Consider the following 57671-nt stretch of genomic DNA (forward strand, 5'->3'; position numbering starts at 1 on the left):
AAAACCCTTTGGTCCCGACGACCAGCCGATTTATGATGGCAAGGGTCGCCGAATCGACGGCAGCTTCCGGCCTGCAGGAAGCCAGGCTCCAGGCTGGCTGACCGAACGGCCGTCGGGACGTCGGGCCGACATCCGGGCCGTTGCCATTCGCGACGGGGACTTCTGGGTGGTCACCCTGCGCCGGGCCCTCGACACCGGCGATCCGCACGACATCGTCTTTTCACCGGCAGCGCGCAACGGCTTCGCCTTCGGCCTGTCGGTCATGGACCATACCCTCGACGAACATTACGCATCCCGCGCCGAAGAACGGCTGGTGCTGCTGCCCGCCGCGGCCGGCGATGTCAGGCAACCGGAGTGAATCGCCATGAAAAGGTTTCTGCCGCTTCTTCTCGCCTGTCTCTTTCTGCTTCCCCTCGGCTGCCAGCAGGAACAGCCGCAGACCGAAAAGCCGGACCTGGTCAAGGTCAGCGGCCGGGTCATGGTCCCCCTCGAGGGCGCCTACATCTACATCTACCAGAAGGGGATGGACCTCTACGGACCGGCGATGACGGTCTCCAAGCCGACCGACGCCGAGGGACGGTTCGAGCTTTCCCTGCCCCCCGGCGAATACATCGCCGTCGCCCGCAAGCGCAAGAACGGCGAAATGGCCGGCCCGGTACTGGCCGGCGACAACAAGAGTGAATTCATCAATCTTGACCTCGAGGCACAGCCGGTACAGCTGACGGTGGTGGCCCCGGTCAAGGTCGGCGATGAGCGCCGCCTGAGCACCACCCTGCCGGCCGGCAAGACCGGGCTTTCCGGCACCATAAGGGACGCCGAGGGCAAACCGGTGGCAGGCGCCAGGGTGCACGTCTACGACCACGTGCAGATGTCGGAACGCCCCAAGTTCGTTTCCGAGAAGACCGGTCCCGACGGTCGCTATCTGATCTACCTGCCCAAGGGCGGCACCTACTACCTGGCGGCACGGGACAAGTTCGGCGGCCCGCCGCAGATCGGCGATCTCTACGGCCGCTACGACCAGGGAACCATCGAGCCTTCGGCGGTGGTGGTCAAGGATGGTGAAATTCTCGAAAACATCGACATCACGGTGACCAAGGTATGGTAACGACCGGCAAGCGCTTCCCGTTCCGGACGGTCTGGCCGCTTCTTCTGCTCGGCCTGATGCTGTTCGCCGGCTGCGGCCAGGAGCCGGCTCTCGACCTGCCGGCGCTGGAAAACGCCGCCAGGGCAGGCGACGCCAGGGCCGTCAGCCAGCTCGTCTCCCTGCTCGGCCGCAGGGAAAACGGCGTCAACGACCGGGTCTATCCGGTGGTCGTCGCCCTCGGCCGGGAGGCGGTTCCGGCTCTGAGCGGCCAGCTCGACACCAGCGATCCGGTTCTGCGCGAATACACCATCGCCGCCCTTGGCACCCTGCGGGCGAAAGAGGCGGTGGACGGGATTCGCGCCACCCTCAAGGATAGGGCCTTCGGCCGCCGCTACATCGCCGCCTGGGCCCTGGGCCAGATCGGCGATCCGGCAACCATCCCCGCCCTGATCGAAGCGCTGGACGACGCGAACGAAACGGTACGCCGCTACGCCACCCGCGCCCTGATTCGCTTCGACCGCAAGGCGGTCCCGCCCCTGGTGCAGGCCCTGCCCGCCGCCACCTCCCGGGCCGCCGGCTACATCATCCGCGCTCTGGGTGATATCGGTGATCCGCGCGCCGTCGACAGCCTGTTGCGTGCCGTCGACGGCCCCAATCGCGGCCTCGCCTTCCAGGCGCTGGGCAAGCTCAAGGAGCGACGGGCCGAGCAGGCCCTGATCGACGGCCTGAACGACAGCGACTGGCGAACACGGATGCAGGCGGCCATGGCCCTCGGGCCGCTGGGCGGTCCGGCCGCCGCCGAGGCCCTGCAACCGCTGCTCGACGATCCCGAGGTGGTGGTCCGGGAATGGGCGGCCCGTTCGCTGGAAATGATAACCGGCCGGCATGTCCGCTACCGCGACGCCAGAGGAGAACTGGTGATGCCCTACAACATCTATCACTGAAAAAGTGTGACGCGTGACAACGTCTGTTTAAGCTCGAGAAGGCAACCACAGATGCTTTCCAATCTTTTCGATATCCCGCTGCTCGGCCGGCTGCTCCGCGCGCGCTGGTTCTGGCGGCTGCTGCGGCTGGTCGCCCTGGTCCTGCTGCTGGCGATGATCGCCTGGGGCTGGCACCAGCACGCCATTCCCGGCGTCAGCACCCCCGATCCGCTGATGTACACCAACATCACCAACCACCTGTTCTGGGTCTGGTGGATCATGGGCGTGGTCTTCGTCGCCCTGCTGCTCGGCCGCTTCTGGTGCGCCGTCTGCCCCCTCGGCTGGCTCAACGGCATCTTCGCCCGCCTCGGCCTGCGGCGGGAGCTGCCCGGCTGGCTGAACAACTACCTGCCGGTCACCCTGGCCCTGGTCGCCCTGCAGGTCGCCATCTACCTGCAGGCCACCCATCGCTACCCCGACCTGACGGCACGCCTGCTGGCGCTGACGGTGGTGCTGGCCATCGTCTGCGGCCTGGTCTTCCGGCCGCGTGCCTTCTGCCGGCTGCTCTGCCCGGCCGGCGCCGTTTTCGGTCTCTACGCCCGGGTGGCTCCCTTCGAGCTGCGCACCCGCAACGACGGAACCTGCCCCTCCTGCAAGGGTCGGTTCTGCGTCAGCGGCGGCAGCTTCTGGCAACGCTTCAGCCTCGGCCGGATGGTCCTCTACTGGCATGCCCGCCGCGACGACTGCCCGATGGACCTGGTACCGGACGAGATCCGCGACAGCCGCGACTGCACCTACTGCCTGCACTGCGTCAACAACTGTCCGAGCAACAGCATCCGGCTCGGCTTCCGCCGCTGGATGGCCGACATCGGCAAAGCGCCGCTGCCCGCCGACGAGGCCTTCTTCCTGGTCGTGCTCTTCGGCCTGCTGACCGCCAACTTCAGCAAGGTCTACGTCGATCTGCGCCAGGCCCTCCTCTGGCCGCCGCAGCAGGCCGCCCTGCTGCTTGGCTGGGGCGGCGACGGCTTCAATCTGCTGGCGGCCGTCTGGGTGGCCCTGCTGCTGCCGCTGCTGCTGTTGCTGCCGGCCTGGGCCATCTGGCGGCTGAGCGAGACCCGCGTGCAGGCGGGTGACGGGCTGCAGCCACAGCGCCCCGACACCCCGCCCTCGTCCGGGCCCGGTTTCTGGCACCGGCTCGGCTGGCTGACCCTGCCTCTGATTCCGCTGCTGCTGGCGGTGCACCTGGTCCTGGCGCTGGTGAAGATCAACGCCAAGGCCGGCTATCTACCCTTCGCGCTGCGCGACCCGTCCGGGGTGAAGAGTTTTCTGGCCATCAACGTGATGCAGACCATGAACCCGCCCGGCCTGCTGCTGCCGCTCGACCTGCTGAAGTGGCTCGTCCTGCTGGCCCTGGCCGGCGGCATCGCCGCCTCGCTCCACGCCGTCCGCCGCTGCCGCAGACAACTGCCGGCGGAACATTCGGAGGCTGGCTACACCCTCGCCGCCCTGACCGCCCTGCTCGTCCCGGCAGGCCTCTACATCGCAACGGTGATCCGATGGCTCTTCATCCGCTGACCCGACCGCTTGTCCCGCTGCTGTTTCTGCTCCTTGTCGCCTGCAACCAGCAAACGGCCGAACCGGTCGAACCGGCCGCGGCAACCGGCGGTGACAGCCCCCCGAGGACCGAATCGGCAACCGAAGCCGAACAGCCATCCCGGCCGAAGCCGCCGGCGCCGCCACTGTTCGAAGACTTCGAGGGGCAACCGCGCATCTCCCTCTTTCCCCGCGCCGGGCAGGTGCGCCCGGACGAGAAGGATGAACTCTTCCCCTTCTGGCTCACCTACCTCGACCACCTGCGTCGCATCACCGGCGTCCTTCAGCTCGAAACCGACCAAGGCAGCAACCGGGTGTTCGCCTTCCGCGGCCTGAAGAACGTCGATTCCGTCGGCTACTTCTCCCCCATGGCCGTCGAGCCCGACACCAGCTACCGGGTAAGTGTCCGCATCCGCACCGACCTGCCGCCCCAGAGCTGGGCAGGCATCGGCATCCAGGAGTTCGACCGCTTCCTCTGGATTCCTGACCAGTTCGACAGCAAGCTCAAAAAAGAGCATCTGCTGGCCAGCCACGTCGGCTTCTCCCTGAACGGACGCAACGGCTGGGGCCGGCGGCAATTCACCTTCACCACCGGTCCGAAAACCCGGATGATTCACCTGATCCTCTTCATCGACGGCCAGACGGATCGCAAGCCGGTGCTGTTCGACGACCTGACAATCGAACCGGTCGAGTGATTTCGTTCCACCACTGAGACACGGAGAGACAGAGGCAGAAAGAAGCAGCCCGCCCGCCCCGCTCTCTTCGACCCTCCGCATCGTGGACTCCCTCCTGACGGAGGACGGTCAGATCGGGATGAACTTGAAGGCTTCCCGTCCCTCGATTCCCGGGAAGGTGAGGTGAGCTGTCCGAAGACCTCTGCGCCCTCTCCTTCTCTGCGTCTCTCCGTTAAAAGCAGTTTTCTCCCGTGTTTGCTGCCCTGATACCATTTCCACAAGGCATAAAAAAAGGCCGGGCCGGGAATCTCTTCCCGGCCCGGCCTTGTCGTCGTCAGCAGGGATGAACGTTCCCGCTGCCAACCACACGCGGCTTGAGATATTTCTTCATGCTCGCCTCCTTGTGGGGTTCAGGGTTAGTGACGACTCGAACGGTCTTTTCGACCCGCTTGCTTATTCCGCCTTGGCCAACTGGCGCTGTTCGACCGTCGCCGGTTCGATCAGCTCGATGGTCTGCCCAGTCTTGACGTTGTCCATCCGGGCCTGCAGGCCGCTGGGGAAGGTGGCGACCACGTCGTAGCGCCTGGAAGCATCGAGGCCGAAATGGGCGACCTTCGGGCTCTGGGCGCAGAAGCCGGTGGCGGAGCGGATTTCGCGCATCGCCTTCAGCTCTGTCTTGCCGGACTCGAAGACCTCCACCCGGGTACCGTAGGCATCACGGCTGGAGATGCTGCCGGTCACCTTCACCTTGAGCCAGTTGTTGTCATTCTGATTGTTCAGGTAGAGCTTGTTTTCGGCGCCCCAGTTGATCACGTACAGGTCGAGGTCGCCGTCGTTGTCGATGTCGGCAAAAGCGGTGCCCTTGGTCCGCACCGTCTCGCACTTGAGCTGCGGCTGGCGGTCGGCGACGTTGACGAAGTTCCCCTTGCCGTCGTTCAGGTAGAGCTGGTTGGCCAGCTTGCAGTCGCCTTCGTACAGGTCGAGGTCGCCGTCATGATCGACATCACCGAAGGTCGGGCCCTTGCCCCAGCCTTCGTGGGTGCCGGCGATCTTTTCGTTGGCGAGAGTGAAAACGCCCTTGCCGTCGTTCAGATAGAGATTGTTGGGACCGACATAGTTGGAGACGAAAAGGTCGAGGTCGCCGTCGTTGTCGATGTCGGCGAAGGCGGCGCCGAGCCCCCAGTTGGGATCTTCCACCCCGGCCTCGCTGGTGGCATCGCGGAAGGTGCCGTCGCCGTTGTTGATGTAGAGGCGGTTCTTCTCGCCGACCGGGTACTGGCCGTTGACCACGTAGAGGTCGACGTAATGGTCGCCATTGACATCGGCCCAGACCCCCATCCAGCTCCAGGAACGGTCGCCAACGCCCGCGACGTCGGTGACATCGGTGAAGGTGCCGTCACCGTTGTTGTGGAAGAGCACGTTCTTGGCGCCGACTCCGTAGTTGGCGCAGTAGAGGTCGAGGTAGCCGTCGTTGTCATAATCGGCCCAGGACGCACCGTAAGTAAAGGCCTTCAGGCCGACGCCGGCCTCCTCGGTGACATCGGTGAAGGTGCCGTCGCCGTTGTTGCGGAAGAGCCGGTTGGCTTCGATTTCATAGCGACCGCCGGTGGCCAGGTAGAGATCGACAAAGCCGTCGTTGTTGTAGTCGCCAAAGACGCTGCCCATGGCCAGACCGGGATAGTCGAGGCCCTCGCCGGCACGGGCGGTGATATCCTCGAACTTGCCGTTCCCCTTGTTCAGATAGAGATGGTTGGCGCCACCCTTGTTCGAAACGTACAGGTCGACCAGTCCGTCATTGTTGATGTCGCCGAAGGCGACTCCCTTGCCGAGACCGGCGTCGGCGACCCCCGCCTGGCTGCTGATGTCCACGAATTCCTGGGCCAGCACGAGCCCGGAACCCAGGCACAGCATCAACGCGGCCAAAAGCACACACAACGTCTTTTTACCCATGCTTCCTCTCCTTTTCACCGACAGGTTTGTCTTCAAGGGGAAACCTGAAATGATCGTACAACAACCGATTTTCTCGCTGCGCCCTGCGTAAGCGCAGCGCAACTAGCCTGATTTAAAGGAAAAACAGAACGACCGCTCCTGACTGCACAAAACCGGGCCCTCTGTTTTCATCATTCTGCTCCAAGATTAAATGCAAAAAACACGCCTGTCAAACCACTCCCGAACCCGTCCAGAACCTTCAGTCGACAGGAATGAATCACGGGACGAGCATCGCCGACCTGCGGCCTGTCATGCATCCACAGACTTTCAACACCCGGTTACTTCTGGTATCGTCAACTCTGTTGGATGACTATAGTCGAACATTGTCAAAGATTGCGCAAATCTTTTTCAGGTCGAGGCATGTTTATCGCAAATAGCAGCCGGGAATAAAGGACTCAGACACCCATCTTCCCGGCAACCTGATACGCTGCATTGATCTTTGGCGCCATACCGGACAGCTTTTCACCGTCCGAATCCGGTTGGCAGGCAAAAACCCGACCAATACATCGACATCCGCCACCTACTGACCAAAATCTGTAGAAAGGGAATGCTCCACATGTGGTTCGCCCGACATATCCTGCTGCTGTCGATCCTTTTCCTTTTCACGCCTTCCGTGACCGTCGCCGCTACCTCACGGGCTCCGGCCTTGCTGACCGATCCGGTTGCCCCCGTTCTCTGCGAAACGGATACCGAGGCCTTGCTGACATGGCGCACATACCGCTCGGAGCATCCTACCCTGGTTCTGTTATCCAACAATCCGTTTCTCGAACCGATACCGGCTGCTGTCGTCGAAGACGCCCGCCATCTGGTTCTCACGGGCACTGCAGAGCAGGTTCGGAACCGAAGCGTCTATCCCTCGAGCAACCCACTACTTCTCCCCGGCATGGGGCTTTCAGCCGCCCTCGAATCAGGGCTTTTTTCGCAGGTCGTCTGGATTCTTCCTCTGGCCGAAGAAACCCCTCTGCCTGAACTTGCGGCCTTTAAGAAACAGTTGCGGGAACACCACGTCCTGAACGAAAAGGAACTTGCCAGCCTGAAGCGGTCAGGCGACCATATCGCTGGCCAAGTCCGCAACACTCCCTTGCGTGTTTTCGCCTCCCACGCTCTTCCCGAACTTTCGGGCCCCCTGATCGTTCATTTCGATTTGAGTTATTTTTCTGCCCGTTACCGCAACGAAGTCAAAACCCCGATCTACCCCATGGTCGGCACCGAGCTGCAAAACTTGCGGGACAAACACTGGCCGGTACGGCAAGTCACCATTTCACAGAGCAACCTGCTCGGCAACGTCCCCCTCGGCATTCGTTTTCTCGGCCCCAATCTCGTGTCCCTGCTGAAAAAACCAGAGATGCTTGACAAGCCGTTGCCGAAAACCTGGAGAATGCGCGCCCAGGCCCTTTATCTTGAAAATTTCTTCAAAAAGGAAGAAATGCTCGAGCTTTTTCAAAAGATGGATAAACTCGTGCCTGACGATCCGGCTACGAAATACAGTCTGTACCAGGTTCTACGGCGCTTCAAGAACGGTACCGCCGCCCTCGGACACCTGGCTGAAGCCGTGCGCCTGGATCCGATTTACGCGCTCGAATATTTCTCTCTCGCCGAAACGGCCATGAAGAAAAAACGGCCGGACGCGGCCCTGGAGATGCTCTCGCTGGCACAGGCTGCACAACCTGACAGTCCTTGGCCCTCGCTGAGCCAACTCGACATCCTGTGGCAGATAGGACACGATCAGCCGATGTCCGTCATTCTGGATCGCCTGGACAAACTGCCCTGGTCCGAAGTGTACTATCCCGACATCCGGAAGCACCTGGACAACTACAGAAGAAAGTTGAATGAAAAATCCGAATAAATGCAAAACTCAATGTCCCGAAAAACCATATCCACCACGGCGGACCCTTTTCAGTTACCGGCAACTCGGTTCGGGACATCCAGACCAACAGCCTACTGTACAGCTGGCCGAACTGAACAGCCGGCGTTACTAATATCGCCGCCAGCGTTCATACCGTCTCAAGCTCCCACCCCGGCCGACGCAATCTGCTCGACTTCGTGCGCCGCATTCGCTTCGGTCCGACTCACTCGCCTGGTTCACAGTGAAACGCCGACATGACAGGGCTGGCTTGCATTGCGTGAAATGGGACTGACGGTCGACTGACGATTCAGAGCTGCCATCCGAAGAAACACCGATTCACGGTCCCTCTCCACCTCTGCCACTCTGCGTCTTCGCGTCAAAGGCGTTATTCCGATACAGTCCAAAATGAAAAGGCCGGATCGATCGACCCGGCCTTTCCACCTTCTTCATTTCCTCATTCTATCCTCAGCAGGGATGGACGCTGCCGCTCCCCACCACTTTCGGCTTGCTGTAGCGTTTCATGGTTTTTCTCCTTTTCGGCTCGTTTACCCTATCCGCTCTTACCAGGGCGTGACCTTGTTCCAGCCCTGACCATCCATGTCACCCAGCCCATCACCGGTTCCAAGCTCGCCGGGGATTCCGACACGGTGGCAGTTCTGCGATGTCGACCAGTTGGACGCGTGCCAGCCATCGGACCGGGTTGGAGTCGCGGTGGCCGCTCCATTTTTGACGCTGGGCGAATTGTCATCCACACTGACAGCGTTCTGCCAAGTATTATGCTTGGTATCGAGACAATTGGTGATCATCAGTTTCGGCAACCGCGAAGCGTGCGGGTTGTGGCACTTGGAGCAAGTGAACTGGTGATACTGGGTGTAAGTATCGCCCGAGAACCTGGCACTCACCCCCCAATCGAACCACTTGTTCTTCCAAGGTTCCTGTTCCTTGGCCGGATTGCCGTCGATCAGCCTCGGAGCATAACCGGGCGTATAATCACCGCTGTCACGGTAGCCATACCCCTCAGGACGGTCATAGGTCTGATTGGGATCGCCCGACTGCCCCATATCGACGACATAACCCTTATTGTTGATATCGTTCTTGCTGCGGTCGAGGATCTCCGTCTTGTTCGAACCGCTGCCGCCGATCACGGCATTGGAATGACCGTTGATGCCTACCCAGAGGTTCTCGCCGGTGGTCTGGTCCATACTGTCGACGTTGGTGCCGTGGCAAAGGGTGCACAGGCCGGCCATGTTGGCGAGCGTGGTGTTGACCGGGTAGGTTCCCACACCCTGGGCGTTCATGTTCTGGTCGATCCAGTAACCGCCCTTGGCGTTGCCGTTGGCGTCGAAGAAATCCTCATTGATACTTCCACGCGGCACGCGGCCATATTGGGTAATCGTTTCGAAAGTCGTTGTGCCGTTGATATTTTGCGGCGCGCCATCCTCGAAATAGGGATTGCCAAACCAGGTCCCGCGCAGATAGGGCTTGCCGTCGACATCGCCGGTCACACCGCCGGCCGCGGCCGTGTTGTGCACGTCGTGGCAGTAGCTGCAGCGGATATCGGCCACATTGTCGGGACTTTCGGTGTAGTTGTAGGCGCTGCCAGTCACTGCGCTGCTGCCATTGGTGGCATTGACCGAGTGCGTCGACTGGATGGCGCCGGTCTTGTAGCCGAAGTTGGCGCTGGTCCAGGTGGCGGTGGTCCAGTTGCTGGTGCTCAGGGTCCCGAAGTTGAAGTTCGGATAGGCACCGTTTGTGTCCGTGTTCAGACCCCACTCGCTGACGCCGTTGGCATCATGACAGGTCCAGCAGATTTCAGCTTCGGTTGTCATGCCACCGGTCGCCGTACCACCCAGCCAGATGCCGCCGTGACTGGTGTAGTTGATGCCGACGGTTGCATTGTTCGGCACCTGCACGTCACCGCTGTGGAATCCGTGGCACTTCTGGCACTGGGCCGCCCAGTCGGTGGTCCCGTCGATGACATCCCCAGTGCTCGCCTTAAGATGCGAACCGTACAGCTCGCCGGCAAAGCCGGAGTTCCCGGCCGGATAGACCACGGTCGGACCGCTACCGCCGGGAGCATGGCACAGGTCGCAGCTGCCACCGCCGAAATCACCGTAGCCAACGGTCCAGGTCGAATCGGCCAGGTTGTGGTTGCTGGCAGCACCGCCATGGCAGGCGTTGTCGCAGCCCCAGTTGGTTTCGTTGTAGCCGGCACCGGTACTCGGACTCGGGCCGTTCATGGTAATGACGCCGTTGCCGTGGTCGCCGGTACCCCAGGTGGCGTTGTAGTTGGCGTTGGTCTTGCTCGGCGCGAAGCCGTGGCAGGTCTCGCACTCGCTGTGGTTGGCTTGCACTTCTGGAGTGCCGTCGCCGTCCCAGTCATTGGCGTGGTTGACCAGCACGTTGCCGCGCCAGCTGCCCCAGACGCCGTGACAGGTCTTGCACTCGTCACCGGCAGCGCCGGTACCCGAAGCCCAGGCCTTGTTGTTCAGACGTGCCCAAGGAGCGCTGCCACTGCGGGGATTGGTCGCCCCTTCCTTGTGGCAGGTCATGGCACAGGTGTCATCGTCGGAAGTCGCGCCTAGAGTGATCCCGGCCACGAAGTCGCCGGCCACCGGGCGGCTCATGGCACTGTCCGCCAGCCCGGCGTCGCTGAAGTGGTTGGCGGGCGGGCCGCTATGGCAGGACGTACAGGCAATGTTGGCACCATGGTTCTGGCCACTGACGACACCGGTGATGCCGTGCATACCGCTGGTGGCACTGTTGTATTCGGTCGCAGTGGCTTCCGCCTTGTGGCACAGGGTGCACTGGGTGGCGACATCAATGGTGCCACTGCTCCAAGCCGGCGTCGTCTGGCCGCCATGACAGCTGACATCGCTGCACTGGCTCCCATTGAAGGCCGGCGTGCCGGCAGACATATCGTCGTATGTCGCCGCGATGTTGACCTGAACGGTGCCGTCGGCATGGCTGGCGCTGGCACCGTTGTGGCAGTAGTCGCACTTGGCCCGCACAGCCGCCTCATTGCCGACAGAGGCGGCCAGGGAAACGCCGAGGGCCGCGAAATGGGCGTCATGGGCACCGGTGGCCGGCCAGGGTTCGCCGGCGCCGTTGTTGTGGCAGCTGGCACAGTCGGTGCTGCCGGCCTGGCCCCAGGTCGGGGTGGTGCCGAAGTGGCAGCTGACGTTGGAGCAGGTGCCGTAGCTGGCACTCGGCGCCAGGCCGCCCGTGGCGCCAGTGGTGGTCCCCTTGTAGGTAGCGGTGCTGCCGGTGTTCGGCAGGGCACTGACATCCCAGGTGACGTTGCCGTTCATGTGGCCCTGGCTGCCGGCGCCGGCACCGTGGCACTTGGTGCAGTCGCCGTTGATCTGGGACAGCGGCACATGCACGGCATGGCTGCCGGTTGCCGGCGGGGTGGCGGCGCTGGCGCCGTGGCAGTCGCCGCAGACGACGGTGCCGTCCCAGACCGGGGCGCTGCCGCCGATGGTGCCACCATGGCAGTAGACATTGGAGCAGGCCTTGGTGCCGTCACCAGGGGTGCCGCCATTGTAGTTGACCCCAAGCTGGCCGCCGTAGCTGCCGGCCGTCGCCGGGCCCCCACCGCCGCTGGCGGTGAAGTCAACGTTGAAATGGACGTCGATATCGCCGCCGTTCGGCATTACGTAGCCGTTGTGGCAGGTCGCACAGTCGTTGAAGCCGAGGGTATTGACGTGCGTATCGTGCGCACCGGGGGTGGTGCTGCCAGTGACGTCGGTATGCACCAGGCCGGTGTTGGTGCTGCCGTCGGTATCCGAGGTGGTTGGCGGATCACCGTGACAGGCGTCACAGGCGGTCGGCAAAAAGCCGGCCTTGTGATTGTGGCAGACCATGCAGTCCTGCTGCAGGTAGTGGTTCTGGTTGGCCGGGGTAGCCGTGCTCATGTCATAGGCGTGATGCTGCACGCCGTTGGTCTGGGTCTCGTCCAGCGTGTGACAGACTTCGCAGACCCCGGTGCTGCTGGCATGGCTACCGACGGCGTCGCCGTAGTCGCTGCTGCCGTCGCGGGTATCGCTCAGGGTGACGGCGCTGCTGGTCGAACCGTTGGGCATGACGCTGCCGTCGGGGTAGCTGATGGTCTCCTTCACCCGCTTGATGTTGGTGGTGGTGTCGGTATGGCAGGTGTCACAGGTGAATTCACCGTACTTGCCGCCGGGCAGGCCCCAGGTGCCACCCCACTTGCTCGAACCGGTTGAGGCGGCGTTGTGCAACATCGGGTTGGAAGGCACTACATCCGTGATCACCGTCGGGTTGGTACCGCTGACGCCATCGACGTCGGTGAAGGTCACCCGCACCTGGTAGACCTTGAAGTTGGTCAGCCCGGTGATGTCGTAGATGTAGGGTGACGAGGCGTGGGCGATAGTGCCACTGCTGTTGGTGAAGGTGCTCCCATCGCAGGTGCCGACTCCGCCGGTACACTCTTCCCACTCGACCAGCAGGGTGTTGTCGCCGTTGACATCGCCGCTGTAGGAGGCCTGCACACGGATGGACGCATCCTTGCTGTCGGCGGTCACGTTGGAGACGTTGGTGTCGTTGGCGTTGTTGACGGTGATGCTGTTGCTCACCGGACCGACAGTATCGCCGCAGTCGGGATCGATGCCGGTCACCTCGAAAGTCACGACTTCGGGGCCGGTCGTGCCGTAGGCCGTCGAATCCCACGGACTGGTCACGGCGGTACCGTTGATGGTGTAGGTGAAGTTACCGACGTCACCGGTTACCGTGAACAGGGTGGTCAGATCGACGCTGCTGCCCGACACGCTCTGCCCGTTGGGGATGGTGATGGTGGAGGGGTCGGGGTCGACACAGGTGTTGTCGATGCTCACGGTCACCTGGGCGGCGCTGACGGCGTCACCGCAGTCGGGATCGTTGCCGGAGACATCGATGGTGACGCCGCTTTCGACAGTCGAAGTGCCGCAGGCGCTGGTATCCCAGCTGTACTCCCAGCGTGAGCTGGTGGCGTTCCAGCTCATGGTGCCGTTGGTAACGTTACAGGCACTGCTGCCGGCGATGTTGACCACCATGTTGGCCATGGTATCCGGAGCGGACTCCGTGCCGACCGCTGCCTGGATAGTCACCATCCCGGTCGCCGGGTCGGGAACGGTAGTGGTCAGGGTGGCCAAATCTGCGTCGGTGGTGTCGAACGCGGTAGCCGATCCCTGCGAGGTCAGGGTGCCGCAGGTGCCCGTCCCCTGGGCGCGGAAAATGACGTTGCCCGTGGTGCAGGAGGTCGGCGTATAGGTGGAGCCATTGGCCACCCAGGCACTCCAGGTGGTGCCGCCGTCCTCGCTCCAGCTCACCTGGATACCGGTGGCCGTGCCGCTGGCGCTCACGGTAACCGGGCCGGTGATCGGCGTGGTCGACGGCGAGAAGGTCGGTGCGCTCAGGGTCGCGGTCTCGGTGCAGGCGGTCCAGGTGAAGGACTGGCTGTTGCCCGGCGCCGTGGTGCCGCCAACATAGTAGACGGTGCCGCACTCGGGGTCGGTGCCGCGGGCATAGAGATTGTAGCTGCTGCCGTCGGTCAGCACCGCGCTGGCTTCCTGGGGATCGGCATTCCAGTCGAGCATAATGGTCTCGCCAGCGCCCGGATGTATACTCACGGCGGAAATCGACCACTCACCGCCATCGCCAGCGCCGGTCCAGCTCATGGTCGTCGTCGCAGCGCCGGCTTCGTAGCTCATCCCGGCGATGACCGCGCCCAAAGCGTCAGTATTCTCGACCCAGTAGGCGGTCTGGCCAGCACCGACAGCCAGACCGGCGCCCTTGTAGCCAACCACGATATCGACTACCAGATCGCCAGCTTGGGATGTGATATCGACCGTGGCCGGATCAGCATTCCCGGATGCGCCGTTGTGGCTGGTAAAGGTCGCCGTCTGGTCCACGCCGGAATAAGTCAGCGCACCACCGTAAAGAGGCTTGCCCGACGCCGTTGAAAGCGTAACTACGACATCGTAGGTGCCCGCAGCCGGCAACGATGCATCCTTGAGATACCAGAGTTCGGTACGGGCATTGGACGTGGCCGTATTGTCGGCCCGCAGTTGCGTCAGGGCAATGCCATTGTACGTGACACTCGTGACGGTTTCGCCGTTGCGATCGTCGAAAGCGACCCCGACCAGAAGCAGCCGGTCCGTTCCTCCACCGATGGTATGCTGCCACGTCATGGTCGCACCGCCAGCGGGCTGGTACAGGTTGCTCTGGGCATCAAAAGTCACCGCTCCGGCCCCTGCACCTTCGGTCACCCGGAATTCCAGGTTGGTCAGGTCGGTGACGTTGACCATGGAGGAACCGTTGAAATCGCCGGCCGCTGTGGTCGTACCGTTGAAACTGATCGATGAGGGGGTTGATTCGGTGCAGGGCGGAGTCGTTACATTAACCGTGTTGGAATCGGCACTCTCACAGCCCTCCCCGTTATTATATCCACGAACCGTGTAGTCATAGGTGGTGTTGGCGGCCGCAGTGTTGTCGGTGAAGTTCATTGTGCCGGCCGAGCAGGTCAGGTTGGTACCGGCAGCCAAGGCAACACCGTCACGATAGACTGTGTAGGTATCGCTGTTGGCGCAATCAGAGGACCAGCTCAACGGCACCGAGGTCGGAGTCAGGACTCCCGCCGCAAGGTCGGTCGGAGCAGTGGCGGAACAGGGCGGAGCAAAAGCGTACTGCTGGTAGATTTCAGCCAGCTGTTTGACTTCAGTATTATCAGTTGCCCCATCATCCGGAACAATACGGAAGTTAAAGACTCCCTGTGGAGAGCTGTCGTAGAGAGACGATACGTCAAATTCTATAATTTCGTAGTTACAACCGTTGCTGGTTGTCCCTGATGCAGTGATGATGGAGGCTGTTGAAAAGGTCAAGGCCCCGGTCGTCACGACATTGTCATTGTCAGTGTCATAGTTGTAAACGGTAATGGAGTTGAAATCGCTCCACATTTGCTTACCGCCGCAAGTTCCATCACCCTTCTCGTCAGAACCGATGATTCTAATTAGGTAGGGGATGGTCCTTGTCTGGCCAGTGGCCACACCAGTGTTGACATGGATTATGTTCGAACCGCCGGTCCCCTTATCTTTGATTTTCAATTTCCACGCAGCCGTGACCGCATCGCTGGTCATCAGGTCACAGTCGTTGGTATCGGTCCCGTCGTCTTCTCCATCAAGGGACTGAGCGGTGCTGTCGGCCATGGTTTCCCAACCAGCCTGAGCTGCCGTCTTATAGGAAAAAGCCTGGGCGATATTAAACCCATCGGTGGCAAAACCGTAAGTAGCGCAATTGGCAGCGGCTTCAACACGTCTGCCATTGCCAACGATTACCACCAACGTCAGAACGGCCACAAAGGCCAGGTGTGCAAATCTGAACATCCCTGTACTCCTCCAGATTCCATCCTTCATAGCCGTCCTCACCTCTTTATCATTGACTTTATTAACAGCTCCGCCATTCACTTTTCGATTGTTCCGGCCTGAAAAAAAATCCCGCACACGATCCCACTTCATCCGCTCCTCCGTCACGGGAAGGCACCCGGTGCGGGGGACAGAAGCCCCCCGCCCGTCTTTTCGGCTCATCTTCCCAAGCTGCGTTCGGTTACGCATGGTTCAACTCCTTACTTGGGAAGCTGGGTGTGGCAGGCGTTGCAGCTGATGCCCGTCGTGCCCCAGGTGATGGTGTTGCCATTGTGGCAGGCTACCGTGCAGTTCTTGGTGCCGCCGTCCCACATGGTGGCAGTGTTGAGCGGCGGGCTGACCTTGCTCTCGTCATGCGAGTTGGCATCGACCTTGTAGCCGCCGACACGCTGCCAGTTGTTGTCGAGCTCGGGCTCGCTGGTCGTGAAGTCACGTACCTGGGCCTTGGAGCGGACCGGATCGACCGGCGCGAAGCTGACGTCCTTGACGCCGTTGACATGCAGCGTCTTGTCAAGGTCGGCGTTGGTGATCACCGTCTTGTCAACCGCCGAACCTGTGCTGCCGTGGCAGCTGACGCAAGCGGTGTTGCTGCCGTTGTACCACTGGTTGACGGTGGCATTGTGACACAGGGCGCAGGTGATGGTGATGGCGGTTGTGACATCACCATGGCCGGCTCCCGTCGCACCTGCATCACTGATCAGGCCGGTGGTGCCACTGTAGATGTCGTCGTAGTGGATACCGACCACATGCTTGCCGTGGCTGCCGGTCGTCGGCTGGTTGCCATGGCAGTTCTGGCAGTAGTCGCCATTGGGGTTGGTGAAGGTACCTGTCAGGAAGTCGGGACTGCTTCCTGCCGCGACGTTGACGCCGTCGCTGTGACAGTAGACCCCCGAGCAGCTACCGGCAGAGTAGCCCGCCGCCGGATCGTTCAGCGCCTTGATGGTGCCGGGCGCGGTGGTCGGATCGAGCAACACATCCAAGGTACCGTTCTGATGGTAGGTGCCCTCGTCGGTCGGATGACAGACGCCGCAACCGTAGTTGTAGGCAGTACTCTGGGTCGAGATGGCGGTGCTGCCGTAGGCGGTGGCCGCCGAGCTGACATGCTTGGCATGCGCGCCGGTCCGGTTGTTGAAGGTATAGCCGAGCACCGTGTTGTTGTTGGCGCTGCCGCCGGTCGCCAGATGGCAGGAGTTGCAGCTGGCTCCGGGACCGTTGAGCAGATTCTCGGCGAAGATGGTCGAGGCCCCGGGACCGCGGGTCGGCGTGGTGCTGCCGTGGCAGACGGATACGGAGCAGGTACCGTTCGCCGGATCGTAGCTCATAGCCGTGTTGTCGTTGACTTCGATGGTGCCGTTTTCATGCATAGTAGCGAAGTCATACGGTGCGTCGGGAGCCACATGACACTGCGTACAGTCGGTGTGTGTTCCGTCGTTGATCTTGGCCAGATTGTGATTGACGCTCATGCCGGCACGCCAGTTGTTGAGCTGACCGTGACAGACGTCACAGCGGGCCGAGCCGAGACTGGTGGCAGTGGAATCGGCTGACGTGCTCCACAGCCGCTGCCAGTTGCCGCCGTCGCTGTGGCAGCTGGCGGCACAGGAGTCGCTGGTACCGACGGCAGCCTGGCTGAAGGCGGTGATGTTGCCGCTGACTGTGATGCCGCGATCGTCGTTGACGCCGCTGTCGACGACGAAGGTGCCGTTGATGTGCGTCGATGCGCTGGTATTGTCGATGGCCGGCAGGGCATTGTGGCACTCGGTACATCCTGCAGTACCCAGCGTGTCATCGTGCGCCTGCACCCCGGCGGCGCTGACAACATGAAGTCCGGTCGTGGGGTTGGCACCGGGATCACCGGGCGTATGACACATGGTGCAGGTGCTGGTCCCGGCATCATACCAACCGAAGGTCCCGGTGCCGGTGGTTTTGCCGTTGTGGCAATCAACACTGGAGCAGCTGCCGCCGGAATAGGCCGCATCGGTGTCGGCAGTTCCCCAGAGCGTCTGTGCATGACGATTGAGATCCTTGTCCACAAAGACCTCGGCCGGCAGGTTGGCGGTGGCGCCGTGGTCGCTGTCGTTGGTCACGGCGGCATGGCAATATTCGCACAGCGCCTTCTGCTTGCTGTCCGCAGCCGGATCGTCAAGCAAGGCCACCGCGCTCACGCCATAAACCCGCTGCGACAGGACATTCATGTGCTTGAGATGCCGGCCGGCATCATTAGGCCCGGCCGCGCCGTCACTGCCATCGGGCCAGTAGTTGCTGGCGCTGGCGCCGACCGTTCCACCACCATGACAGCCATTACAGCCGCTCGGTTTGAAGATCGGATTGCTGGTATGGCTGTGGCAGGTGGTACAGATCTGGCCGGAATTGTGGCTGGCCAGTTCCTCGGTCGTGCGGTTGAAGTGCAGAACCTCGGAAGGATCGTGGCAGACCTGGCAGACACCCTGGTTCGACGCGTTGGCATAGCTCGACCGGGCCGTGCGATCGGTGAAACCGCTGACCGTGTGGGTCTGGATGGTCGAGGCGATCATCGCGTCCTGGCCGCCATTCTGGCCGTGCTGGTCATGACAGGTCACGCAGGTCACACCATCGTCGGAAGTGCCACCGGTGGTCTGGGTGTTGGCGTAGTGAACGGCGGAATTCGGCACCCCGGTATGGCAGGCATTGCAGAAACCGTTCGGATCGGTGTTGTAATCCTTGCCGCCGATGGTGTTGAGCCGATTGGTGGTATAACCGATGTGGTCACCGGCATGGTCATGGCAATCAACGCAGGCTTTGCCGACACCGGTCTTGCCGTGACCGCTGTTGTCGTAGGCACTGCCGGCCCGAATCGGAGCCAGGGCACCATCGACATTCGCCTGGTTGTAGTCACCGTGGCAGGTTTCGCAGGCCACGGGACCGCCGGCGCTCCAGGTCGCCTTGGCACCGGTGCCAGCGAGGCTGACTGCCGTGCTGCCACCATGGCAGGTGTCACAGACCGTCACCGTAGTATCGCCACCGATTCCACCACTGGCGACTTCGTTGCCGTCGGCAAAGCTGATCTGACCGTTGATATGAGTTGCCTGCCCGGCCATGCTGGTGTTGTTGGCATTGGCGGCATGACAACGGCCGCAGTTGGTGCTGCCACCGACACTGGCATAGGGACCGTACTTGACATTGCCGTCAAGGTGGGTCGCGTGTACCCCGGTGGTCGGCATATTGTTATGGCACAGCAGGCAGCTCTGGATGTTGGTCGTACCCCAGGTGTAGGTGCTGTTGTTCGGTGCTCCGCCCTGGCCGTTGTTATGGCAAGCCGTCGTACCGCACGTTCCGTAACCTGTATTGGGCAGGGCAACTTCACCAGAGTACTTGCCATCAACCACCGGGCTCTGCTGGGCGCCAGTAATCACTGTGCCGCCGAACTGAACCGCCTGGTTGACCGTCGTCGGACCGGTCGACTTGATGAAGTGGCCATAGTTGCCGGTATTGTCCGGATGGCACTTGTCGCAGGTGATGGTCAGCCCAAAGGTGGCGGTGGCGTTGAGATGGTTGGGATGGGTTCCCGTCGCCATCTGGTCGGCGCCGGCATCATCCCCGTGGCAAAGGGCACAGGATACGGTATCAACACCCCAGGTCGCTACTTGCCCGGTGTTGGACGGGTCGTGGCAATAGGTGTTGGAACAGGTATTGGCACTGTCGACAAATGAGTTGCCCGCATCGTTGAACGGACTGTCGTCGACCGTAGCATTGTCCGCCACCGGCGTCGCCTTGTTGGTCAAGGTTTCGCCCTGGTCTGCGCCAGCCTGGCCGGCAGCATCAAGTCCACTGATGTGCGAGGTATCCGTTGGCAGGGTCCCATGACAATCAGCACACTGCATGCCCTCGGTCGTCACATGGGCAACGTGCGAACCCGTCGTCGGCGCCGCATTGGCAATGTTGTTGTCATTGGTGCCGTTGTTGTGACAGGCAGTACAGTTCAGACCATCGGCATCACCCCAGTAACCATCAGAGGCGCTGGAATCATGACACGCCGAGGCACATCCGGTAGCCGCTGCAGTAATGCCGGGCTGCAGCTGAACCGTGCCGTCCTGATGAGTACCGCTGCCACCGTCACCACCCGTCGCGGTATAGGTGCTCACGTCCGCGCCATGACAGATCACGCATTCGCTGACATCCAGCTGGATGCTGCCGGAGATGTCGATGTGAGCGGTATGCGTCGGCCCCACATAACTGAGGTCGCCGTGACAGGCTTCACAGGACGCCGCGTTCGTCCAGGTCTTCGGGTTCACCTGATGGCAGCTGGCAGTACAGGTTGAAGGTGCCCCTTTGGTGTAGGTAATCGTCACCGCACTGCCATTGTAAGTACCGCCGCCAGCAACATCGTAGAAGCCGGTACCATCGGTGGCACCGTTGAGGTGGTTGCCTCCGGAAACAATGGTGAAATCAGACTTGGCGGTTCCATTGTGACAGCTCTGACAACTCAGGCCTCGCGACAGGCGCAAGGACACCCAGTGGGCCTGGTGGTCGCCTGTGACAGGCGGCTTCAGATGACAGACCGTACACTTGTCTGTGGCGCTGTTGTCTCCCCAGTTGGGCGAAGGCACATAGCTGAAGAAAGGCGCAGCGGTGTCATCATCGTTGCTGTGACACTGCGAAGTCGAGCAGTTGCCGACGCCGGTGCTGGGGATGGCCACCTCACCACTATAGGTCAGTGCGGAAAGGACATCGACCGTTCCGTCCCTGTGTGCGGTGTTTGTACCATTGTCGACATGGCATTCGGCACACGCAAGATTATCGCCAATCAGTGCGGCATTGTTGACATGGCTGGTATGACTGCCGGTACCAGGGTCGGTCGAGCTATGACACAGATCACAGTTGTTGGTGCTGTTGCTGGTATCCCAGTCGGCAGCATAAGTTCCGCCGCTCGGATTGTGGCATGCAGCGTTGTTGCAGGTATTGTTCGCATCATCCCAGGTTGCGTCGACAACCGTGGCTTCATCGGCAACGGCCTGGGCCATGTCCTGCAGAATCTGCAGATCCGTACCAGCCGCATAGCTGACATGGCTGGTATCGGTCGGCATGGCACCATGACAGGTCGTACAGTCGACCCCAGTCAGTGCCACGTGCTTGCTGTGGGCAAGGCCGTCACCGCCACCATCGGCAGGCGGCTGGCCATGACAGGCATCGCAGGAAATGGTCCCACTGTTCCAAACCGTTGCCTTGCCGCTGGCAGTGCTGTGGCAAGCGGCGCTGCAGGTCACGGCCTGCCCACTGCCACCATCGGCGATGCCAGCAGCGAAATCAACCGTTCCGTTCTGATGTAGTCCGCCGCCGCCGCCGGTAAGCGTATAGGGATCAGCTCCATTCACCTGCGAACCGTGGCAGGCGGCGCAATCGCTCAGATCGGCGTCGATGGCACCGCCATTCTTGTTGACATGAGCCGGGTGCCCGTTACTGGCGATGGTTCCTGCATGACAGCCTTCGCAACTGTTGGCACTGGCCTTGAACGCTACTGTCGCATCATCATGATTGTGGCAGGTGATACATGCCGTCGTGCTGTTGTGACCGTCCGCCGTAGTGCGGTTGTAATGATTGATTCCGCCAACTCCTCCGGCCGGATCGTGACAGACCTGGCAAACACCGGAGAAACTGCTGGCATCGAAATAGCTGCTGGCAGCAGTCTTGTCGGTGAAACCGGTTACAGCCGCAGGTGCCTTGTTGCCTGCGGGACCGACACTGCTGAGCACCATGGCATCGAATCCGGCCCCAACACCATTGCCATGCGGCTCATGGCAGTAGGCACAGGAATTGCCGCTGGTGCTGCCTGACGTTCCATTGTTGGCATAATGCACTGCCTTGGTGGCATGACAGGTCTGGCAGAACGCGTCATCGGCTACGGCCCCACCGGTCAGTTGTGGATCACCGGTCGTGCCGTCGAAGTGCTTGCCTCCGCTGGTATCGTGGCAACCGGTACAGGCCGGCCCGGTGATACTGGACTTGCCATGACCGAGGGTGGCGAAACTGTTCTGCGCCGGGGCGGTATTGCCCTTGACAACTGCAATGGCACTACCGGTATGGCAGGTCTCGCAATCGACGGATGTCGTATCCGTCCAGACCGGCTCACGATCCGGTCCGGTCGTCTGACCGCTGGCCGCGCCATGACAGGTGTTGCAGGCCGACTGGGCCGGAGCATCGATCGCACCATTCACGTGATTTGCGTGGGAACCGGTATCAGCACCAGCACCATGGCAGTCGGAACAGGCAAGCTGCGGGCCGTTGGCGTCGAAAACATGCTTGGCATGGGCACCGGACAGGGGTGCTCCGGTATCACCGCTAGCATTGACCTGGTGGCAGGTACCGCACTGGCCGGTGGTCGGGTCGTCCCAGTCGGGAGTCGCATTGACACTGCCGTTGGAGTGACAATAGACCGAACAGGTCCCGTCGGTGCCGTAGGAGCCGCCCCCGAGAGTTCCGGCCCCGAGGTTGAAACTGCTGTTGAAGGAGACTTCCTTGCTGCCGTTGACGTGGTCGCCGCCAATAGCGGAGGCCAGCAGCTCGGTATTGCTTGCAGCGACGGTCGAATGGCAGACAGAGCAGTCAAAGGTCCGGCCAAGCATGGTGCCGGCACCGAGATGCTGCTGGTGCAGGGCGGAGTTGACGCCGCTCATACTGGCCGCATCGTTGCCATGGCACTGCTGGCACTCGTTGTCCGTCGTGTTTGCCGGAGTGAAGATGGTTCCCTTGCCGTTTGCCCAGCTGACACTGACGGTCTGCAGGGTACCGCCGCGCGGATTGCCGTTGGAGTGACAGTAGACGGCGGAACAGGTCCCGGGCGCAGCCGTGTTGTAGCTCGGACTGGTGGCTCCGCTGCCGGTGGTGACCGCCGGCAGGGTGCCGATGGCTCCGTCGAGAACCTGCTGGAAGGTGCCGGCGTCGTGATCGGCCGATCCGAGCTGCCCTGCGCCGTCGCCATGGCACACCGCACAGGCGTAGCTGTAGTTGCCGCTGCCGTTGGCATGCGTCGCGTGCGGAGTCAGGGATTCATCCTTGTACGCCGCCGAAGCGCTGTAGTCGTGCGCCGGGTTCTGGGTCGAAACCGCATAACCGCCCGGAGTGGTGTTGCCAGGCTGGTCCAAAGACGGAGCATAACCATGACAGGATCCACAACCTGCAGCAAACGAACCGTTCTGGTTGTCGTGTGCATGGCAGTCGGCGCACTGGGCGTCAGGCTGATGTCCTGTCGGGAAATCGTGGCAGGAAAGACAGAGGCTTCCATTGCCGCCGCCGTTGTCGTAGTTGGCGGCCGGCGGATAGGTGGTGTAGTCGAGAGTCACGGTGTCGTTGGTCGAACCGGACGCCTTGATGTTGGTGGTATCGAGAGTGATCTGCTTGCGCAGCATATAGATGTTTGGATTGCCGTTCGGATCGTAGTCGTGCCCGCTGTGGCAGACAAGACAGCCGAGCTGCTGCGAAGCCGCCGGCGCATGGCCGGTATATTTGTGACAGGACTGACAGATTGAGGAGCTGATGGTTTCGTTGCTGACCCCATTGTGCTTGAGGAGCTTGCCGTCACCCTGACCAACGGAGCCCTGGGTGTCGGCAGTTGAACCGTCGGAGTCGACCCAGTGAACACCATGACATGAGGTACAGGTCACCTCGCCGTTGACCAGAGTCACGTTTCCGTTGGCAGTCTGGGAGTTATCAGGGGTGTCATAGTATTTGTCTGCCGGATCGTTGCTGGCATCGGGCAGGTTGCCCGGAGCGGTGTCGAGGCGAACTCCCATGGGATGAGTCTCTATACCGTGATTGCTCACGTTCCAGTCGGCATGACAGTCAAGACACATGTCTTCGGCTACGTAGCCGCGGCTCGGGGGAAGTTTGAGGAGCTTGGGGTTCTGCACATTGTCGCCATGCGGATCGTGGCAGCGGGAGCAGGCTACCACACCAGTCGAAAAACCTTGACGGCCGTAGAAGAAGCGATTCGAAGGAGCCTTGGCGCCAGCAGCAGGGTTGGTGTCCGAAGCCCCCCAGTTATGGGACGTCTGCTTGCCGGGAGCCGGATTGTTGCCAAAGGCGTTGCTGGCATCACCGGCGCTGAAACGACCCGTGGCCGAAGCAACGGTGGAGTCGTTGAGCGTCACGCTCCCGGACGTCGTGTCGTGACAGTCCAGGCAGATGTTGGTCGTCACGCTCAGGGGGTCGGCACCCGCCCTGTGACAGTCTTCGCAGGGAAAGTAGTGAACCGCCCGAGCCTGGACCATGGCGGGGACCGCCACCAGCACCAGAGCCAGCACCAGAATGGTTCTCAGAAATCCGCTCCTCATTACTCGCTCCTCTTGTTTATCCATCAACAAGTCAGAATGTGACTGCAACACCGCGTTTCACGATCTATTTGACGTGGCAGGCCAGGCAGAGTGCACTGCCGGTGTTCGGCGTAATCAAAAACGGCGCATAATCCGGATCCGCAGAAATACCACCCGGGATCGGACCATACCAGGTTTCAAAATAGGTATCGTAGGCAACGTGAGGATCGTGGCAGGATGAGCACTCGACCCGCATGCCGCCGGATACGGCTCCGGCACCGAAGAAACGCACCCCCCGGGAGATGGCGTCGGCAGGTGCCCGCAGCCCTCCACCGTCAGGCTGGCTCGATTCCTCGGTGTAGGCGTCGAAATAGCTGAAGGAAATCGGGTGATCGTCCGACAGGTCGCCGGTGCCATTCGGGTTGGCCGCGCTCTCGCCGATGCGCGCGCTGGCCGATCCAAATCCGGATACGATATAGACAGGTACGCCCGGCCCCTGGAACTGGTTCTCGGGCTGTCCGGTCGGGTTACTGTTGTTGGTGTTGATGATACGGTTGGTGGCGATGCTGCCGTCGTGACAGCTCAGGCAGAGCAGCGACTCGCTGGAAACCGGACGGCTCGTGTTGCCGGCGGCGGCAGTCAGAGTCGCGCTGTTGTAGTGGGTGAAACTTCCGGCCCCCGGAATCTGGCGGTTCCAGAGCGGCCCGTCGAGAGTGCCACCATGCGGAGTATGGCAGAAGATGCAGATCTCTTCTTCGTTGGTTGTGTACTGGTTGTCGAAGGTCGACTGCGGATTGCCGCCCATATTGGCGGAAAGGTTGTGAATGGTGAATTCGACGGCCTGAGGTCCGCGCACTGCAAGGGCGGTTCCGGCAGAAAGCACCAGTGAACAGCAGATGACCAGAAGTTTTACCATAGCTCTCATGACAGCATCCTCTTGTCTATATCGGTAACCGTAATCTGAAGCACACCCAGCGTTTCGTCAATTCAGGGCAGCAACCCCATCAGCTCGTCGCAGGTCGCCGCCGCCTCGGCCGGCAACCCCTGGGCATTGCGCAGGGAACTGATCGCCGACGGCAGTGCGGCAAGATCACCGGCACTGGCACTCGTCTTCGCCTGATCGACCATGGCCAGCAGTGTCGGATCGCCGGAGTCATTGGTGATCATATCGGCAACCTGGTCGAGTTTCTGTACCAGAACATCGAAGAAGGCAGCCACCGGTTCGCTGCCCCGTGCCTTGGCAAAGCGAAGGACCCCGTTACCGTCCGCCGCCAGAATGTCCTTGCCTTTGCGGTCATCAGCGTCGACAACAAAGAGACCGGAACCCTGCTGGAAATAGCCCATCGTACGCTTATCGGCTGCAAACACGACCACCCGCTGCTGAGGGGCGAGACCACTGCCGGCATTCTCCAACAGAAAAACCTTCTTGTTTTTCGCGACGAGCAGATCCAGATCACCGTCGGCATCCCAGTCGGTCGGGAAAGGAACCACTCTCTTGGGCTTACGGGCGGCAAAGAGCACCTTTTCGAACTGAAGGACGGGCGCTTCGTCGCTTCCCACGTTGAGGTAGAGCTCGACCCTGCCGTTATCGCCACCGACAAGAAGATCCTTCAGGTTGTCACCATTCCAGTCGACAACGACCGGCGCGGAATGCCCACCGGCGGTGATCATCTCGCCGCCGGCGGTCAACTCGACGGCGGCCGCCCCGTCAAACACCGGCATTCCGGGGACACCACTGTTGAGCACCAGCCGCACCAGACCATCCCTGGCACCATAAACCAGGTCAGCAAGACCGTCATTGTTCCAGTCCGCCACACAGGGAGCCAGGTCCCGCTGGAGCAGCTCGGCCAGCACTTCCTTGTCACCAAGCCGCAGATAGCCCCCCGTGTCGGTTATCTGCAACGCCGGATAATAGGCTATTTTCCTGCCCCGCTTACCGACCAGAAGATCCAGTCGACCATCGCCGTCAACATCCGCGATCCAGGGCATGAGAATCCCGTTGAACCGGATATCCTGGTAAGTGCCATCAGCAGCCAGCGCCCGAATACCGTGGCTACGCTGAAAATGCCCGACGGCTTCCTTGGACGGCCGCAGGTCGGCAACGAAATGGGCCGAGCCACCGGATTCCAGGGTCACCATGCCGTAAACAGGCTCGAACCCTCTGTGGACCACCGCTACCTGGTAATCGCCCGCCGGCGCACCGAGCTGTACGTAAGGCGTCTGACCGACCTTGCGGCCAAGATAGCCCGGATTGCCCCCCAGATAGACATCAGCACCGGGAACGTTTGAATCAATCACCAGGCCGGTTTCGGCAAAGGTAAAGCTCTGCGTGGCACTGACAGCCTCGGAGCCGGTGGCGTCAACTGCGGTCACCGCCCAGGAATAGACTCCGCCGGGCACCATGGCATCGTATGCCGGGGTCTGGTTCAATGCAATCCCGGAAACGGCATCGACAGCGGCCAGAACATTGCCGGCGGCATCGACGATCTGCAACAGGTAACCCACACTGTCATTGGGGTCGGGGTCGGTCGATGCAGCCCAGACAAAGAGACTGGCACCAACGACATCCCCCGCCTGATCGGCCGGGCTCTGCAGGACGGGAGCGGAAGGAGCTTCGGCAACGGCATTGACAAAGAAGGTCGCCGAAGCCTCGGCGGAATAGTCGACGCCGTCGAAAGCCTTGACGGTCCAGACACACCCGGCGTTTTCCGGCAACGCGGTCTGCACCTGGTAACCACCGGCGGGCAGCCCCGCTCCCACCTCGACCTGAACACCGTCGCAGGCGACAGACACATCGTAGGTGACGGGATCGCCGTCGGCGTCAGTTACGGCGGAATAGTTCAGAACCGGCGTGGCGCTGGCCACGACCGAACCGTCCATGGGAGAAAGAATGGACGGCGACGGCGGCGCGGTATTGGACGGCACCTGATAGTTGCCGATACCGAGGACGGCGGCCGACGGGCCATCGGCATAGCTGCCGGAGACGAAAAGCCTCCCCAGCCCGTCCATCACCACGTCCTGCGGCAGGGTGGCGCCGGACACCAGGGACGTCAGATCGATGGAGCCGAGCACCGGAGCCTTGCCGCCGGAAGCGGCAGCGGCAAAGTCGAGCACCGCGATCCTGGCGCTGATGTTGTCGATGAAGTAGCCCCGCCCCTGGCCGTCGAAGGCCATGCCGCGAAAAGAGAGCATCTGGGCTCCGAAATCGGCGGCCGCGGCATAAGTAACCAGCAGACCGCCCTGGGGGCTGTAGACACGGACTTCGCCGGGGGCCTTTTTGTCGGCGACGAAGATTTCGTCGGTGACAGGATTGATGACCATGGCCGAAAGCGCGCAGAGACGACCGCTCACGTCAACAGAAAAGGAACCGGCCAGCACGGCATTGCCGGAACCCGAATCCTGGTAGAAGCGCACCGTCTTGGCGGAAGCATCAAGAACGTAAATCATGCCGGAGCTGTCGAGGTCGATCTCGCCGGCACCGGCAAATTCACCGGCTCCCCGACCGAGATAGCCGAGAACCGCACCGGTCCTGCCGTCGAGGATCGCCACCTGGTCGCTGGTGAAATCGCCGTCGGAATCACCGACCACGTAGATGCGACTGCCGTCCGGAGTCACCGCCAGGCCTGCACCGGACACCGGAGCGGCGTTGAAACGCCCCTCGAGAGACCCCAGCTTGCTGAACTTGAGAACGCCGGCATCGTGATCGGCTATATAGAGATTGCCACTGTCATCCAGGTCTATCGCCCCCGGACCCGCCATCTGCGAACCGACCCCGAACGTCTCGAGATAGGTTACTGTCGGCATGACAGCCTGCGCCGACCCCGTCCCGAAGACGACAGGACTCAGCGATATGACCGCAATTAGGCAAATGACTTTGAGCAATCCATTCATGGAAGGCCTCCTGCACACGACGGACACGATGTTAGCCCCTGAAATTATTGTGTTTTTGAAAAATGCGCTTCTTTAGCCACCTATTCAACATGCAACCATGGTACCAACGCTGAAAAAATGGCCGATCTCGACGAGGCAACGGCCTGCCACACAAAAAAAGGCCGCCTGATGGCGGCCTTTTTTGCAGCTTTTTTCCGACCCGGCCGAGCCCGCTGTCAATATCAGAGGAACCCGAACTTCTTCATCCGGTAGCGGAAGGCGTCGATGCCCAGGTTCAGCTTTTTCGCCGCCTTCGACTGGTTGCCGTCAGCCAGCTCGAGGGCCTGGCGAATCAGCTCGCGTTCGACATCCTCGATGTCGATCCCTTCCGGCGGCAACTGGAAACCGATGGGACCGCTGGCAACGGCAGGGGTGCGGGAAACGATTTCCTGTGGCAGATGTTCGAGCAGCAGGGTTTCGTCGCTCTCGAGGATGATGGCCCGCTCGATAACGTTCTTCAGCTCGCGGGTATTGCCCGGCCAGGGGTACTCCATGAGGAATTTTTCCGCCATTTTCGAAACGCCCTTGACGTTCTTGCCGAATTCGCGATTGAAGTGATCGATGAAATGGTGAACCAGGGGCATGATGTCTTCCTTGCGCTCCCGCAGCGGCGGCAGAAAGATGGGAATGACCTGGATGCGGTAGTAGAGATCGTTGCGGAAGGTCTTCTCCTCGATGGCCTTGAGCAGATCCTTGTTGGTGGCCGAAACGATGCGCACGTCAATGGAAATATCGCGGGTGCCACCGATGCGGCGGAATCGACGCTCCTCGAGAACACGCAGCAGCTTGGCCTGCATGCCCAGTTCCATGTCGCCGATCTCGTCGAGAAAGATGGTTCCGCCGTCGGCGATTTCGAACAGCCCCTTCTTCTGGCTCTTGGCGTCGGTGAAGGATCCCCTTTCGTGCCCCATCAGTTCCGATTCGAGCAGGGTTTCGGGAACCGCAGCGCAGTTGATGGCCATGAAGGGCTTGTCGGCGCGGGCGCTTTCGTAATGGATCGCCTTGGCGACCAGCTCCTTGCCGGTGCCGCTTTCGCCCTGGATCAACACGGTGCTGGCATCGGACTGGGCGATCTTGCGAATCATCGTCTTGACATTTTCGATATGCTTGCTGACGCCGATGATGTTTTCCAGCCCGTACTTGCTGGTCTGCTCGGAACGCAGATGAGCGACTTCGCGCTTCAGGTCGCCCGTCTCGAAAGCTTTCTTTATGACGATGGCCAGCTCGTCGAGATTGAACGGTTTGTTGATATAGTCATGGGCTCCGAGCCGCATCGCCTTGACCGCCGTTTCCAGCACCCCGAGGGCGGTGACCATGATGACGATGATCTCCTCGTCGATCTCCTTGATCTTTTCCAGCACCTCGAGTCCGTTCATGCCCGGCAACTGGATGTCGAGCAGTATCAGGTCGGGCGCTTCCTGCTGCACGAACCGCAGGGCATCCTCGCCGGATGCGGCGGTGATGACATCGTAGCCCTGCTTGGTCAGGTTCTGCTCCAGCGACCAGCGAATCAACTGTTCGTCGTCAACGACAAGTATCCTGTTTTTAGCCACCTGTCTCCTCTTTCCTGTCGAATTCGGGCCGGAACTGCACCGGCAGTTCTATGATGAAAGTGGCCCCACGGCCAACTTCGCTCTCAACCCTTATGGTCCCACCGTGCTGTTCAACCAGTTGCTTGCAGATCGGCAGGCCGAGGCCCGTTCCCTGGTTCTTGGTGGTGAGAAAGGGGACGAAAATCCGGTCGAGCATGTCGGGGGGGATGCCCGGCCCGGTATCGCGGATTTCGATGTGAATGAGCTGGTTGCCGCCGCGGCCCGTCACCACCGAGGTCTGCACGGTCAGGGTCCCCCCATCCTCCATGGCCTGGATGGCGTTGATGATGATGTTGAACAGCACCTGCTGGATCTGCTTGGCGTCGACTAGCGCCGGCGGCAGATCCCGCGCCAGCTCCTTGACCCGGTGAATGTTGCGCGCTTCCGGGTGCTGCGAAATGAAGAAGAGGGTTTCCTTGATCAGGCTGTTGATATCGACCCAAGTCAGTTCCGGCTTGCCGGGTCGGCCGAAATAGAGCAGGTCGGTGACCGTCTTGTTCAGCCGGGCGATCTGTTCGAGCACCTGGTCGATCACCTCCCGCCGCGGATCATCCTCGGGGAAATCCTGCGCCAGCACCGAGATGGCGCCACTGATGCCGGCCAGGGGGTTCTTGATCTCGTGCGCCAGACCGGTGGCCATCTCGCCGACCGATGCCAGGCGATCGGCCCGCTGCATCTGCTGATAGTGTACCTCCTCCAGCTCTTCCCGGGCCTGCTGCAGCTTGTCGACCATCGAGTTGAAACTGCGGATGAGGCTACCCATCTCGTCGGCATAGCGAGGCTCCAGCCGCACCGAGAGATCTCCCTCTTCGACCTGCGCCATCTTTTCCGCCATGTCTTCCATGGGCCGCTTGACGAAGCGCAGCAGCAGAAAGGAAATGCCGGCCGAGAGAATGAGGATGGTCACCACCATGTGCAGCATGAAGGACTGGTAGGATTCCCAGATCTGGTCGGTCATCTGCTCGAGGGAAAAATTGAGGTTGAGCACGCCGACCACCTTGCGACCCGGGCCATGGCAGAAAAAGCACTGTTCATCGGTGATGATCGGCTTGACCAGTCCCAGCACCTCCCGGCCATCGACCTTGAAAACGCCCTCCCGGCGATTGTTCTGGTAGAGGGTGAGGTCGAAGCTCTGCAGCCGGCTGCCGATCTCCCCGGGTCGGGCTGATTTCAGAATGGTACCGTCGGGGTGAAAGATGCGGACATTGGTCAGACTGTGACTGCGCCCGACCATCTCGAGGATATTCTGCACATCGTAGCTGTTGCCGACCCGCATCGAGTTGAAAATGGCCTTTTCCACCGTCGACAGCAGCAGCCAGGCGCTTCTGCGAGTCGAGTTGATCAGATGTTCCTCTTCCCGCCGGATATGAAACATGGTGAAGGCACCAATGACCACCGACACCAGCAGGATATTGAGAATGATGACGCGCGCGACAAGACTGTGAAAGATCACGACCGGACCGCCTCCCGTCGGACATTACGGAACGTGAGGCGCACCGGCAACAACGCGGGTCTTGTCCGAAAGTCACTTGCCGTCATCACCGACCAGGTAGGAAAGGATGATATCGTCCAGCCCCGGTTCTTCGGCCGGCGCCGGGGGAGTTTTTTTCACCTCGGGTTCGTCACCCTTCTCCGTTCCGGCACCACCCGCGTCACGGACCGGCTCAGAATCGGACAGAGGCAAGGAAACGGCGGCTTTCGGCTTTTCGACCACCGGATCGGCCGCCGGATTGACCACTCCGTCGAGGCCAGCGATCCGGTCGTCGAATTCACCGTCCTTCAGCCGGCGGAGCATCTCCCTGTGCTGCTCCTTCATCAGGTCCTCGACGACCTGCTCGAGATTGCTGACTTTCGTGATATCGGCGTAGGATGTCTTTTTGGAAGCAAGGATGGTACCGCCGCAGTAGAGCAGGGTCACGATGTTGGGCGAACGCAATCCGCCATCCTCGGTCTGGACGTGAAAGAGTTTGCCCTTGTAGCGAAAGTTGTGATTGAAGCCGACGATCATGATTCCTTCACTTGTTCAGGCCTCGCACAACTGGCCAGGATTGTTTTCAGACTGCTGAAAAAAACCGGCCGCGGTTCAGACCTGCCAGTTTCCGACACTTGCCTCCGAACCTTTTTGAGCAGCCTGCCCGGTCAGCAATTTCGTTTATCATTGCTACCATTTTTCAGCTCCGCAAGGCAAGAAGAACACCGGCCCTGTCAGTCGCCGCCCCCTGTGGGCAGGGCCTCTTCCTCCTCCTCGCCAGAGATGGGCCGGCCCGATTGCACGAGCAGTCTGCGGGTATAGCGAAAATCGGCCACGACGGGCATGCGCAAATCGACATGCCCCTTGATCGTATCGGCCGGGTGGCCCTCGATCTTGAATCGTACCTGCCGAACATAGGGGAAATTGACCGACAGGGTATCGACAACGGCATAGACGGTCAGCAGTTCGGAACGGCTCCCTCCGGGATGTGCATCGACGAATTCACGGCTGAAATCGATGGTGACCAGATCGTCCTTCAGTTCAACACCGAGGATACGGGTTTTGGCCGGCAACACGGACAGCAGATCGGTCTGCGACCCCGCAATCAGCACCTCGAGAGTTTCTTTCAGGCACTCGCGTTCGTCCTCACAATCGGGAATCTGCCGCGTTTCCGACTGCAGCAGGTCGCCCTCGGGAGAACCGAAATAGACAAGGACATCGCGGGTGAGCAGACGGGCTGCAGGCAGCGGTTCGTCCGTTTCGACCACATCCTGCCGCGGCGACAGCGCCTGGCGGCTGAGAAGCCCGACCACGACCGCCAGGACCCCTGCGGTCACGAGCATGGCAACAAGACGGATTTTCACTGGTGCCAGCCTCCCGCGACACAGGATCGGACGGCCGGACGGGAGTCGTCGGCAACGATGCCGATATCGATCTGTTCAATTTCTCCGATATCCGTACCGAGAAAGGTGCTCCCGACCCGGCGAAACCGGTCCGGAAGGTCGGTGACATAAAAACGGGTCCTTCCCTCCCGAGGGACGGTGCCGGCAGAGGCAAGCTCCGCATCGAGCAGGCGACCGGCAATGGCGTCAGCGGTCGCCTCGGCCGAGTCGACCAGAATGATTCCGTCGCCGAGAATCCGCTTCAGAACCGGCTTGAGCAGGGGATAATGGGTACAGCCGAGCACCAGCGAATCGATGCCGGCTTCCTGCAGCGGAGCGAGATACTCCCGGGCACAGATATCGGCCACGGGATGTCCCGACCAGCCCTCCTCGGTCAGCGGGACGAAAAGCGGGCAGGCAGCGGACAGCACTCTGGCGTCCGGCCGCAGGCGCAGAATCGCCCGGTCATAGGCCCCACTGCCAACCGTTCCTTCAGTGCCAATAACGCCGATGGCGCCGGTGCGGGATTGCCGGCAGGCCTGCCGCGCGCCTGGCTCAATGACCCCGACAACCGGCAACCGGAACCGCCTGGCAAGATGCGGCAGGGCGACCGCCGAAGCTGTGTTGCAGGCTACCACCAGCATCTTGACGCCGTGGGAAACCAGAAAGGCAGCCGCCTGTTCGGCATAGCGGATGACCGTGTCCGCCCCCTTGGTTCCGTAGGGAACACGGGCGGTATCTCCAAGATAGACAAAGGATTCGCCGGGCAGTCGGCGCAAAGCCGCCCGCAGCACCGTCAGGCCGCCGATTCCGGAGTCGAATATCCCGATGGGGCGATGTGGCATCAGTACCTCTGGACGAAAAAACGCCCTTTCCTGAAGGGGTTAGAATCGCGTTCGATGCTAGTTAACAGACGGGTAAATGTCAAGCAAGCCCCCACGTCCCCAAATCCACCACCTGTTTCGCGAACCGAGGGTGCCGGGACAGACGCAGATGCACCTGTAACGGCAGCCGAATCCCTATATGGGGGGATTTGGGGACGTCCCCCTTGCGAGGCCGGTAACGATGCTTTAACATGACATGTATTTTGCTGTGGCCGCCCTATCGTATGGAGGGAATGCCCAATGAAGGCCCTGATGGATCTGCTCGAAAACCTGCAGACCGAGCACCTGCTGGCCATTCTGCAGGATCTCAGACTGGAGGAGCTGGTCAAAAATCCCGCCTTTCTCGGTGCCGTCGCCGTTATCGGCGCCGTCTGCCTGTTCAAGCGCTGGTACGGGTTTCTCGGCATCGTTTTCGGCCTGACCGGATTCGTCTGGCTCCTTTCCTACACCCTGCAGAGAGGGACGGAACTCGGTGGCTCCGGCAACCCCACCCTGCTGGTCTTCATCGGCGGTGGCGTCGTCATCATCGGCATCGTCATCTACCTGCTGTTCATCCGCTCCGACTGAGATGCCCACCGGAGATTCGCCATGACCGGCCTGACCGCTCCCATTCCCCTCGAAATTCTCATCGCCGCCGAAAGACAGCCGGTCGACCTGCTGCAGCTCTTTTTGCAGGAGACCGATCCGGCCGGGGTCCTTGACGAAGCGGCCCAGGCCGGTTTTGCGGAAGACGCCTCCATCATCGAAAAGGGGCTGTACGGAACCATCCTGCGCCACGGCATCCGGGAAGTCGTCATCGCCGTGACCGGCGATCGGCCGGTCCGGGAGCTGGCCACCCTGTTGCAGCAACACGACGTACGGATCATTTTCTTTTACTACCCCCTCGATCGCTGCCGCGAAACCCTGGCCCTCGAAATCAAGAAGCTGGCCCGGCATTTCGACGCCGCGCCGGTCGACATCGATCGGGTCCATCACCGTCTCGCAGACATCCGTGACCAATTGCACCGGATCGACCGTCTCTGCTGGCAGGACGAAAAAATCTCCAGCCAGGAAAGTTTCAGTCTGCAGCTGGCGGCCAGCGACATGAGGGGGGATCCGGAAAGCTTCGCTGCCGAACTCGACCGTTTCATCGACCGGGCTGAACGGAACCAGCCCAAATCCCGCAGCCGGCGCATCGCCTGTCTCGGTGACGTTCCGTTGTGGAACGACCTGTTTCTGACCATCGAGGAGTTCGACGCCCGGGTCGTCTACCACGAAATCCCGCACCAGATCGGCATGCCGCACCGAGCCGATTCCCTGGTGGAGCAGTATCTCGCTTTCGACCTCCCCTACGACGTTCCCGCGCGCCTGCATAAAAGCCTGGAGACTGCTCGCGAAAGGAACGTCGACGGCCTGGTTTTCATCCGGACAGGCAACCGACCGGCCAGTGGCATCACGGAAATCCTGCTCAGGCAACAGACCGAACTGCCACTGCTGGTCCTCGACTGTCAGGCCACCGGCCCTCTCGACCTGTGCAGCAGACTCCGGCTGAAGGATTTTCTCACCGGACTCGACAGAAACCAATGAACCGCAACTGACTGATTCGTCTCAAGGGAGTCATTCCATGGCCTTCAAGAAAAGTGATGGTCTCTTCATCGCCCTGATCGTCGTCATTCTGACCATTTTCATTCTCATTTCCGGTGAAGAAAAGACCAGCCGGGTGCCGAATGACGAAATTCACGCCCGTTTCTACCCCATCATCCGCGAGCAGGGAAAAAAGGCCGGCGAAAAATTCTGCGGCGAATGCCACAACGAAAAACAGATCCCCTTTCCCAAGGATCATCCGCCGAAGTTCCGCTGCCTCTTCTGCCACAAGCTGAAAGGGAATTGACCTGCCGGTTGCGCCATTTGGCCGTTCCATTTCCAGCCGGAGGCCGGGGCGGTTGTCCACGAAGAAAAAAATAGCTGTAATTGCAGTGTTTTTCCGCCGGCCGGCAAAACGTCCACCACCGCCCAACGGCTGGCATCCTTGTTGCTATCTACCCAGTCCGTTCATCACCGGAAGGACAAGGGAGGACAATACCCATGGCGCAGTTTCCCAAAAACAGCAACTTCTTCGACTATCTGCTTTACGCACTGGCCGGCAGTGTCTTTCTGGTCATGAGCTATTCCTTCATCCTCTGGCTGCAGTTCTGAATACCATCCGCCCCCTAAAAACGCCAAGGCCGTCGGCATCTGCCGACGGCCTTTCCATTTCGGCCTAGCCCTCCCCCAAAAAGGTCGGTTCGCCACCAGGATACCTGACAGGGTAAAGGCGTTTTCAACGCTGAGCCGCAGAGGGGACGAACCGGAGAGAAGCAGCAGGGTCAGTTCGACAAGGCTCGGAGCAAAACATCTGAAATTTAGCAACCTGTGAGGGTAACACAGCCAGAGAACCCGTCCGCTGCAGACTGTCAGCGAAGTCCTCGCAACTCGACCCTTTCGACATACCCTGCCGCCAGGGAAGCCAGCTCCCGCAACTTCTCCTCGGAGTAGGGTTCAAGGTCGGCCAGGCCGGGGTCAAGAGTGACCTGCGGCGAGAACTGCTGCAGCACCCAGAGGCCGGCGCCGCGGATCAGCTCGCCGATCTGGCGGATATCCCCGACATCGACAAAACCGGGAACGCAGGTGGTGCGAAATTCGCAATCGACATCGGCCGCCAGCAACAGCCCGACCGTGCGCTGCAGGGCCGCCATGCTGACCGGCCCCCGATGCAGCTCCCCGTAACGCCGCGGCGCCGTCTTCAGGTCGAGGGCGACATAGTCGACCAGGTTTTCCCGCAGCATCCGTTCGACCACGCGGGGAGCAAGCCCGTTGGTGTCGAGCTTGACCTGCAGCCCCATATCGTGGATCTGGCGCACCAACACATCCAGTTCCGGCGCCAGGGTCGGTTCACCGCCGGTCAGCACCACCCCATCGATAAAATCCTGCCGCTCCGCCAGTTCATCCACCACCAACTCGAGGGGAAGATCGGGCAGATCCGCATCCTCGGCCAGAAGCGAAGGATTGTGGCAAAAGGGGCAGGTCAGATTGCAGCCAGAGAAAAAAACGAGGGACGCGATCTTCCCCGGAAAGTCGAGGAGACTGGTCCCCTGGAAGCCCTTGATGGCCATGCCAGAATCCTGCATCCGTCCCGCCGGTTGCCGAAACCGATCACGCCGGGCGGCGAAGGCCCGCGTCAGGACGCTTTTCGGCAATCGGACGGACCACTGAAATCAGCCGTTCTCTTTACGGGAAATCAGAAATTCGGTGCGGTCTCTGAACTCTTCCTTCTTCCCCCGGTTCCACTGCTGCACCGGACGGAAAAATCCACAGACTCTCGAATAGACCTCGGTTTTCGCGTCGCACTTGGTCGCCATGACACCCTCCTCTTTTTTCGGTCGCGGCCGCCGCCCTGGCCTGGTCGCCGGCAACCGCACTCCAGTAAAGTCCCTGCCAATCGAACATGGTCGTTTCTCCCGGCATTGACGTTCAGGCCGCCGCCCCCTCCTGCTTGTGGTAGGGACAGGAAAAATGTTCGCCGGCGATATAGCCGTGCTCGGGACAGATGGTAAAAGTCGGACTGATGGTAAAGTAGGGCAGATGAAAATTCTCGCTGATCCTTTTGACCAGCAACCGGGCACTGCGCCAGTCCTCGAGCCGCTCGCCGAGAAAACCGTGAAAGACCGTGCCGCCGGTGTAGAGAGTTTGCAACTCGTCCTGATGCCTGAGCGCCTCAAAAATGTCATCGGTGGCGCCGACGGGCAGCTGGCTCGAGTTGGTGTAGTAGGGCTGCTCGGTGCCGGAGGTGCGGATATCGGGGAACCGTTCCCGGTCGAGCCGCGCCAGCCGGTAGCTCGTTCCCTCGGCCGGCGTCGCCTCGAGATTGTAGAGATGGCCGCTCTCCTCCTGGAAGCCCTCGAGCTGGCGGCGCATGAACTCGAGCGTGGCACGGGCGAAGCTTCGGCCCTCGTCACAATCGATGCCGACGCCGAGCAGATTGAGGCTGGCCTCGTTCATGCCGATCAGGCCGATGGTGGAGAAATGGTTGTCCCAGTAGCGACCACTGCGCTCGTGTATGCCCGAAAGGTAGAACCGGCTGTAGGGATAGAGACCGTCGCAGGTAAAGCGTTCGAGCTGTTTGCGCTTGATTTCCAGAGACTCGTAGGCAAAGCGCATCAGCTCGGAAATCCGCTCGAAAAAGTCGGTCATGCTTTCGGCCCGATAGGCCGCCCGCGGCAGGTTGATGGTCACCACGCCGATCGACCCGGTCAGCGGATTGGAGCCGAACAGCCCGCCGCCCCGGCGACGCAGTTCCCGGTTGTCGAGGCGCAGCCGGCAACACATGGATCGGGCGTCTTCCGGATCCATGTCGGAATTGATGAAGTTGGAGAAATAGGGGATGCCGTACTTGGCGGTCATCTCCCACACCGGACGCAACCGGTCGCTCTCCCAGTCGATGCCACGGGTGATGTTGTAGGTCGGAATGGGGAAGGAAAAGATACGCCCGGAAGCGTCCCCTTCCATCATTACCTCGCAGAAAGCCCGGTTGAACAGGTCCATCTCCGCCTGGAAGTCGCTGTAGGTCTCGTTCCGGATTTCACCGCCGATGATCACCCCTTCGGCCCCCAGCCCGCGCGGCGGCGTCAGATCGAGGGTGATGTTGGTGAAAGGCGTCTGGAAACCGACCCGGGTCGGCACGTTCATGTTGAAGATGAACTCCTGCATCGCCTGCCTGACTTCGGCGTAGCCGAGGCCGTCGTAACGGATGAAAGGTGCGAGCAGGGTGTCGAAGCTGGCGAAGGCCTGGGCGCCTGCGGCCTCCCCCTGCAGAGTGTAGAAGAAGTTGACCACCTGCCCCAAAGCGGTGCGAAAGTGCTTGGCCGGCGCGCTCTGCACCTTGCCGTAGGCGCCGGTGAACCCCTTGAGCAGCAGGTCGCGCAGATCCCAGCCGCAGCAGTAGACCGACAACATGCCGAGGTCGTGAATGTGGAAGTCCCCCTCGCGATGGGCTTCGGCGATGTAGGATGGGTAGATCTTGTGCAGCCAGTAGTTGCTGGTGATGTTGGCGGCGATATGGTTGTTCAGCCCTTGCAACGAATAGCCCATGTTGGCGTTTTCGTTGACCCGCCAGTCTTCCTGGGTGAGATAGGAATCGACCGCCTCGACCGCCTCCTGCATGAACTGCTGGGTGCGGCGCAGGGCGGCGTGCTGCTGCCGGTAGAGGATGTAGGCCTTGGCCACCTTGGCATGCCCGTTCTCGATCAGGCACTTCTCGACCAGGTCCTGGACATTTTCGACGGTGGGGATGCGGCCATCCTTGTAGATGACCTCGAGGATACCGACGACCTGGCGGGCGATGGCGTCGGGCTTCTCCATGTCGGTGCCGCCGACCGCCTTGACCGCCTTGCGGATCGCCTCGGCGATCTTCTCGGGTTCGAAACTACTCAGCCTCCCGTCGCGCTTGCGAATGAACTCGATCATCGCCGCTCCCTCCCCGGACTCAATCAGCATGCGATCAATCTAGCACAGCCCAAGGCTGAGTCAAGGAGAAAAAAACACAACATCTGGACCTTTTTGGGGGCCACCAACCCAACATCTTGTGAAAAACCGTGTGCAAAAGCTGTGGACAAGGCGGGGATTAAAATCGCTAAGAAGGCAAGATTCTTGACCCTTCGCGAAAGGCTGTGCTAGGAGACGAACAGTTATTCACTTGTGACCGGGAGCAGCCATGCCATCACTGACACGTTTCGGGATTTCTATCGACCAGGACCTGCTCGACCAGTTCGACCGCCTCATCGCCCGCAAGGGCTACGCCAACAGGTCCGAGGCCATCCGCGATCTCATCCGCAACTCGCTGGTCGAAGACGAATGGCAGGAGGGAGACCGGGAAACCGTCGGCACCATTACCCTGGTCTACGACCATCATACCCGCGACCTGGCGGACAAGCTGACCGAACACCAGCATTCACACCACGACGCCATCATTTCGGCCCTGCATGTGCACCTCGACGCCCACCACTGCCTCGAAGTGGTGGTGGCGCGCGGCTCCGGCAGCAAGGTGAAGAAACTGGCCGACGAGCTGATCGGCACCAAGGGCGTGGTTCACGGCAAACTGACCATGGCCACCACCGGCAAACAGCTGCGCTAGCCGGCTGCAAAAGCAGGGGTCAGAGAACGGAAGCAGCGGCCTCACCCGCCATCTCCACGTAGACAGGCAGAGTCACGATCACCCTTGTGTATTCGCCCGGAACGCTGTCGATGTCGATGCTGCCGTCATGATCGCGAACGATGTCGTGCGTAATCGAAAGTCCGAGGCCGGTTCCGACACCGGCCGGCTTGGTGGTGAAGAAGGGATCGAGAATCCGCTCCAGCAGGTGTTCGGGTATGCCCGGTCCCCGGTCGTGCACGATCAGCCGAACCCGGCCGTCCCCCGCTACCTCGGCCGAAATCCGCAGACACTTGTCTTCCGAATATTCCGGGTATTTTTCGTTCAGGGCGTGTCTGGCATTGCTGAGCAGGTTGATCAGCACCTGTTCGAGCTGCTGGTAGCGGCCGGCCACCGGCGGCAGGTCGTCGTCCAGAGCGATGTCGACCCGGATGCCATCCTTGCGCAGCTGCGCCTTCATCAGGGTCAACGCATCGTTGACCACCTCATGCAGATACACCGCACGGATCGCCTCCTGCCGGTTGCGAGAAAAACTCAACAGGCTGCTGACGATACCGGCGATGCGGTTCCCTTCCTTGATGATGCGTTCCGGCAGCTCTGTCGAATCGCCGCCGGCGCGGGCATGGTTGACCATGATCTGGGCGTAATTGATGATGCCGTTGATCGGATTGTTGATTTCATGCGCCACCCCGGCGGCCAGCTCGCCGATGGCGGCCAGCTGGCCGGTACGGATCGAATCACGATGGCTGCGTACCTGCTCGGTGACATCGCGGATAAACTTGATGACCCGGTCGACCCTTTTCCGGTCGTCGAAAATGGGAATGGCCCGGGTTTCAAGGATCCTTCCGTCCGGCAGATCCATTTCGATACGCTCCGGCTGCCCACCGCGCATGGCGTCGGACACCACACAGTGCCGGATGTCAACCCCGAGAAAACCGTGCAGATCTTCAGTGCTGCAGCCAAGGATCTCTTCCGGCGGCCGGCCGTACAGATCTCCGGACGCCCGGTTGGCCCAGGACACCTTCAGCTCCCGGTTGAACACCAACAGGCCATCCGGAATGGCGTCGAACAGGGCCTGGAACTGCCGTGACAGCAGCCGATGCTGCTGCTCGCTCTGCCGCAGGGCCGTTTCAGCCATGCGCCGGTCGGTGATGTCGCGGGCGACGATAAAGGCAACCGGCTCCCCTTCCTGACGGTAGAAACTGATGTTGAATTCATGGGGGAGCTGTTTGCCGAGCGCCGTTCTGATATCGGCCTCGAACAGCAGGTGGCCGTCCTTCAGGCCGCGCGAGAAGAGTTCGACAGCCTTGTCGGCCGGTTCGAAAAGATCGGGGCAGATATCACGAAAGCGCGCCTCGAGCAGGGTTTCGCGATCGAGCCCCAGGGAGAGACAGGCGATCTCGTTGGCCTCGAAGAGCCGGTCCGGCAATCCTTTTTCGTCAAGACTGGTCACCAGAATGGCATCGCGTCCGCTGTTGAAGAGTCGCAGATAGTGCTCGCGGCTCTGGCGCAGATCTTCCTCGCGCAGACAGATCTCGGCGGCCATGCCGCGCACGCTCGCCGCCAGTTCCTCGATTTCGGCATAGGGCTGGGTCGCCAGACCCACCTGGTAGTTGCCGGCCGCGATGTCGCCGATCTGTGCCGACAGATCCTGCAGGGGCCTGACCAGCCGCCGGCTGAAAGTGATGGCTACCAGCAAAGCCAGCAGAACGGCGAAACAGAGCCCGACAGCCACCGATACCTGCAGATGCCGGGCGGCGGCGTAGGCGCCGGCCAGATCCTGGTTTATGAGAACCATCCAGCCAGCTCCGGGAACCCGGGCAAGACTACCGAGAGTCTCGCGCCCATGCCAATCAAAGGTCCAGGTGCCGGTATTCCCGGCCAGTCCCTCCCGCACCGGCAGCAGGTGGCGCAGCGTCTTGCCCTGGTCAGCGGCATCCTTTCCCGACTGCATGATCAGCCGGCCGGTACGATCGACCAGGGCCAACCCAAGACCGGACCTGTTGCTGCCGACATCCTGCAGCCGTCTCAGGAATTCACGGTTGAGGCTGCCGGCCAGAACCAGGTCGCTGAAGGGAAAGACCAGCAACAGTTCCTGCTCGCCGGAAACCGGCGAAATGAACAGGTCGCTCCAGTAGACGTCGTTGCCGCGCAGGGCTCTGGCGAAAAACGGCATCTCCGCCAGATCGAGGCCGAGATAGTTCCGGCGCAGCTTGCGAAGATTTTCCGGCAGGCCGACATGCAGCACCCGGCCACGATGGTCGAGAAGAAGAATCGAATCGAAATAGTCGGAATTGCGCACCGCGCTGTCGAGCAAAAGGCTGGTGCTATCCTCCTCGTCGGAAAAGTAGAGCACCAGAATGGCTGCCAGCTGCCGCAGAACAGACTGGGGCTCGCGCAGGGATTCGCCGATTTCCCGGGCGACGGCGTTGGCCAGCAGAAAGTTTTTCGATTCGAGGTTGGCCCGGGTTTCCCGGTCAACGAGAGTCAGGGTCACTCCCCCCAGCAAAAGGACGGGGAGCAACGACAGAAAAAGAAACCTCCAGAGAAGAATACTTCGTAGCTTCGCCTGCCTTGCCATCAATCACTCACACCGACATCGCAACCGCCTCTCCGGTCAATGCCGACGGCTCAGCAAAGCGCCTGAACCGTCAACCATGTCCACCCATCCGGCGGACGTGCCAGGCAGGCCCGACAACCCCCCTGTCACATTTGAAACTTTACCTGAAGTTGACAATAAAAAAAAGCCAATAAATCCGAAATATACCACCAGCCGGCATTCGGAGTCAGAGTCCTTCTTCCTTTTTGAGTTGATCGAACATGACGTTGAGAACCTCCTCGATCTGTTTCGGAGTCATCCAGCCGTGCTCGAAGAAGATGGTACCGAGAATGCGGTGCGGCCGCTCGCCGAGGTTGTCGTCGACCTGTTCGCTCAAGGCCTGCTTGAGCTGCTCCGGGGTGACGAACCCCATCTTGACGGCCAGCTGTCCAAACCGGGGACAGTAACGTTCGGTGGGATGGCGACGTTCAGCGCTCATGGTAACTCCTCCGGGAAAGTCATTCCGAAAAACGGGCTATCCACCATCTCGACAGGGACGGGTGCAAACTTTACCCGAATCCGCGAACTCATACGGATGACCGACGAGTCCAGGTCACCGAACCCCGTCTTTCCCGCCCGACGCGGTCATGGTTACCGCCGTCGTGGGCAGCGGCCGTAACCATAAGGTTGCGTCCGCCTTCCTTGGCCCGGTAAAGGGCCGCGTCGGCGCGGGCGAACAGGCTGTTGGCATCCCTGGCGTCCCGGGGGAAAGTCGCCAGCCCGATACTGACGGTAATGCGAATGGCCGATTCGGGGTGATCGAACAGGGCGATGGCGTGCCCGGAAAAGAACTCCCGAATCCTCTCCGCCAGCTCTGCGGCCTCCTCGCCGTCGGTTTCCGGCAGCAGGATGGTGAACTCGTCGCCGCCGATGCGTGCCGCGTGATCGTTGATGCGTACCAGTTCGCGCAACCTTCGGGCCACTTCCTGCAGCACGTAGTCCCCGAGCTGATGACCGAAGGTGTCGTTGATTTCCTTGAAGCGGTCAATGTCGAGAATCAACAGCGAAAAAGCATGCCCGTAGCGCTCGGCACGACGGGTTTCCTCGTGGAAAAGGCGATAGAATTCGCGAACGTTGTTCAAACCGGTCAGATAGTCGACGGCGGAGAGGCTGGCCAGTTCCTGATGACTCTTTTCCAGCTTCTGGGCCATCAGGTTGAAGGTGCGGGCCAGGTCGGCAAGCTCGTCATGCCCCACCTCGGCCACACGGGCCGACAGTTCGCCCTCGCCCAGCAGTCGCGCCCCTTCCTTCAGGGACCTGACCGGCTCCAGAACCGATCGCGAAAGCCAGGCTCCGATCATCAGCGACAGGCTGAGGGCAAGCAGCAGTACGGCCGTCAGAAAGCCGAGAGTCGCTTCCCGGTCCTTGAGAATCCGGCCGCGCAGAACCACCATTTCGGCCAGTGCCATCTGGCGCACCCTGACCAACTTCCGTTCCGCCGCCTCGAGATGCCGCAGCAGCCTTTCGCGAAGGGCATCTTCCCCGGCATCGTCGTAGGCCAAAAACGCGATCGCCTGTTGCCAGTCCCGGTGAGAATTCTCCATGGCCTGGTACTCGCCGGCACTTGAAAAATCCACTGTCAGCAGTTGCCGGTACTGGCCGCCAATGACTTTCCTCACCTCCCGAGACAGAACTGTCTCGACCGGCCGGTGATGAAACCGAAACTCGTCGATCAGGGCGTGAACCTGCTGTTGCAGGCGGTTGACGGGAGCGATCTGGTCGATGGCCTCGCCGGCCACGAAATCCATGGCGCTGGACATCTGCTGCAGAGCATAGAATCCGACCCCAACGGCAACCAGCAGCGGCAGCAGCATCAGACCGAGTCCGAGTCGCAACCGATTAACCGGTTATTCAGCGAAATCGAGGACATGTCCCTTTCCGCACGAGTATCAAGGGGAACTTTTTGAGTTTACCATCGATTTGCGGGAAGGACAGAAACACTACCGAAAGGAAAACCGCCGGAACCGCATTACGGTTCCGGCGGCCGGACAAAAGAGCGATCAGATACCGAGGTAGGCGGTCTTGACTTCTTCGTTGGTCAGCAGGTTGGCGGCGGAATCGGCCAGGGTGATGCGGCCGTTCTCCATGACATAGCCCCGGTGGGCGAGCTTCAGCGCCTGATTGGCGTTCTGCTCGACCAGAAAGATGGTAGTGTTGTTCTCGCGGTTGATCTTGCGGATGATGTCGAAAATCTGCTGGATAATGATCGGCGCCAGACCCAGCGATGGCTCGTCCAGCAGCAGCAGGCGGGGGCGGGCCATCAGGGCTCGGGAGATGGCCAGCATCTGCTGCTCGCCACCGGACAGGGTGCCGCCCAACTGATTGCGGCGCTGGGCGAGGATGGGGAAGAGATCCATCACCATGTTCAGGTCCTGCTTGATCAGCAGCTTGTTCTTGCGCAGGTAGGCGCCCATCTCCAGGTTCTCGAGCACGGTCATGTTGGGAAAGATCCTTCGCCCCTCAGGCACCTGGATGACGCCCAGCTCGACGATCTTGTCCCCCGGCAGGCCGTGGATCGGCTTGCCCTGGAAGAGAATCTCGCCGGAACGGGGCGGCACGATACCGCACAGGGACATCAGGGTAGTCGTCTTGCCGGCACCGTTGGCGCCGATCAGGGTGACGATCTCCCCTTCGTGCACTTCGAGACTGACCCCCTTGAGAGCCTGGATATTGCCGTAGAAGGTATTGATCGAATTGACCTTAAGCATCGTCACCTCCCTCACCGAGGTAGGCCTCGATCACCTTCGGATTGGTCCTGATTTCCTGCGGCGACCCCTGGGCGATCTTCTTGCCGTACTCCATGACGTAGATCCGTTCGGAGATGTTCATGACCAGTTTCATGTCGTGCTCGATCAGCAGGATGGCGATGCCTTCCTCCTTGCCGATGCGCACGATAAGCTCGTCCAGCTCCTTGGTTTCCTGCGGATTCATGCCCGCCGCCGGTTCGTCGAGCAGCAGCAGGAAGGGATCGGTGGCCATGGCGCGAGCGATCTCCAGCCGCCGCTGGGCCCCGTAAGGGAGGTTCTTGGCGAATTCGTCGGCGACATCGGCCAGGCCGACCTTCTCCAGCAGGCTGTAGCCCTTCTCGACCGTCTCCCGCTCCTCCCCCAGCACCTTCGGACTGCGCAGGATGGCGCCGAGGATGCTGGTATTGGTGCGGCAGTGCCGGCCGATCATGACGTTTTCCAGCACCGTCATGTTCTGGAACAGGCGGATGTTCTGGAAGGTCCGGGCCATGCCGATCTCGGTAACCCGGTTCGGCTTCATGCCGTTGATCTTGCGGGACTGGCCGTTCGGCGGATGAACCAGAATCTCGCCACGGGTCGGCTTGTAGATGCCGGTGACACAGTTGAAGAAGGTCGTCTTGCCGGCACCGTTGGGGCCGATCAGGGCGACGATCTCGTTTTCGCAGACTTCGAGGGTGACACTGTCGACGGCGCGCAGACCGCCGAAATCCATGGTCAACTCCCGCACTTCAAGCAGTTTGGCAGCAGCTTCAGCCATTGTTCTCCTCCGCCGCGGGCCTGCGGTGAGCATAGGTTTTGCGGACATTGGCGATCAGCCCCTGGGGCCGGAAGATCATCATCAGCACCATCACCGCGCCGAAGACCAGCATCCGGTAATCGGCAAAAGCGCGCAGATACTCCGGCATCAGGATCAGAATCAGGGCGGCGATGATCACCCCGACGATTGACCCCATGCCGCCGAGGACGACGATGGAAAGGACGATCGCCGATTCCATGAAGGTAAAGCTGTTCGGATTGATGTAGGTGTTGCGGGCGGCGAAAATGACACCGACCGCCCCCGCCCAGAAGGCCCCGAGGGCATAGGCTGACAGCTTGGTGCGCGCCATGTCGACACCCATGGCGACGCAGGCGATCTCGTCCTCGCGCAGGGCCATCCAGGCCCGGCCGATACGGGAGTCCTTCAGCCGGTTGGTGACGAAGATGGTGAAGATCACCATCAGGATCATCAGGTAGTAGGTGTAGGTGGTGGCGGCGCCGATGCTCATCTCCATGCCGAAGAAGCCGGGACGGGGGATGTTGGCGATCCCCTTGGCGCCGTTGGTCACCTCTTCCCAGTTCTCGATGACGATCTTGGCGATCGAGCCGAAACCGAGGGTGACGATGGCCAGATAGTCGCCGCGCAGTCGCAGGATGGGGAAGCCGAGCACGACGCCGAACAGGGCGCCGATCAGGCCGCCGATGGGCAGGCAGGCCCAGAAGCCCAGGACTGGAAAGTGCTGGTGGATCAGGGCGTAGGAGTAGGCACCGACGGCGAAGAAGGCGACATAACCGAGGTCGAGCAGGCCGGCCAGACCGACGGTGATGTTCAGGCCGAGGCCGAGCACGACGAAGATCAGCGCCAGCACCATGATGTTGACCTGGTAGACGTCGAGAATCCAGGGAAAAAGAATGGCGACAGCGGCCAGAACGCCGAGCAGCGGCCGGTAGAGCCTGGGATCCTGCAGGATGCGCTGCCCCAAGGTCGGAGCCATCAGGCCCTCGTCCTCAAGCTCCGCCTTCTTGCTGCGCAGCTGGCGCTTGTCCAGGGCCCAGCGCCAGAACAGATGCAGAAAGAAAGCAACGATGAAGACCCAGAGCATGTTGAGCCAGCGCCACTCGACGATGTTCTTCAGGGTATTGACCTTGACCACCATCAGCGGGAAGGTCAGAAACACGAACCAGAGCGCGACCAGAACCGAACGTTTAAGCACATTGAACATCTTGCGCACCCTCCCCTAGACCTTCTGCTTGACCGCCTTGCCGAGCAGACCGGCGGGGCGGAGGATGAGAATCAGCACCAGAACCCCGAAGGCGAAGACATCCTCGTAGGCGCTCGAAATGTAGCCGGCGGCCATCGATTCGGCCAGGCCGAGAACCAGACCGCCGAGAGCGGCGCCGGGAATGTTGCCGATTCCGCCCAGAACGGCCGCAGTGAACGCCTTCACCCCGGCCATGAAGCCGATGTAGAAGTTGATCTGCCCGATGTAGCTGCCGACCAGCACGCCGCCGATGGCCGCCAGGACCGAACCGATGATGAAGGTCACCGAGATCACCCGGTCGACATTGATGCCGACCAGCCGGGCCATGACCATGTCCTGCTGGGTGGCACGCATCGCCTTGCCGATCCGGGTGTACTTGATCAGCAGCGTCAGCACCACCATCGAGATGGCGCTGGTCACCAGAATCACCAGCTCGGACGATCCCATGATATGCGCGACCGGCTCCATGAAGGCGAACTCGGGGATCAGCTCGGGGAAGGGAAGAAAGTCGGGGGTCTGGGCCAGCAGAACATAATTCTGCAGAAAGAGCGAGGCCCCGATGGCACTGATCAGAGGGGACAGCCGCGGTGCGTTGCGCAGGGGCTGGTAGGCGATCTTTTCCAGGGTGTAGCCGTAGGCGGCGGCATAGATCATGGCGATCAGGCCGGCCAGTACGAGAATGGAAAACCCGGAAAAGCCGTAGATGGTCAGCACCCCGGAGACAATCAGGGCGACAAAGGCACCGATCATGTAGATCTCGCCGTGGGCGAAGTTGATCAGCTGGATGATGCCGTAGACCATGGTATAGCCCAGGGCGATGAGCGCGTAGATGCTCCCCCTGGTCAGGCCGCTGCAGAGCAGTTCGAGAAAATAGTCCATAAGTCCGACGTCACCTTAACTTGCGGATTTTAATCTCCGCAAGGCAAAAGGACGGGGGACAGGCAGCGCCTGTCCCCCGCTCGTTTCAGACCTGTCGGCCGGAATCAGAGTTCGACGAACTTGCCGTTCTGAACCTGGTAGACGGAGAAGCCGACACCTTCGGCATCCCCCTTGGCGTCAAACTTGATCCTGCCGACCGCGGTGTCGACATAGTTGTTGCGCAGAGCCTTCTCCAGCGCCGCGTAATCGGTACCACCGGCAGCCTTGATGGCGGCCAGGGCAGCCTGCATGGCGGCATAGCCCTGATCGAAGAAGGTTCCCGGCTCCTTGCCGTATTTCTTGACATAGGCGGCACGGGCCTTCTTGTTCTCTTCGTACTTGGTCACGTCCATCGGACCGGTGGCGTAGACGCCCTCGGCCTTCTTGCCGGCGATCTCGAGAAAACCGTCGCCCTTGATGCCGTCAGGACCGACGAAAGCGGCCTTGACCCGCTTCTTTTTCAGCTGGGCAACCAGCTTGGAGGCCTCCGGATGGTAACCGCCGAAGATCACGGCGTCGGCCTTGACCCGACGCACCTTCTGGATCACCGCCGAATAGTCCATGGCGCCCGGGGTGATGCCTTCATACATGACGACTTCCGCCTTGCCACCTTCCTCGATGAACTTCTTGGCGAAGTCGGCGAAGCCCTTGCCGTAATCGCCCTTGTCGTGAATGATGGCGATCCGCTTGGCGCCGAGCTTGCCGGTAACGAAGTCGGCGGCCAGCTTGCCCTGCATGTCGTCGGAGGCGATGGTGCGATAGAAGTTGGGGTAGTCGCCGCTCTGGGTCAGGGGCGGGTTGGTGGCCGAAGGCGAGATGGCGATGACCTTGGCTTCCTTGTAGATGCCGAGGGCAGCCTTGGTGGCGCCGGAGCAGACATGGCCGATGACGATCCGGGCTCCCTCCGACACCAGCTTGGTTGCGGCGTTGGTGGCGATCTCGGGCTTGCACTGATCGTCCATCGGAATCACCTCGACCTTCTTGCCAAGAAGGCCGCCGGCAGCGTTGACCTGCTCGGCGAGCATCATCGCCGCTTCCTTGGTCGGAATGCCGTAGGGTGCCAGGTCACCGGTGTGCGGACCGGCGACGCCGATCTTGAAGGTGTCGGCGGCAAAGGCCGGAACGGCCAAGGTGGCTGCCAGCAGGGCAGCAAAAATCAGTTTTACGTGACGCATCAGTTCTCCTCCTCTGTCAACAAGTTTTCCACGTGGGCAGACAATGGGACACAGTTTTAACCGTATAAGAAAAAAGCTCCCGGCACGTCAAGGCAAAAGCGCACAATTCGAGCAAAAATCTTTTTAATCCCACCAAACCAAGGCATTTGCCGCCCGAAGTCGGCCAACAGCCGCCAAATACGGCGAAACTCGGCCGGATCGACCGGCGACAGCCGCCCGCTGCCACCGTCGCAGCCAGAGAGGCACCAGCTCGGCGATCACCATGCCGGCGACAATCAGAAATCCCCCCGCCCAGTTGACCGGCAACAGCCTCTCCTGCAACAGCCACATGGAGGCCAGCGCCGCCCAGACCGGTTCGAGAGTATAGATACAGCGCCGCCGTGGTCGGCGTGGTCAGACGCTGGCAGGAGGTCATGATCCAGAAAGCGTAAACAGTAGCAAAACCGAGCAGACGAGAAGTGCCACAACCAACGCCCCGGTCCAGCGAGCTGGCCAGCTGACCTGCTCGAAGGCCAGGCTGCCGCCAAGGCCGAGCACGGCCATGGTCGCGATCTGCACACAGGCCAGGGCCCGTCCGTCGTAATTCGCCGTCCAGGCATCAAGCCCCAGCAGATGAAAGGCGATAAAGAAGGAGGCGACAACCACCAGCCCATCTCCCGGATTGAGCCGCCAGGGCCACTGCCAGGTGAGCAGCAGCAGGCCGAGCAGCACCAGAACGACTCCGATGCGGGAAGCGGCCGCCGGCGGCTTCTTCAGCAGCGGGCCGGCAGAAGCGGCACCCAGATGACGTTGATGCCGGTCAGAAAGCCGGTGTTGCTCGAACTGGTCCGCTCCAGTCCCAGGGTCTGAAAGAGACAGGAAAGAAAGAGCAGCACACCGAGAAAGATGCCGTACTCCCCCCCCCCCCCTGGCGATCGAGGCTTCGCCAGCCACAACCGGCGATCCGCGCCAGCAGTACCGCGGCCAAGACGAAGCGGATCCAGAGAAAGCCGAGCACGGGGATATCCTCCAGAGCCATCTTGACCGGGGGGAAGGTGCCGCCCCAGAAGATGGTCACGCTGACCAGAAGCAGTTCCGCCATCGTCCGGGGCATCCTCCCCCCCCCGCTTGCCGTCCATGCGCCATGAATGAAAAACCCTTTGTCCCTTGCCGCCTGCCTGTGCTATAAGGCGATTTTGCTATTGTCAAAACCCTGTTTGCCACTGCCAACAAAACCGCCGCCGGAGAATAAAACATATGGAGCGCGGAGAAAAGGAACCCATCCAGGTCATCTGTCCGAAATGCCGCTATACTGAAATCGTTTATCTGCCCTGCGAAGATCTGCCCAAGTGCCCGCACTGCGACATCCGCATGATCATCGCCGAGCTGCTCGACGAGGGGAAATCCTACTGAACAACCCAGGTCGGACGACATTCCGATTGAAATCACCCGAAAGAAAACCAGAAAACCCGCAAAGGAGGAACGAGATGAAACGTCTGCTCGCTGGCATCCTGACCCTGTGCCTGCTCGCCCTGCCTCTGGCCGCCGTCGCCGGCACCCTGGACGAGATCCAAAAGCGCGGCACCCTGCGCGTCGGCATGGAGCCGGGCTACATGCCCTTCGAACTGACTAACAAGAAAGGCGAAATCGTCGGCTTCGACGTCGACATGGCCAAGCGCATGGCCAAGGCCATGGGCGTGAAGCTGGAACTGGTCTCCACCGCCTGGGACGGCATCATTCCGGCCCTGATCACCAAGAAATTCGACATCATCATGTCCGGCATGACCCTGACCCAGGAACGGAACATGAAGATCAACTTCGCCAACCCCTACATCGTCATCGGTCAGACCATCCTGCTGAGAAAGGAGCTCGCCGGCAAGGTCAAGTCGTACCGCGACCTGAACGATGCGAAATACACCGTCGGCTCCAAGCTCGGCACCACCGGCGAGCAGGCGACCAAACGAATGATTCACAAGGCCAAGTACATCTCCTACGAAACCGAGCAGGAAGGCGTGCTCGAGCTGGTCAACGGCAAGATCGACGCCTTCATCTACGACATGCCCTACAACGCCGCCGCCTTCGTGCAGCGGGGCCAGGGCAAGATCGTCCACCTCGACAAGCCCTTCACCTACGAGCCACTGGCCTGGGCGGTGCGCAAGGGCGATTACGACTTCATCAACTGGCTGAACAACTTCCTCAACCAGGTGAAGAACGACGGAACCTACGACAAGATCTACCGCAAGTGGTTCGAAGACGACGCCTGGATGAAGGGCCTGCAGTAACCAACATCCCGCGCCGGCGGGTTCATGCCAGAGGACACGCAACAGGATGAACCCGCCGGTCGGACAAATCTGACAGAAGGACCGACAGAATTGACCACCACCAAACCCCTGTGGCCCTGGAAACTCTTGCTGGCCGTCATCCTGATCGGGATGGCGGCCGGCATCTGGGGGGCCGTCAACCGTATCGACTACACCTGGCGCTGGAACCGGGTACCGCAGTACTTTTTCTACGAGAGCGAAGAATCGATCACCATCCCCTTCGACGGACGGGTCGAGCAGATCCGTAGCGAAGGCAGGATGGCCGTCCTGACCCTGGTGTCGGAGACCGGCGACAAGAAAGAGGCCCGGGTCGAAGCCGACACCCTCAGGGTGGAAGAGGGCGAGGAGCTGTTCGAAGGCGACGCCCTCGGCTTTGTCCACGAGTGGCGTTTCGGACCGCTGACCACCGGCCTGTGGACCACCCTCTGGCTGTCGGGCTGCGCCAGCGCGCTCGCCCTGGTCATCGGCCTGCTCACCGGCCTGGCCCGCATCTCGCGCAACTACACCCTGCGCGGCCTGGCCGCCCTCTACGTCGAATTCATCCGCGGCACGCCGCTGCTGGTGCAGATATTCATCGCCTATTTCTTCGTCGGCACCGTCTTCAATCTCAGCCGCAACGTCGCCGGCATCGGCGCCCTGGCCATCTTCGCTGGAGCCTACGTCGCCGAGATCGTCCGCGCCGGCATCCAGTCGATTCCGAAGGGACAGATGGAAGCCGCCCGCTCATTGGGGATGAACGCCTTTCAGGCCATGGCCTACATTATCCTGCCTCAGGCCTTCAAGCGCATCCTGCCGCCGCTGGCGGGCCAGTTCATCAGCCTGATCAAGGATTCGTCCCTGGTCTCGGTCATCGCCATCACCGACCTGACCAAATCGGGGCGTGAAATCATCACCAGCACCTTCGCCACTTTCGAGATCTGGCTGACGGTCGCGGCCATGTACCTGGTGGTCACCTCCCTGATGTCGCAGCTGGTCTTTTACATGGAACGGAGGCTCGCGGTCAGTGATTAAGGCAAGCAACGTCACCAAAATCTTCACCGGCCGCGGCCAGGTGGTCCGCGCCGTCGACGGCGTCAGCGCCGAAATCGGCAAGGGCGAGGTGGTCGTCATCATCGGCCCGTCCGGCTCGGGAAAATCGACCTTTCTGCGCTGCCTCAACGGCCTGGAAAGTTTCGATGACGGTCACATCGTCATCGACGGCGTCGACCTGGCCGACAAGAAGACCGACCTGAACAAGGTGCGGCGCGAGGTCGGCATGGTCTTTCAGCAGTTCAACCTCTTTCCGCACAAGACGGTGCTGGAAAACATCACCCTGGCACAACGGGTGGTGCGCAAGCGCAGCCGGGAAGAAGCCGAAGCCAAGGCCCGGCAGCTGCTGGCCAAGGTCGGCATCGCCGAAAAGGAGAAGGAATATCCCTCGCGGCTGTCGGGCGGCCAGCAGCAGCGCGTCGCCATCGCCCGCGCCCTGGCCATGGACCCGAAGATCATGCTCTTCGACGAGCCGACCAGCGCCCTCGACCCGGAGATGGTCGGCGAGGTGCTCGACGTCATGAAACAGCTCGCCCGCGAAGGGATGACCATGGTCGTGGTCACCCACGAGATGGGCTTCGCCCGCGAGGTGGCCGACCGGGTGCTGTTCATGGACGCCGGCAAGCTGGTCGAGGAAGGCACGCCTGATCAGATTTTCAGCGCGCCGCAAAACGAGCGCACCCGGCTCTTTCTCAGCCAGGTGCTGTAAAACCGACAGGCCCGGGATCCAACGGAGGCAGCCTCCCGGCATGACAGGAGGCTGCCCTCACTGCTTTCGTAACTTTCATGCCCCTTGCCGACAACCGCAACCGTACGCCCCTGCTCTTCGCCCTGTTCTGCATTCTGGTCTGGGGCATCTCCTACGCCGTCATCCGGCAGACGGTGCAGCAGATTCCGCCGCTGACCCTGGCCTGCCTGCGCCACCTGTTCGGCGCCCTGATGCTTTGGCCACTGACCCGCGGCCGGTTCGGCGCCATTCGCATTCCGGCCCGGGACCACCTGGCCATGTGCGGGCTGGGACTGGCAGGCATCACCCTCTATTTCGGCTTCGAAAACCACGGTCTGAAACTGACCTCGGCCTCGCACGGCGCCCTGCTGATCGCCCTGATTCCACTCGGCACCGAGCTGGTCACCGCCCTGCGCAAACGTACCCTGCCGGCGGCGGCAACCTGGTTCGGCACCGCCCTTGCGCTGACCGGCGTCGGCCTGCTGGTCGGGCAGAGCGACGGTGTCGCCAGTCTCGAGGGCGACCTGCTGATGCTCGGCGCCGTGGTGAGCTGGATCAGCTACACCTTCGGCGTCAACCGCTTCGCCGGCCGCTATCCGGGCCTGCTGCTGACCCGGCAGATCATGCTTTACGGCGCCCTCACCCTGCTGCCCGGCATGGCTTGGGAACTGACCCGCACCGCACATGCCCTGCCCGACGCCGGCGCCTGGCTTGGCTTCGCCTACCTGACCGTCATCTGCTCGGTTCTCGGCTACGACCTGTGGAATCGCGCGGTACCGCGTCTCGGCCCCAGCGCCGTCAACAACCTGCTCTACCTGCTGCCGCTGGTCGGCGTCATCACCGGCGTCCTCGCCCTCAGCGAACCGGTCACCCCGGCCCTGTTCGCCGGCGGCGGCCTGATCCTCGCCGGCGTCGTCCTCGCCGGCAGGGGGCAGCGGAGCAAAGCAAGGGAAGCCTACCATGCCGACTGAGCGCAAGAGTGTCAACGGCCATTGAAAACCGAACCACTTTTGCGCTCTTTGGCAACAAAACAACCTGCAACCTAATCAGGAACACCGACAACGGCAGAAACGACCCGGGCATGAATCGGCCGATCTGAAGGGATGCCGGCAAAAGCCTGTTCAAGCCTTTCCGTCGGGAGGGGCTTATCCTTCAATTCTTTCCGGATGTCTTTCAAACGCAGTGGTTTAAACCTCCTCCTCGACGTGAGTTTCGCGTACCACGTTTCACGAATTGCATCCAGCCATGCTTCTGCCACGGCATCCAGGTTGGGTCGTTCGTCTTCGTTGGCAGGCACATGCAAAAGTTGCAGAGCGCTTAGAACAACCGCCTTGCGGTGGTCATCCCCATCAAGTTCCGCCTGCTTCTGATAATGAGTGAGAATCAATTTCATTTCTTCAAGGGCCCGTTGCTTTTTCCGCGGCAACAGGGACGATTCCGTCTCAAGCACCCGATTGAGAAAGTGCCCTATAAGAGCCGATGCTTTTTTATCCATCGGTCTCGATTCACTTTGCATGGTCAACAATTTACGCAACCTGGAGGCAATTTCTTCAAGATGGGTGATTGGCATGCCGCCAAGTCCCTCAAGAAAAATCCACTTGGGCGCTCCATGTTCAGCCCCGGCAATGGCCAGAAAGGCCCAGGGCTTGCATGACCTGACCAAACTGACGGTGGACACGACCCGGGCCTTGGAGTGCCTGACCTGCCGATAAACATCTTCGGGGATGAGACCATCCTCCAGGGAAACCAGGTCCCTGACTGGCTGGAATGCATCCCGCAAACCATCCCAGGTTTGTCCCTGCCGTTCCCATTGTTCCAGAAACCGGATCATCTCTTCAGCGGTTGAGGGGCTGTCGCTCTGCATCTCCTCCGGGATAAGGTTTTCCGGAAGCACCAGGTTAGAGCCCAGAATCTCTTTCACTTCGGTGTAACGTTGAAAAAACTTCCGGTCGGCCTTGAGAGAAAACTCTTCACTGTCCTTCGGCCACCACACCTCGATTTTCTTGTGCGGGCTGTTCATCCGGTCGACCCGTCCGACGCGCTGCTCGGCAATGCGGATAACACTCGGCATGTCCAGCAGCACCACGGCGGAGGCCTGCTGCAGGTTGATCCCCTCGGACATCGCATCCGAGCAGAGGGCGATGATATTTCTGGCCTTTGATCCAAGAGCAAATTCCCGGTTGACCTTTTTCTTTTCCGTCGCCTTCGAACCGGTGGCGACCAACACCTCACAATCAGTCCGCTCTTCCTCGATGAGCTTTTTGAGGATTTCCAGAGTGATCAGGCAACTGTCAAACCCGACCAGAAGTGAATGGCGATCCAACAAATTGACCAGCAGCCTGGCCTTGGTACGTTCCCGGTTGTCACTCATCTGGCCTACCAGGCCAAGAATCTTGCGGTAGATATGCACTTCCTCGATCACCGCCTGGCGATGCTCCACCGGGTCCGTCAACCAGGTTGGGAGCCTTTCGCGAAGTGAACTTTCCGGCACATAGTCCCGACTCTGGTTGAGCCGCTCAAGCACATTCCCGGTCTCTTCATTCTTGATATGGCTGGTAATACCGAATCGCCGGGCCGCCGTCTCGGTCCCCAGCAAATGTTCGATCAGCGCGGCTCGCGAGGAACGCAAACGCGACATGAGGTGGTATAATGCCAGCCCCTTGGCTCCTTGCAAGCGCCCACGAATATAGGCATCAATATCCACCACACCGCGCAGCGATTCGGGAAGATCCAGGCCGGAACGGAGGTTGACCAGCCCACGCAACTGACCTGCCAAATTCCGAATCTCTTTGGCAATCTTCTGATCTTTGGCCGACTCCTCAGTCTGATAGGTTTGAGAGATATGCTCCGGATAGCGGCAAGGATTGCCAAAATCATCGCAATAGGATTGAGGCTCCCGATCAACCATGGCATTCAACATCGATTTGGTGCGCCGCAAGGTAAATCGTTGGACTTCCTTTTGCAGCTCCAACCGCTCTTCACGCGTGGTCATAAACCGTCCGCCTTGAGCGCCAAGCCTCTTGGCGAGGTTATCGAAAAGGACCAAAGCCCTGTCGTCCAGGTTGTCGGCCCCGAGCAAGTCGACGATCATCATGAGATCCCGAACTCCCTTGTTGATGGGAGTTGCCGTGAACATGACCACAACATCCGCCATGTTGCCATGGAGTCCACGGGTTCTTGACGACTTGGGATTCAGAAAATTGTGGGCCTCATCGATGGCAAGAGACTGGGCACGACGGATGGCATGAAGCCCCCCTGCATGCTTGTCGGATCCCCGATGGCTCAGCACACCATGCGAAATGGCTTCAAGCGGCAGGCCACAGCTGATGGCCTCACGCTTCCAGGACTCCTCCACCGGCCCGGGTGGGCAAACCAGAGCCGTAATGTCCTTTCGGGTGCGCCCGGTGCTCCAGATCCTGTCCATGACGGCCCTTAGCAGATGAGCCCCCATGCGTGTCTTGCCCGACCCGGTAGCGTCAGCCACCAGAACACTGCCGACGTTTTCAACCATCCAGAGAGCCTGAGCAATGCCGACTTTCTGAGAGGGCCAAAGTTCCCGGCCGCCGCTCGCGTAGTGACTTTTGATGTACTTTTGGGCCCACTCCCCCTCAAGAAGCTCGCCACAGGCGCGGCCCAAGGCCTCCTGCCATGTCACGACCTGCAAAAGCTTTTTGAGCAGATCGAGCAGAAACGGATTGTAGTCATCACCGAGTGCCCAGTAATTTTCGGCAATCTGGAAGTGTGTGATTCATAGACATCCTTTCAATTCGAGGGCATGATATTCCCCGTTGAAAGGAGGTGAAAATGGACCCGAAAGTTCGAATGCGCTTAAGGTGGGTGGAGCTTTATTTTTCCTCTGGCAATGCAGGTTTTGTTTGCCGTCGTTGCGGCATTTCCAGGCCGACATTACGTAAATGGGTGACCCGCTTTAAAGAAAAAGGTCTGGAAGGGCTTCAGGACGAGAGTCGTCGCCCAAGAAATTTCCCCACAACTAAAGTTACCAAAGAGATAGAAGGCTGGATTCTTGATCTTAGAAGAACAAGGAATCTGGGAGCAAGGCGGATTCAGGGTGAATTGATCCGCCTGCATAACTTGAAGCTCTCTTTGGCGACGATTCACAAGGTTCTGACAAGAAATCAGGCAAAACCGCTTTTGCGGCCCAAACGAATAAAGCCATTCAAACGCTACTCTAGACCAGTTCCTGGCGATCGGGTTCAGATGGATACAATGAAAATTGCTCCCGGGATTTATCAATATACGGCTGTCGATGATTGTAGTCGTTGGCGAGTTTTGGGAGTCTACAAAAGGCGCACTGCCAAAAACACCTTAGATTTTCTGGAGCGTGTTTGTGAGGAGATGCCATTCCCCATTCAGCGCATCCAAACGGATCGTGGAACGGAATTCTTTGCCTATAAAGTTCAGGAGCGCCTGAAAGATTGGGGTATTAAATTCAGGCCCATACGACCAGCCTCCCCGCATCTTAATGGCAAAGTGGAGCGGTCACAAAAGACTGATTTGTTTGAGTTCTGGGCCAATGTGGACATGAACGATCCAGAACTTGGCCTTCGAATCGAGGAATGGCAATACCACTACAATTGGCATCGCCCTCATGGTGCCTTGAATGGAAAGTCACCGATAGACCTTGTTTGTGAGCTCCACAAAGAGACTCCACTTACGGGAGAGGTTTGCCAAGCCTATGACCCCAGCCAAGAGGACATCAGAGACCAAAACTACAAAGCAGATCTGGAGATGCAGAGATTGAAACGATCTCTGTGAATCACACACCCCGGCCAAGCCGGGGGCTTTATCTGTGAACCGCTCAAAGCGGTTGCTTAAAACCTTGGGCCGCCTAAAGGCGGCTAGCTGAGTAACTTCAATTGATCAAGCCTGCGATCTTCCTCTTCCTGCCTCCGTATGTAAT

At 60.7% G+C, this 57671-nt stretch carries 40 protein-coding genes and 2 pseudogenes (2 of these 42 only partly in view); 17 read left to right on the forward strand and 25 right to left on the reverse strand.

The window, feature by feature from the left end; all coding sequences use genetic code 11:
* The 5 genes in view from EDC39_RS11410 to EDC39_RS11430 are tightly spaced (at most 51 nt apart) and all read left to right on the forward strand, a layout consistent with a single transcriptional unit that may run on beyond the window.
* On the forward strand, positions 1–358 hold the final stretch of the coding sequence (locus tag EDC39_RS11410; RefSeq protein ID WP_187426765.1) for an ethylbenzene dehydrogenase-related protein. Its footprint begins 728 nt before the window's first position; the window shows 358 of its 1086 coding nt (coding positions 729–1086); its start codon lies off the left edge, out of view; its stop codon occupies positions 356–358.
* A 6-nt stretch (positions 359–364) separates the two neighbouring features.
* Complete coding sequence (locus tag EDC39_RS11415) at positions 365–1105, forward strand: peptidase associated/transthyretin-like domain-containing protein (protein WP_148896518.1); 741 nt, start codon at positions 365–367, stop codon at positions 1103–1105.
* Positions 1099–2028: a HEAT repeat domain-containing protein gene (locus EDC39_RS11420; RefSeq protein WP_148896519.1), complete on the forward strand. Its 930-nt coding sequence runs from the start codon at positions 1099–1101 to the stop codon at positions 2026–2028. Before EDC39_RS11415 ends, EDC39_RS11420 begins: the two co-directional genes overlap by 7 nt.
* Before the next feature lie 51 nt (positions 2029–2079).
* Positions 2080–3582, forward strand: a complete 1503-nt coding sequence (locus EDC39_RS11425) for a 4Fe-4S binding protein (protein ID WP_148896520.1) — start codon at positions 2080–2082, stop codon at positions 3580–3582.
* A complete protein-coding gene (locus EDC39_RS11430; protein ID WP_148896521.1) occupies positions 3564–4295 on the forward strand; it encodes a hypothetical protein in 732 nt (243 codons plus the stop codon). Before EDC39_RS11425 ends, EDC39_RS11430 begins: the two co-directional genes overlap by 19 nt.
* A gap of 432 nt (positions 4296–4727) precedes the next feature.
* On the opposite strand, the gene EDC39_RS11435 is transcribed toward EDC39_RS11430, so the two are convergent.
* Positions 4728–6224: an FG-GAP repeat domain-containing protein gene (locus EDC39_RS11435; RefSeq protein WP_148896522.1), complete on the reverse strand. Its 1497-nt coding sequence runs from the start codon at positions 6222–6224 to the stop codon at positions 4728–4730.
* 595 nt (positions 6225–6819) lie between these two features.
* Here EDC39_RS11435 and EDC39_RS11440 point away from each other — a divergent pair.
* Positions 6820–8109 carry a tetratricopeptide repeat protein gene (locus EDC39_RS11440; protein ID WP_148896523.1) on the forward strand — a complete coding sequence of 430 codons (1290 nt, stop codon included), beginning with the start codon at positions 6820–6822 and terminating at the stop codon, positions 8107–8109.
* 560 nt (positions 8110–8669) lie between these two features.
* Here the strand turns inward: EDC39_RS11440 and EDC39_RS11445 are convergent.
* The gene (locus EDC39_RS11445; protein WP_187426766.1) at positions 8670–14717 is read right to left on the reverse strand and encodes a CxxxxCH/CxxCH domain c-type cytochrome; all 6048 of its coding nucleotides are present in this window, start codon (positions 14715–14717) and stop codon (positions 8670–8672) included.
* A 450-nt stretch (positions 14718–15167) separates the two neighbouring features.
* Between EDC39_RS11445 and EDC39_RS15365 the strand changes: the two genes are divergently transcribed.
* Complete coding sequence (locus EDC39_RS15365) at positions 15168–15593, forward strand: hypothetical protein (RefSeq protein ID WP_187426767.1); 426 nt, start codon at positions 15168–15170, stop codon at positions 15591–15593.
* Positions 15594–15730: 137 nt separating this feature from the next.
* On the opposite strand, the gene EDC39_RS11450 is transcribed toward EDC39_RS15365, so the two are convergent.
* The 8 genes from EDC39_RS11450 to murI all read right to left on the reverse strand — a co-directional run bounded on the left by EDC39_RS11450 (position 15731) and on the right by murI (position 33032).
* Positions 15731–23833, reverse strand: a complete 8103-nt coding sequence (locus EDC39_RS11450) for a CxxxxCH/CxxCH domain c-type cytochrome (RefSeq protein WP_187426768.1) — start codon at positions 23831–23833, stop codon at positions 15731–15733.
* Positions 23834–23897: 64 nt separating this feature from the next.
* Positions 23898–24737: a hypothetical protein gene (locus tag EDC39_RS11455; protein ID WP_148896526.1), complete on the reverse strand. Its 840-nt coding sequence runs from the start codon at positions 24735–24737 to the stop codon at positions 23898–23900.
* A gap of 62 nt (positions 24738–24799) precedes the next feature.
* Positions 24800–27616, reverse strand: coding sequence for an FG-GAP-like repeat-containing protein (locus EDC39_RS11460; protein ID WP_187426769.1), 2817 nt, complete (start codon positions 27614–27616; stop codon positions 24800–24802).
* 308 nt (positions 27617–27924) lie between these two features.
* Positions 27925–29295, reverse strand: a complete 1371-nt coding sequence (locus tag EDC39_RS11465; protein ID WP_148896528.1) for a sigma-54-dependent transcriptional regulator — start codon at positions 29293–29295, stop codon at positions 27925–27927.
* On the reverse strand, positions 29288–30787 hold the full coding sequence (locus tag EDC39_RS11470) for a sensor histidine kinase (RefSeq protein WP_148896529.1): 1500 nt from the start codon (positions 30785–30787) through the stop codon (positions 29288–29290). Before EDC39_RS11470 ends, EDC39_RS11465 begins: the two co-directional genes overlap by 8 nt.
* A 72-nt stretch (positions 30788–30859) precedes the next feature.
* Entirely contained in the window at positions 30860–31342 is a 483-nt protein-coding gene (locus tag EDC39_RS11475) for a hypothetical protein (RefSeq protein WP_148896530.1), read from the reverse strand.
* 197 nt (positions 31343–31539) lie between these two features.
* Complete coding sequence (locus EDC39_RS11480) at positions 31540–32169, reverse strand: GerMN domain-containing protein (RefSeq protein WP_187426770.1); 630 nt, start codon at positions 32167–32169, stop codon at positions 31540–31542.
* Positions 32166–33032, reverse strand: a complete 867-nt coding sequence (murI, locus tag EDC39_RS11485) for a glutamate racemase (protein ID WP_148896532.1) — start codon at positions 33030–33032, stop codon at positions 32166–32168. Before murI ends, EDC39_RS11480 begins: the two co-directional genes overlap by 4 nt.
* A gap of 279 nt (positions 33033–33311) precedes the next feature.
* On the opposite strand from murI, the gene EDC39_RS11490 reads away from it, so the two are divergent.
* From EDC39_RS11490 to EDC39_RS11500, 3 genes are read left to right on the forward strand one after another with little or no spacing between them, the layout of a single operon-like run.
* A complete protein-coding gene (locus tag EDC39_RS11490; RefSeq protein ID WP_148896533.1) occupies positions 33312–33638 on the forward strand; it encodes a hypothetical protein in 327 nt (108 codons plus the stop codon).
* A 21-nt stretch (positions 33639–33659) separates the two neighbouring features.
* Positions 33660–34637: a 2-hydroxyacyl-CoA dehydratase family protein gene (locus tag EDC39_RS11495; RefSeq protein ID WP_148896534.1), complete on the forward strand. Its 978-nt coding sequence runs from the start codon at positions 33660–33662 to the stop codon at positions 34635–34637.
* A gap of 37 nt (positions 34638–34674) precedes the next feature.
* A complete protein-coding gene (locus EDC39_RS11500; protein WP_148896535.1) occupies positions 34675–34941 on the forward strand; it encodes a cytochrome c in 267 nt (88 codons plus the stop codon).
* Between the two features lie 562 nt (positions 34942–35503).
* Here the strand turns inward: EDC39_RS11500 and EDC39_RS11505 are convergent.
* From EDC39_RS11505 to EDC39_RS11515, 3 genes and pseudogenes are all read right to left on the reverse strand, one after another.
* Complete coding sequence (locus EDC39_RS11505; RefSeq protein WP_148896536.1) at positions 35504–36202, reverse strand: anaerobic ribonucleoside-triphosphate reductase activating protein; 699 nt, start codon at positions 36200–36202, stop codon at positions 35504–35506.
* Positions 36203–36304: 102 nt separating this feature from the next.
* Positions 36305–36436: pseudogene (nrdD, locus tag EDC39_RS11510) on the reverse strand (anaerobic ribonucleoside-triphosphate reductase); the annotation flags it as partial.
* A 124-nt stretch (positions 36437–36560) separates the two neighbouring features.
* Positions 36561–38552 carry a ribonucleoside triphosphate reductase gene (locus EDC39_RS11515; protein WP_148896560.1) on the reverse strand — a complete coding sequence of 664 codons (1992 nt, stop codon included), beginning with the start codon at positions 38550–38552 and terminating at the stop codon, positions 36561–36563.
* Between the two features lie 247 nt (positions 38553–38799).
* Between EDC39_RS11515 and nikR the strand changes: the two genes are divergently transcribed.
* Entirely contained in the window at positions 38800–39219 is a 420-nt protein-coding gene (gene nikR, locus EDC39_RS11520; RefSeq protein WP_148896538.1) for a nickel-responsive transcriptional regulator NikR, read from the forward strand.
* 19 nt (positions 39220–39238) lie between these two features.
* Here nikR and EDC39_RS11525 read toward each other — a convergent pair whose 3' ends face one another.
* The 10 genes from EDC39_RS11525 to EDC39_RS15615 all read right to left on the reverse strand — a co-directional run bounded on the left by EDC39_RS11525 (position 39239) and on the right by EDC39_RS15615 (position 49629).
* On the reverse strand, positions 39239–41734 hold the full coding sequence (locus EDC39_RS11525; RefSeq protein WP_187426771.1) for an ATP-binding protein: 2496 nt from the start codon (positions 41732–41734) through the stop codon (positions 39239–39241).
* Positions 41735–42023: 289 nt separating this feature from the next.
* Positions 42024–42275, reverse strand: coding sequence for a hypothetical protein (locus EDC39_RS11530; RefSeq protein ID WP_148896540.1), 252 nt, complete (start codon positions 42273–42275; stop codon positions 42024–42026).
* Positions 42276–42363: 88 nt separating this feature from the next.
* A complete protein-coding gene (locus EDC39_RS11535) occupies positions 42364–43671 on the reverse strand; it encodes a GGDEF domain-containing protein (RefSeq protein WP_148896541.1) in 1308 nt (435 codons plus the stop codon).
* A gap of 165 nt (positions 43672–43836) precedes the next feature.
* Positions 43837–44544 (reverse strand): ABC transporter ATP-binding protein, encoded by a 708-nt coding sequence (locus EDC39_RS11540; RefSeq protein WP_148896542.1) that lies wholly within the window; start codon positions 44542–44544, stop codon positions 43837–43839.
* Positions 44537–45340: an ABC transporter ATP-binding protein gene (locus tag EDC39_RS11545; RefSeq protein WP_148896543.1), complete on the reverse strand. Its 804-nt coding sequence runs from the start codon at positions 45338–45340 to the stop codon at positions 44537–44539. Before EDC39_RS11545 ends, EDC39_RS11540 begins: the two co-directional genes overlap by 8 nt.
* Positions 45333–46562, reverse strand: coding sequence for an ABC transporter permease subunit (locus EDC39_RS11550; protein WP_148896544.1), 1230 nt, complete (start codon positions 46560–46562; stop codon positions 45333–45335). The genes EDC39_RS11545 and EDC39_RS11550 overlap by 8 nt, the downstream gene beginning before the upstream one ends.
* Before the next feature lie 15 nt (positions 46563–46577).
* Positions 46578–47480: a branched-chain amino acid ABC transporter permease gene (locus EDC39_RS11555; protein WP_148896545.1), complete on the reverse strand. Its 903-nt coding sequence runs from the start codon at positions 47478–47480 to the stop codon at positions 46578–46580.
* A 104-nt stretch (positions 47481–47584) separates the two neighbouring features.
* Positions 47585–48694, reverse strand: a complete 1110-nt coding sequence (locus tag EDC39_RS11560; RefSeq protein WP_148896546.1) for a branched-chain amino acid ABC transporter substrate-binding protein — start codon at positions 48692–48694, stop codon at positions 47585–47587.
* 411 nt (positions 48695–49105) lie between these two features.
* Positions 49106–49405: a hypothetical protein gene (locus tag EDC39_RS11565; RefSeq protein ID WP_148896547.1), complete on the reverse strand. Its 300-nt coding sequence runs from the start codon at positions 49403–49405 to the stop codon at positions 49106–49108.
* A 41-nt stretch (positions 49406–49446) separates the two neighbouring features.
* Positions 49447–49629 carry a hypothetical protein gene (locus EDC39_RS15615; protein WP_246140245.1) on the reverse strand — a complete coding sequence of 61 codons (183 nt, stop codon included), beginning with the start codon at positions 49627–49629 and terminating at the stop codon, positions 49447–49449.
* A gap of 301 nt (positions 49630–49930) precedes the next feature.
* Here EDC39_RS15615 and EDC39_RS15370 point away from each other — a divergent pair, with 301 nt between their 5' ends.
* The 5 genes from EDC39_RS15370 (at position 49931) to EDC39_RS11590 (ending at position 53721) form a co-directional block, all read left to right on the forward strand.
* Entirely contained in the window at positions 49931–50086 is a 156-nt protein-coding gene (locus EDC39_RS15370; protein WP_187426773.1) for a hypothetical protein, read from the forward strand.
* Positions 50087–50160: 74 nt separating this feature from the next.
* Positions 50161–50955 carry a transporter substrate-binding domain-containing protein gene (locus tag EDC39_RS11575; protein ID WP_148896549.1) on the forward strand — a complete coding sequence of 265 codons (795 nt, stop codon included), beginning with the start codon at positions 50161–50163 and terminating at the stop codon, positions 50953–50955.
* 90 nt (positions 50956–51045) lie between these two features.
* Entirely contained in the window at positions 51046–52005 is a 960-nt protein-coding gene (locus EDC39_RS11580) for an amino acid ABC transporter permease (protein WP_246140246.1), read from the forward strand.
* On the forward strand, positions 51998–52732 hold the full coding sequence (locus EDC39_RS11585) for an amino acid ABC transporter ATP-binding protein (RefSeq protein ID WP_148896551.1): 735 nt from the start codon (positions 51998–52000) through the stop codon (positions 52730–52732). The genes EDC39_RS11580 and EDC39_RS11585 overlap by 8 nt, the downstream gene beginning before the upstream one ends.
* A gap of 77 nt (positions 52733–52809) precedes the next feature.
* Positions 52810–53721 (forward strand): DMT family transporter, encoded by a 912-nt coding sequence (locus EDC39_RS11590; protein ID WP_148896552.1) that lies wholly within the window; start codon positions 52810–52812, stop codon positions 53719–53721.
* Between the two features lie 71 nt (positions 53722–53792).
* Here EDC39_RS11590 and EDC39_RS11595 read toward each other — a convergent pair whose 3' ends face one another.
* Positions 53793–56387, reverse strand: coding sequence for a helicase-related protein (locus EDC39_RS11595; RefSeq protein WP_187426774.1), 2595 nt, complete (start codon positions 56385–56387; stop codon positions 53793–53795).
* Between the two features lie 167 nt (positions 56388–56554).
* Between EDC39_RS11595 and EDC39_RS11600 the strand changes: the two genes are divergently transcribed.
* Entirely contained in the window at positions 56555–57526 is a 972-nt protein-coding gene (locus EDC39_RS11600; protein WP_148896554.1) for an IS481 family transposase, read from the forward strand.
* A gap of 83 nt (positions 57527–57609) precedes the next feature.
* Here the strand turns inward: EDC39_RS11600 and EDC39_RS11605 are convergent.
* Positions 57610–57671, reverse strand: a pseudogene (locus EDC39_RS11605) (transposase) (its annotated part continues 136 nt past the right edge of the window); the annotation flags it as partial.

Source organism: Geothermobacter ehrlichii (assembly GCF_008124615.1).
Taxonomy (GTDB): Bacteria; Desulfobacterota; Desulfuromonadia; order Desulfuromonadales; family Geothermobacteraceae; genus Geothermobacter; species Geothermobacter ehrlichii.

Bases quoted from the DNA above. Each gene is read 5' to 3' on its own strand.
- murI (WP_148896532.1), bottom strand. From the start codon at position 33,032: ATGCCACATCGCCCCATCGGGATATTCGACTCCGGAATCGGCGGCCTG.
- EDC39_RS11530 (WP_148896540.1), bottom strand. From the start codon at position 42,275: ATGAGCGCTGAACGTCGCCATCCCACCGAACGTTACTGTCCCCGGTTT.
- EDC39_RS11550 (WP_148896544.1), bottom strand. From the start codon at position 46,562: ATGTTCAATGTGCTTAAACGTTCGGTTCTGGTCGCGCTCTGGTTCGTG.
- EDC39_RS11600 (WP_148896554.1), top strand. From the start codon at position 56,555: ATGGACCCGAAAGTTCGAATGCGCTTAAGGTGGGTGGAGCTTTATTTT.
- EDC39_RS11505 (WP_148896536.1), bottom strand. From the start codon at position 36,202: ATGGCCATCAAGGGCTTCCAGGGGACCAGTCTCCTCGACTTTCCGGGG.
- EDC39_RS15370 (WP_187426773.1), top strand. From the start codon at position 49,931: ATGGAGCGCGGAGAAAAGGAACCCATCCAGGTCATCTGTCCGAAATGC.
- EDC39_RS11415 (WP_148896518.1), top strand. From the start codon at position 365: ATGAAAAGGTTTCTGCCGCTTCTTCTCGCCTGTCTCTTTCTGCTTCCC.
- EDC39_RS11475 (WP_148896530.1), bottom strand. From the start codon at position 31,342: ATGATCGTCGGCTTCAATCACAACTTTCGCTACAAGGGCAAACTCTTT.
- EDC39_RS11430 (WP_148896521.1), top strand. From the start codon at position 3,564: ATGGCTCTTCATCCGCTGACCCGACCGCTTGTCCCGCTGCTGTTTCTG.
- EDC39_RS11500 (WP_148896535.1), top strand. From the start codon at position 34,675: ATGGCCTTCAAGAAAAGTGATGGTCTCTTCATCGCCCTGATCGTCGTC.
- EDC39_RS11575 (WP_148896549.1), top strand. From the start codon at position 50,161: ATGAAACGTCTGCTCGCTGGCATCCTGACCCTGTGCCTGCTCGCCCTG.
- EDC39_RS11425 (WP_148896520.1), top strand. From the start codon at position 2,080: ATGCTTTCCAATCTTTTCGATATCCCGCTGCTCGGCCGGCTGCTCCGC.
- EDC39_RS11420 (WP_148896519.1), top strand. From the start codon at position 1,099: ATGGTAACGACCGGCAAGCGCTTCCCGTTCCGGACGGTCTGGCCGCTT.
- EDC39_RS11515 (WP_148896560.1), bottom strand. From the start codon at position 38,552: ATGATCGAGTTCATTCGCAAGCGCGACGGGAGGCTGAGTAGTTTCGAA.
- EDC39_RS11440 (WP_148896523.1), top strand. From the start codon at position 6,820: ATGTGGTTCGCCCGACATATCCTGCTGCTGTCGATCCTTTTCCTTTTC.
- nikR (WP_148896538.1), top strand. From the start codon at position 38,800: ATGCCATCACTGACACGTTTCGGGATTTCTATCGACCAGGACCTGCTC.
- EDC39_RS11460 (WP_187426769.1), bottom strand. From the start codon at position 27,616: ATGCCGACAGTAACCTATCTCGAGACGTTCGGGGTCGGTTCGCAGATG.
- EDC39_RS11555 (WP_148896545.1), bottom strand. From the start codon at position 47,480: ATGGACTATTTTCTCGAACTGCTCTGCAGCGGCCTGACCAGGGGGAGC.
- EDC39_RS15365 (WP_187426767.1), top strand. From the start codon at position 15,168: ATGGATTATGTTCGAACCGCCGGTCCCCTTATCTTTGATTTTCAATTT.
- EDC39_RS11455 (WP_148896526.1), bottom strand. From the start codon at position 24,737: ATGAGAGCTATGGTAAAACTTCTGGTCATCTGCTGTTCACTGGTGCTT.
- EDC39_RS11590 (WP_148896552.1), top strand. From the start codon at position 52,810: ATGCCCCTTGCCGACAACCGCAACCGTACGCCCCTGCTCTTCGCCCTG.
- EDC39_RS11435 (WP_148896522.1), bottom strand. From the start codon at position 6,224: ATGGGTAAAAAGACGTTGTGTGTGCTTTTGGCCGCGTTGATGCTGTGC.
- EDC39_RS11560 (WP_148896546.1), bottom strand. From the start codon at position 48,694: ATGCGTCACGTAAAACTGATTTTTGCTGCCCTGCTGGCAGCCACCTTG.
- EDC39_RS11450 (WP_187426768.1), bottom strand. From the start codon at position 23,833: ATGAGGAGCGGATTTCTGAGAACCATTCTGGTGCTGGCTCTGGTGCTG.
- EDC39_RS11540 (WP_148896542.1), bottom strand. From the start codon at position 44,544: ATGCTTAAGGTCAATTCGATCAATACCTTCTACGGCAATATCCAGGCT.
- EDC39_RS11545 (WP_148896543.1), bottom strand. From the start codon at position 45,340: ATGGCTGAAGCTGCTGCCAAACTGCTTGAAGTGCGGGAGTTGACCATG.
- EDC39_RS11495 (WP_148896534.1), top strand. From the start codon at position 33,660: ATGACCGGCCTGACCGCTCCCATTCCCCTCGAAATTCTCATCGCCGCC.
- EDC39_RS11490 (WP_148896533.1), top strand. From the start codon at position 33,312: ATGAAGGCCCTGATGGATCTGCTCGAAAACCTGCAGACCGAGCACCTG.